The following is a 55,997-nucleotide window of genomic DNA, read 5'->3' as shown; positions in this document are numbered from 1 at the left end:
TTCCGCGAGGATTTCCGGCGCACCGGCCCCTCCAACTATTTCCACGGCAAGCAATCCGAAGGGCCGGCCAAACCCGACGCCCCCGAGCAGGAGACGCAGACCCATGTATGACTATACCGAATTCGACGCCGCCTTCGTGGCCGAGCGCAACCGCCAGTTCCGCGCCCAGGTCGAGCGCCGCGTCGCCGGCCACCTGACCGAGGACGAGTTCAAGCCGCTCCGCCTGATGAACGGCCTCTACCTGCAGCTTCACGCCTACATGCTGCGGGTCGCCATCCCCTACGGCACGATCAACAGCCGCCAGATGGACAAGCTCGCCTACATCGCTGAAAAGTGGGACAAGGGCTATGGCCACTTCACCACGCGCCAGAATATCCAGTACAACTGGCCCAAGCTGCCGGACGTGCCCGACATGCTGGATGCGCTGGCCGAGGTGAACATGCACGCCATCCAGACCAGCGGGAACACCATCCGCAACGTCACCGCCGACCATTTCGCCGGTGCCGCGGCGGACGAGGTGGCCGACCCGCGCCCGGTGGCAGAGCTGCTGCGCCAATGGTCCACCGACCACCCGGAATTCCAGTTCCTGCCCCGCAAGTTCAAGATCGCCGTCACCGGCGCCGAGAATGACCGCGCGGTCATCAAGGCGCATGATATCGGCATCCAGATCGTCGACCGCGACGGCGACATCGGCTATCGCATCGTCGTCGGCGGCGGCCTTGGCCGGACGCCGATGATCGGCAAGGTGCTGAACGACTTCGTGCCGCAGGAAGACCTGCTTCCTTACGTCGAGGCCATCGTCAGCGTCTGGAACCTGCTGGGTCGGCGCGACAACAAGTACAAGGCCCGCATCAAGATCACCGTGCATGAGCATGGAATCGAAGACATTCGTGCCCGTGTCGAGGAGCGTTTCAAGGCGATCCGCCCGGCCTTTACCGGCATCGACGTGCAGCTTTTCGAGGAGATCAAGCAGGCCTTCGCGGCGCCGGCCTTCCGCGAGGACGGCACCGGCGTCTACGAGACCGCCTACAAGACCGACCCGATCTTCCGGGCCTGGGCCGACACCAACTTGGCCGAGCACCGCGCGCCCGGCTATGCCATCGTGCAGATCAGCCTCAAGGCCCATGGCGCGACCCCGGGCGACGCTTCGGCCGAGCAGATGCGCGTGATGGCCGAGATCGCCCGCAAATACGGCCATGACGAGCTGCGCATCAGCCACGAGCAGAACGTGATCCTGCCGCATGTCCACAAGTCCGACCTGCCGGCCATCCACGCCACGCTCAAGAAGCACGGGCTCGCCACGGCGAATATCGGCCTGATTTCCGATATCATCGCCTGCCCCGGCATGGATTACTGCGCGCTGGCCACGGCCCGCTCGATCCCCATCGCGCAAGAGATCGCCACCCGCTTCGACGAACTCAAGCTCGAGCACGAGATCGGCGACATGAAGATCAAGATCTCGGGCTGCATCAACGCCTGCGGCCACCACCACGTGGGCCATATCGGCATCCTCGGGCTGGATCGCGCGGGCGTCGAGAACTACCAGATCACGCTGGGCGGCGACGGCACGCAGGACGCGGCCATCGGCACCCGCACCGGCCCCGGTTTCTCGGCCGACGAGATCATCCCGGCGGTCGAGCGGATCGTCTATGCCTACCTGGAACTGCGCGACGGCCCGCAGGAGACCTTCCTGCAAGCCTATCGCCGCGTCGGAATGGAGCCGTTCAAGACGGCCCTCTACGAGAAGGCCGAGGCCTATGCCGCTGAATGATCTGGAGAAAACGGTCGCCAGCCTGAACGAGCGCTACCGCCACCACTCGGCGACGTCCGTTCTGGCCCACGCCCTGCGCGACCCCGATGCCGGAGAGCTGGCGCTGGTGTCGAGCTTCGGCGCCGAATCCGTCGTGCTTCTGCACATGGTGTCGGTCGCCAAGCGCGACACGCCGGTGATCTTTCTCGACACCGAGATGCTCTTCGCCGAGACACTTGTCTACCAGCAGGAGGTGAGCGAGCGGCTGGGCCTGACGGACGTGCGCGTCATCCGCGCCGAGCAGGCGGCGCTCGACCGCACCGACCCGGACCGCACCCTGCACCAGCGCGACACCGACGCCTGCTGCGACCTGCGCAAGACCGTGCCGCTGCTAAAGGCGCTCGCCCCGTTCAACGGCTGGATCACCGGCCGCAAACGGTTCCACGGCAACGGCCGCGAGGCGCTGGAGTTCTTCGAGGTCGAGCCCGGCACCGGCCGCATCAAGGTCAACCCGCTGGCCCACTGGCGCCGCGAGGACGTGCAGACCTACATGGAAGAAAACCGCCTGCCGCGCCATCCGCTGGTGGCCAAGGGCTATCCGTCGATCGGCTGCATGCCCTGCACCTCGCCCGTGAAGGAAGGTGAAGACATCCGTGCAGGTCGTTGGCGGGGCGAAGAAAAATCCGAGTGCGGCATCCATTTCGTGGATGGCAAGCTCGTCCGGACAGGAGTGAACGCATGACCGTGATCGTGACCGATACAGGCTTTTCGCCCGATGGCTTCAACGGGGAATTCACCGCGCTGGAAGAGGCGCTGCCCGGCACCCCGGCGCTCGACCTGCCCTCCGACACCGACCCGGCCACCCTTACGGGCCTGCTGGACGGCGTCGAGGCCATCCGCGTCGATTTTCCCAGCTTCGCCGACGGGCGCGGCTTCACCATCGCCCGCCAGCTTCGCCTGATGGGCTTCGCCGGCCGCCTCCGCGCCCGCGGCCACGTCATCGCCGACCAGTACGCCATGGCCCGCCGGTCCGGTTTCGACGAGGTGGAAATCTCCGACGAGCTCGCCAAACGCCAGCCGGAAGACGAGTGGACATTCCGCGCCAACTGGCAGGCCCACGACTATCAGGCCCGCCTGCGCGGATAACGCCCCTTCACCTCACCGCCCTCAACGATTAACAGAAGGTGCCGGTTCATAAGGCCGGCAGGATGCATTGATGAACGAGACCGTAACCGTGACCGACGCCAAGGCCGTGAAAGTTCCCACCCTGCCCGACGCGCAGACCGTGACAGAAGTGAAGCACTGGACCGATCGGCTGTTTTCCTTCCGCGTGTCGCGCCCCGCCAGCCTGCGCTTCCGCTCGGGCGAGTTCGTGATGATCGGGCTGATGCAGAAGGACGCCAAGACCGGCAAGGAAAAGCCGCTGCTGCGCGCCTATTCCATCGCCTCGCCCTCCTGGGATGACGAGCTGGAGTTCTACTCGATCAAGGTGCAGGACGGCCCGCTCACCTCGCGCCTGCAGCACATCCAGCCGGGCGACGAGATTATCCTGCGGCCCAAGCCCGTGGGCACGCTGGTGCATGACGCGCTGCTGCCCGGCAAGCGGATCTGGTTCTTCGCCACCGGCACCGGCTTCGCGCCCTTCGCCTCGCTCCTGCGCGATCCGCAGACCTACGAGGATTACGACGAGGTGATCATCACCCACACCTGCCGCGAGGTGGGCGAGCTGCAATACGGCCATGACCTGATCGAGTCCATCCGGTCTGACGAGATGCTGGCGGAATTGATCGGCGAGGGCTTCCACGAGAAGCTGCGCTACTACCCCACCACCACCCGCGAAGAGAGCCCGAAGATGGGCCGCATCACCGACCTGATGCGCAAGGGCGAGGTGTTCGAGGACCTGGGCGTCGAGCCGCTCTCGCCCGAAACCGACCGCGCGATGGTCTGCGGCAACCTCGCCTTCAACCTCGAGCTGAAAGAGATGCTCGAGGAATACGGCCTGCGCGAGGGCGCCAATTCCGACCCGAAGGAATACGTGGTCGAGAAGGCGTTCCTGGATTAACTACGGACCGCATTGAACTGAAGACAAAGAAAAACCCGCGACGGTCACACCGTCGCGGGTTTCGCTGCTTCCCGGCCTTGCCCTTTACAGGTCAAGCGCCTCACGCGCCGCGCTCAGCGCGGTTTCAAGCTGTTCGGGATCGCCCGCGGCCTCCCGCAGCGTTTCGATCAGCGTCGTGCGCTGAACCGCGTCGAGATCCGACGCCTCGATCAGCTCGACCGCCTGGTCGATATCGAACCCCTCTACCGTGAAGACCTCCTCGGCCGCGGCCCCTTCCACTGCGGCCTCCCCGGCGACCGTCGCGTCGGCCGGATCGTCGATGGTCAGCTCGATGATGTCTTCCTCCGCGGCCTCTTCCGTGGTCTCGGCCGCATCGTCCGATGCCTCCATCGCGTCGCTGGCGGCCTCGCCCGTCGCATCCGCCGCCTCCGAGGCCGTCTCGGCCGCGTCGTCCGCCATCTCCTCGACCGCGTCGGCGGCATCTTCCGCCGCTTCCCCGGCGATTTCGGCGGCGTCCTCGGCCGCCTCCGTCGCCTCTGCCGCGGCCTCCTCGGCCACCTCGGCCGCCTCGTCCGCGGCCTCGGCCGCCTCATCGGCCATGCCCTCGGTGGTGTCCGCAGCCTCTTCCGTCGCGATTTCCGCGGCCTCCGCCGCCTCTTCCGTCGCGGTCTCGGCGGCCTCCGCCGCCTCCTCGGCGCTTTCCCCGGCGGCGTCGGCCGCATCGCCGGCATCCTCGGCCACTTCTTCGGCCGTCTCGTCGCTCACCCCGAGCACCTCCTGCACCGATTTCCCGGTGAAAAGCAGGTATCCGCCGCCGATGACCAGAACAGCAATTAGGATCCAGAGCAGGTTTCGCATGGTCGTTCCCCTTGGCAATGGCCGCCCCCTAAGCCGGCGGCCGTCTGAAATTCAGTATCCACATGACTATCCTAACAGAAAAGCCGCAAGGGAAAACCGGCCCCGTTTCGGCCCCGAGCCGCTGATTTTGCAGCTTGAAACGCCCCTTACGGGACGCTACCTTGCGCACTCAAACAATCACGACACAAAGGAACAAAGCCATAGCCCGCAGACCCCACAACGCGCCCCCGACGCGCGACACCGGCCCCCGCGTCAACGATAAGATCCGTGCCCCTGAAATCCGCCTGATCGGCCCAGAGGGGGAAAACATCGGCGTGGTGACCCCAGAAAAGGCTATGGACCTGGCCTTCGAGGCCGAACTCGATCTCGTCGAGATCTCGCCGAACGCCACGCCGCCGGTCTGCAAGATCATGGACTACGGCAAGTACAAGTACGAACAGCAGAAACGCGAATCCGAGGCGCGCAAGAAGCAGAAGGTCATCGAGGTGAAGGAGGTGAAGTTCCGCCCCAACACCGACACGCATGACTATGACGTGAAGATGCGCAACGTGGTCAAGTTCCTCGAACATGGCGACAAGGTGAAGGTCACCCTGCGTTTCCGCGGCCGCGAGATGGCCCACCAGGACCTGGGCCGCGAGTTGTTGCACCGGGTCGCCGGAGATGTCGAGGGAATCGGCAAGGTCGAGAACATGCCCAAGATGGAAGGGCGGCAGATGATCATGATCATCGCCCCGGCCAGCAAGTAGACCCGCTCCATATACAACAAGCACGACCATGACCTCCCGCCTCCCGCGCGGGAGGTTTTGCTTTTTGGCGGCACAACCTGCGCGGAATCGCTGACGTCGCGGATCGCCGTACGGAAATCCTTGATATTCGCGGCATCTCCGTCAGTATCGCAGTGCGAACCAACAACAACGGACGGCACCGATCAACGGCGCCCGAACCGTAAAAGAGACGACAGAACGTCCAGCAAGGGAGAAGCAAAGTGAAACTCAGAACTATCCTCATCGGGGGAATCGCCGCATCGGCGCTGGCCCCAATGGCGCAGGCCGAGCGTGGTGAAGACGGCCAGGTCGGTATCATCTACTGGCAGGCGCCCTCGATCATGAACCCCTACCTGTCCGGCGGCACCAAGGATCTCGAGGCCGCCAGCCTCGTGCTCGAACCGCTTGCCCGCTACGACGAGAACGGCGACATGGTGCCGTGGCTGGTCGACGAGGTACCCACCGTCGAGAACGGCGGCGTGTCCGAGGATCTGACCTCGATCACCTGGAAGCTGACCGAGGGGCTGGTCTGGTCCGACGGCTCGCCCGTCACCTCGGAAGACGTGAAATTCAGCTGGGAATACTGCACCGCCGAGGGCGGCGGCTGTGCCCAGATCGAGAAATACGGCGGCATCGAAAGCATCGAGACGCCGGACGAGCTGACCGCCGTGGTCAAGTTCAAGAACCCCAAGCCCTTCCCCTACACCGCCTTCGTGGGCGCCCAGTCGCCCATCCTGCAAAAGGCGCAGTTCGCCGATTGCCTCGGGCCCAAGGCGCCCGAATGCACCGAGCAGAACTTCAACCCGATCGGCACCGGCCCCTTCGTGGTGACGGATTTCCGGCCCAATGACGTGATCACGCTGGAAGCCAACGAAAACTACCGCGACCCCGAGAAACCGGCCTTCGCCTCGGTCGTCTTCAAGGGCGGCGGCGATGCCACGGCGGCGGGCCGCGCGGTGCTGGAGACGGGCGAATTCGATTACGCCTGGAACCTGCAACTGGCGCCCGACGTGCTGGCCAACATGGAATCGGCCGGCAAGGGCCAGATCATCTCGGGCTTCGGCACGCTGGTCGAACGGATCATGGTCAACCAGACCGACCCGTCCGCAGACCTCGGCGACCGCCGGGCGACGCTCGATCACCCGCACCCCTTCCTGACCGACAAGGCCGTGCGACAGGCGCTGTCCATGGCGATCGACCGCGAATTGCTGGTCGAGATCGGCTATGGCGACGCGGGCCGGGTGACCTGCAACGTGCTGCCGGCGCCGGAAATCTACGCCTCCACCGCCAATGACGACTGCAAGGTGCAGGATATCGAGGGCGCCAAGGCCGTGCTGGAAGAGGCCGGCTGGACCGACACCAACGGCAACGGTGTCCGCGACAAGGACGGGGTCGAGCTGTCGATGCTGTTCCAGACCTCGACCAACGCCGTGCGCCAGGATTTCCAGGCGCTGATCAAGCAGTGGTGGTCGGAAATCGGCGTCGAGGCCGAGCTGCGCAACATCGATTCCAGCGTCTTCTTCGGCGGCGACCCGGGCAGCCCGGACACGTTCCAGAAGTTCTTCGCCGATGTCGAGATGTACGCCAACAACTTCGACGGCACCGACCCCGAGGCCTACATGTCGAACTGGCATTGCGACCAGATCCCGGCGCCGGAAAACCAGTGGCAGGGCAACAACATGCCGCGCTTCTGCAGCGAGGAATACAACGCCCTCGTCGACGAGATGCAGCAGACCGGCGAGCTCGAGAAGCGCGCGGAACTGGCAAAGGCGATGAACGACATGCTGATGCAGGAATACGTGATCATCCCGCTGGTCGATCGCGGCCGGGTGTCCGCCCATTCCAACAGCCTTGGCGGTGTCATCCTAAACACCTGGGACAGCGAGCTCTGGAACGCCGCCAACTGGTACCGCAAGGACACCAACTGAACGCTTGCCACGACCGGGCGCGCGGGTTAGCCGCGCGCCCGACGAAGGGTGACTTTCAGAGGGTGTGCGGCTGAATGCTGACCTATACAATTCGCCGGCTCGTCCTGTCGGTTCCGACGCTGCTGTTCATCGCGCTCGTCATCTTCCTTCTGCTGGAACTGGCGCCGGGCGACCCGATGGCCCAGGTGCCGCTGACGGTCCCGCCGGAAGTGAAAGCCCAGATGCGCGAAGCGCTGGGGCTGGGCGAGCCCACGCATATCCGCTTCGGCAAGTGGCTGTGGCAGTTCTTCGTGGTCGAGCCGATGGTGCTGACCGACCACCTGTTCGGCACCGAACTGGCCGCCGACAAGCAGCGCGTCATAAGCTGGCAGACCCGCTCGCCGGTGATGGATATCGTGGTGCAGCGGATGCCCCAGACCATCTGGGTGGTGGCGATGGCCTATGTCGTGGGGGTGCTGATCGCCCTGCCCATCGGCATCTACTCGGCCTACCGGCAATATTCCGTCTTCGACCAGGTCGGCACCTTCATCACCATGGTGGGCTACTCGGTCCCGCCCTTCTTCTCCGGCGTGCTGGTCATCGTGATCTTCTCGGTCCAGCTCGGCTGGCTGCCCTCGATCTACGACACCACGCACCGGGTGGTCGACTGGAATACCTTCGTCATGCAGCTCAAGCAGATGGTCATGCCGGTGATGGTTCTGGCGTTGCAAACCACGGCGCAGATCAGCCGCTTCATGCGGGCCTCGATGCTCGACAACCTCAACCAGGATTACGTCCGCACCGCCCGCGCCAAGGGCATGTCGGAACAGATCGTGGTGTTGGTCCACGTGCTGCGCAACTCGATGATCCCGGTGGTGACCGTCATCGCGCTCGGCGTGCCGCAGATCTTCGGCGGCGCCATCATCACCGAGCAGATCTTCAAGGTGAACGGGCTGGGCCAGCTTCTGATCACCGCGATCCAGGCCAACGACCTGCCGATGGTCCAGACCGTCACCTTCATGCTGGCGGTGCTGATCGTGCTCTTCAACATCATCGCCGACCTGCTTTACGGCCTGCTCGACCCGAGGATCCGCTATGACTGATCCGAAACCCGACAATCCGCAGCCGAAAACCCCGGCCCCCACCCCGCTGGGCGCGCTGAGCGATCCCCGGCCCGCGACCCCGCCGCGCAGCCAGTGGCGCGATGTCTGGGACCAGTTCAAGCACCACCGCGGCGCGCTGGCGGGCGGCATCCTCTTCCTGCTGATCATCGTCGTGGTCTATCTCGGCCCGTTCGTCTGGACGCTCGACGCCACCTATATCGACATCCGCGCCCGCAACGAGGGCCCGAGTTGGGCGCACCCGTTCGGCACCGACCAGCTTGGCCGCGACACGCTGGCCCGGATGATGGCGGGCGGTCAGGTCTCGATCGCCGTGGGGCTGACGGCGATGCTGCTGGCCCTCGGCCTCGGCAGCCTGATCGGCGTGCTGGCCGGGTTCTTCCGGCGGCTCGACGGGCCGCTCATGCGGCTGACCGACCTGTTCCTGTCCCTGCCCCTTCTGCCGCTTCTGCTGGTGATGGTGCTGCTCTTCCGGCAGGCGCTCAACACCACCTTCGGGCCGGAGACGGGCATCTTCATCCTGATCGTCTTCGCCATCGGCGTGACCAGCTGGATGCCCACCGCCCGCGTCGTGCGCGGCGACGTGCTGGCGCTGAAGGAACGGGAATTCGTGCTGGCCGCCCGCTCGATCGGGACGACCAATTTCAACCTGATCACCCGGCACGTGCTGCCCAACGTGCTCTCGCCGATCATGGTCTCGGCCACGCTCGGCATCGCCAACGCCATCATCACCGAATCCGCGCTCAGCTTCCTCGGCCTGGGCTTCCCGCCTGACTTCCCGACATGGGGCCGCCTGCTGAACGACGCGACGGTCTACCTGCAGGATTACCCGGAACGGGTGTTCTGGCCGGGCCTGGCGATCTCGCTGACGGTGCTATCGGTCAACTACCTCGGCGACGGGCTGCGCGACGCGCTCGACCCGCGTATCCGGGGGCGGTAGGCGAAAGCGGTGGTCAACAGCAAATAAGGACCGCTTCACGCCGGACCCGGCAGAGGGAAAACGTTTCACCCCCGCCCCGGCGTCAACCGGAACACTGTTCTGCCGGGACGCGCAGAGGCGAACGGTTTCCCGAAACCTGGTAGATATTCACAGGTCAGAATGCTTGATCGGCGGCAGATTCCACGCCAGATGGGAAAAAATTCCGCTTCTCTACCGAGGCTGCCATGTTTGAAGAATTCGGTTTCGAAACCCTCACCGCCCCGCAGGCGGTGGTCTGGTTCGCACTTGCCTTGGGCGTGGCCTTCGGGGCGCTGGCCCAGATTACCCGGTTCTGCCTGCGCCGCTCGCTCGTGGGCGAGGATCGCAAGCAGGCGGCCGGCGTCTGGCTGACGGCGCTTGCCGTGGCGGTGCTCGGCACGCAGGCCGCCGTGGCGCAGGGCTGGATCGGCTTCGGCGATCACCGCTTCATGGCCGCCGACCTGCCGGTGCTGGCGGTCGCTCTCGGCGGGCTGATGTTCGGCGCGGGCATGGTGCTGACCCGGGGCTGCATTTCCCGGCTGACGGTGCTGTCTGCCTCGGGCAACCTGCGCGCGCTGACCGTGGTGGTGATCTTCGCCATCACCGCGCACGCCGCCCTCAAGGGCATCCTGTCGCCCCTGCGCACCACGCTGGGCTCGGTCACGATGCCGCTCGACAGCGCCGCCCTGCCCGGCAACCCGCTGATCTGGACGGCGGTCATCGCCGCCGCCGCGCTGCTTTACGCCCTTCGCTCGGGCAACCGCCCCGGCATGCTGGTGCTGGCCGCGCTGATCGGCCTGCTGGTGCCGCTGGGCTGGGTCGGCACAGGCTTCCTTCTCTACGACGATTTCGACCCGATCGCGATGGAATCGCTGGCTTTCACCTCGTCGATGACCGACGCGCTGTTCTTCACCGTCGCCTCGACCGCCATTCCGGCGGGCTTCGGCACCGGGCTGATCGGCGGCGTTCTGCTGGGCGGGCTGGCGGCGGCGCTGCTGTCGGGCGGCTTCCGCTGGCAAAGCTTCTCGACCCCGGCGGAAACCGGCCGCTATCTTGCCGGTGGCGCGCTGATGGGCTTCGGCGGCGTCATCGCCGGCGGCTGCACCGTCGGTGCGGGCCTCTCGGGCGTGCCCACGCTCTCCATCGCCGCGATCCTCGCGGTCACCTCGATGGCCATCGGCGCGCTCGCCACGCACCGCGCGCTGCGGGCGGTTCCCGCCGCCCGGCTCCATCCCGCCGAGTAAGCCTTGCACTGACGGCCTTTGCCGCTAGGATGCACGCCGCATTTCAGCAAAGGCAGGCGGCATGACGCGCTACACATACAAGGTTATCCCGGCCCCCTCGAAGGGGCGCAAGGCCCCCGGGGTCAAAGGCGCGGAAGCGCGGTTCGCCCACGGGCTCGAAGAGGCGATGAACGAGATGGCGGCGCAGGGCTGGGAATACCTGCGCGCCGATATCCTGCCCAGCGAGGAACGCCAGGGCCTGACCTCGACCAACACCGTCTACCGCAGCGTGCTGGTCTTCCGGCGCGAGGCCAAGGGCACCGGCTCCGCGGAACGCCCGGTGCCGTCGCTGACCGCCCGGCGCGGCCCGCCGCCCGAGGAAGAGCTGAAATTCACCCGCCGCGAGCCGATTACCGCGGTTGCAACCGAGACCGGGGCCCCCGACGCCGAGGACCTGCCCGAAACCGACACCGAGGAGCGGGCCGCCAACGACGACGCCCCCGTCCGGATCGAGGACGAGGAAGCGCTGTCCGATACGCCCGAGACAGAACCCGAGACCGAAGAGGCGCAGGACGATACCACCGATGACACACGGGAAGAAGAGGACGGTGAAACCCCGCGCCGCTGAGGCGGCGAAATCTGCCGCACCGCCCGCGATTTACCGCTCCTCCACCAGATTTTTACAAACTGCCCTCTTCAATTTGCCAACCAATAATCTAAACTCTCCGATCTGACTCGCAGAGGGAAGCCCATGTCCAAGAGTGACCCATTCGGATTCGATATTTCTGTCGGCGCTTCGAAGAAGAAGAACCCGCGCGGCCGGCGCGGCATGTCGGGTGCGTCCGAAACCTCGACCCGCGTCTGCGACCATCCGGGCTGCAACGAGCCCGGCAAGTACCGCGCGCCCAAGGCGCCCGACGTGCTGGATGACTTCTACTGGTTCTGCAAGGACCACGTGCGCGAGTACAATACCAAGTGGAACTTCTTCGAAGGCACGACCGAGGCCGAGATGAACGCCCAGATGTCGAAGGACAAGGTCTGGGAACGCCAAACCAAGGCCTTCAACGACCCCGAGGCGCGCGCCTGGGCCCGGCTGGGCATCGAGGACCCGCACCAGGTTCTCGGCGGCAACGCCACCCAGAACCCCGGCAAGGCCCGCACCCAGCAGCGCAAGCTGCCCCCGACCGAGCGCCGCGCGCTGGAGATTCTCGAGGCCGAGGATACCTGGTCGAAGGCTGATATCCGCAAGGCGTACAAGTCGCTGATCAAGGTGCTGCACCCCGACATCAACGGCGGAGACCGCAGCCAGGAAGAACAGCTTCAACAGGTCGTCTGGGCCTGGGACCAGATCAAGCCGAGCCGGAACTTCAAGTAGGCGTCAGGGCGTGACGGGCTCCGGCCCCAGCCGCCGGGCGCCCAGGCGCGGGTGCAACGTGGCTGCCAGCCCCCAGCACCCGGCCAGCGCGATCCCCGCGAAGGCGAAGATGCCCGACACCGGCGCCACCAGCAGCACCAGCCACGCCGCCCCCGGCGTCAGGATCCCCGACACGTCGCGGAAGCTGGAATAGACCGCCGACATCTCGGTCCGCTCCGAGGGCTTCACCGACATCAGGAACGGCAGCCCGCCGCAGATATCGAGCAGCACAAGGAAGCCCGAGCCGCAGAACAGCACCGCCAGCGCAAGCGCCGGCGTCGGCGCCAGCATCCAACCGGCAAGGAACAGCATGCCGGCACAGGCGAACCCCGTCCGCACCGCCATCCGCACCGTGTGCCGCTGCATCCAGCGCAACATCACCGGCGTCAGGAACAGGATCGCGTTGGTGGCCGACATCATGACGCCACCGGTCTGGGGATCGAGCCCGCTTTCGACGGCATAGATCGGCAGGTAGACGACATAGGCCCACCACCCGCAGGACCGGATCACCGCGAAGAGCCAGCCCACCACCAGCCGCGGCTGGGCGAAGAAACGGCCCAGATAACGCACCGGGTTGGCCGCCGGGCGCCGCGCCCGCGTGATCAGCTTGCCATTGCCCAGCCGCATCACGAAGAACAGCGTCAAGAGCCCGCAGATCGCCGCCGCCGAGACAAGGAACGGCGCCGGCCCCCACCACTGCATCAGCGTCACGCCGGCCACCGGGCCGATCGTCCAGCCGAGCGCGCTGTAGAACATGCGCAGCGTCTCGCACTGGCCCAGTTCGGCCCGCTCGACATAGTCCAGCACATAGGCGTTGAAACACACGAAGAGCGACACCGTCGCGACCGTGATCATCACCAGCCCGGCAATCACTCCGGACCCGCCCGTGGCCGCGGCAAGCGCCCCCGACAGGAACAACGTCCCTGCCCCGGCATAGAGCCAGCGCCGCGGAATGAACCGGTTGAGCCAGGGCACCAGCAGCCCCGCCACCAGCGACAGCAACCCGGTCAGGAAATAGATCGCCGAAACAACCTGCGCGTCGCCCAGCGCCTGGTACATGGCGATCGGGAAGACCGAGACGAGCATACCGCGCGCCACGGCCTCGGCCCCGGCGAGCATGGCGAAACCGCGCATCGACGGTGCGGGGGCATGGCGAAGCCATTCGGGGATCCGGCGCTCGAACATCTGGAGCCTGTCGCTTGCTGTTTTCCAGACCGGATGCGCCCCGGCGCGCGCCCTGTCGCCTCCGTTCGCGACCCGCAGGTCGGAAACGGGCCTCCGCGGCGACCGCGCAAACGAAAAACGGCCGCCCCGAATGGCGACCGTTGCGAGATTTCCGGTGGGTCGGCGCCTTTACGCCGGCTTGAACACCAGGCTCACGCCGTTCAGGCAGTGCCGTTTGCCCGTGGGCTCCGGCCCGTCGTTGAAGATATGGCCCAGGTGGCTGCCGCAGCGGCGGCAATGCACCTCGGTGCGCGGATAGATCAGCTTGAAATCGCGCTTGGTCTCCACCGCGTTCTCGAGCGGCCGGTAGAAGCTGGGCCAGCCTGTCCCGCTGTCATACTTGGTGTCCGAAGGATAGAGCGGCAGGTCGCACCCGCGGCAGTGGTAGGTGCCCTCCGCATACTGCTTGTCGAGCGGCGAGCTGCCCGCGGGCTCGGTGCCCTCCTCGCGCATCACCTTGTACTGCAGGTCGGTCAGCATGTTGCGCCATTCCGCCTCGGTCCGGGTCACCTCGAAATTGCCCGAGGCCGAGCTTGCGGCGCCCAGCGACGTCAGCGATACGGCCGTGCCGCCCAGAAGGATCATGGCGATAAAGCCTCTGCGGTCCATGGCGGAGTCCTCCCTTCGGTCCTTGTGGGTCCAAAGATGCCGGTTGCAGGGCGGCGCGGCAAGGGCGCCGCCCTGCACAATTCGGTGATCGCGCTCAGCCTTCGGCGGGCAGGATCACGGTATCGACGACGTGGATCACGCCATTCGACTGGTCGACATCGGCGATCGTCACGTTGATCATCTGGCCGCGCTCGTCCTTGAGCATGATATTGTCGCCCTGGTAGGTCGCTTCCAGCTCGCAGCCGCCCACGGTCGGCACGATATGCATGCCGCCGTCATCGTCGACCATGCCCTTGATGGCGGTCGACATCGCGTCGGCCGACACGACGTGGCAGGTCAGGATCTGGGTCAGCTTGTCCTTGTATGCCGGCTGCATCAGCGCTTCCAGGGTCTCGGCGGGCAGCTTGTCAAAGGCCGCGTCGGTCGGGGCGAACACCGTGAACGGGCCTTCGCCCGACAGGGTATCGACAAGACCGGCAGCTTTCACGGCCGCGACAAGGGTTTCGTGATCGGCCGAGTTCACGGCGTTTTCCACGATGTTCTTGTCCGCATACATCGGCGCGCCGCCGACCATCGGGTTCTCGGCGAGTGCTGCGCCGGCGCTCATGGCGGCGACCGCGGTGGCGGCGACAAGTGTCTTGTTGAACATTGTGTATCTCCTCTCTGTCGTCCCGGGCGTCATTGCCCGAACATGCAACAACCCACGGAAGGGCGGCGGTCAGAGTTTCAGAGAAAATGTGAAAAACGCGCAGTCTCACGCACCCGTGATCGGCCCGGTCGCCAGAACGGCCCCGGTCGGCGCACCGGTGGGCGAGCCGCCTTCGGGCTCGTCCGAGATGGCCAGCACCCCGCCGGGCAGGGTGTCCTGCAACTCGGGCGTGACGGTAAAGACCGTCCTGTCCTCCTGCGGCAGAACACCAAGCGACACCGGCGCGTTCTCGCCCGCGATAAGCCACAGCTCCAGCGCGCGGCCCTCCGCGGCCTCGCCCGCCAGCCGTTCGACATAGAGCTCGGCGTTTTCCGCATCATAAGCCGCCTCGACCACGAGGCTGCGGTCCTCGGCGGCAATTTCGGCGGTGTAGGCCGGCGTTTCCGGCGGCACCGGCCCCTGGTCGAGGAAATCCGACGACACGAAGAGCAGCACCGCCAGAACCGCGACGGCCAGCCCGGTCAGCCCGAACCGCTGCCACAGCCCGGCACGGCGCCCGGGCGCGCTCTCTCCGAAAAGGCGCATCTCCACGCGGGTCAGAACGTCCTCCGTCGGCGTCACCGGTTTCACGTCATCGGCGAAGCCCGAAAACTCCTCGGCCCAGATCGCACAGATGCGCCGCAATTCGGGCTCGGACGCCAGACGCACCTCGAACGCCGCCAACTCCTCCTCGGGCAGCAGGCTCAGGGTGTATTCCCCTGCAAGAACGACGTCGTCGTTCGGGTCTGGCGTGGTGCCGCTCATCGAGACAGGCACTCCCTCAGTTTCAACAGGCTGCGCCGCAGCCAGGTTCGCATCGTGTTGAGCGGCACGTTGTACCGCTCTGCCAATTCGGCATAGGTGTCGCCTTCCAGGTACGCGCGCCGCACGGCATCGGCGTGCTGATGGTCCAGCTCGCCGAAACACCCGTCCAGCCGGTCCCGTTCGGACGCCCGGATCGCCATCGTCTCGGGCCCCGGCGCGGGGTCGGCCAGGGTGGCGGTCAGAACGTCGCCGCTGGTCGAATGCCGCGCCCGCCGCTTCCGGTCGATGGCCGCGTTGCGGGCGATGGAGATAAGCCATGTCATCGGGCTCAGGCCATTGGCGAGGTATCGGTCGGCGTTGTTCCAGATCTTGACATAAACGTCCTGCAGCACGTCTTCCGCCTCGGCCCGGTCATCCAAGACACGCAGGATAACGCCGAAAAGTTTCGCCGAGGTGCGGGAATAGAGAGTGCGAAAGGACGCCCGGTCCTTCAGGGCCATACGGGCGATTAGTTCTTCGATTTCCTGAAGCTCAGACGACATTACACACCAACTCGTTTCGACCTACGGTAAGTCAGTTGATCGTGACGTCCAGCAAAACTTCCCCTACCCCTTGCCCTTTCCGGCTTTATGTTGCACCACGTGGCGAAATTCACGATGCGAACCCAGAGGACCCGACCAATGGCGGATGGAACCATAGACACGAATGCCAAACCGACCGAGGAGATCTCGGTGCGCGACGTGTTCGGCATCGACACCGACATGGTCGTGCGCGGCTTTTCCGACCGCACCGACCGGGTTCCCGAGCTCGACACCACCTACAAGTTCGATCCCGACACGACGCTGGCCATCCTCGCGGGTTTCTCCCACAACCGCCGCGTCATGATCCAGGGCTACCACGGCACCGGCAAGTCGACCCATATCGAACAGGTCGCGGCCCGCCTCAACTGGCCCGCCGTGCGCGTCAACCTCGACAGCCACATCAGCCGGATCGACCTGATCGGCAAGGACGCGATCAAGCTGCGCGACGGCAAGCAGGTGACCGAGTTCCACGAGGGCATCCTGCCCTGGGCGCTGCGCAACCCCGTCGCCATCGTCTTCGACGAATACGATGCCGGCCGCGCCGACGTGATGTTCGTCATCCAGCGGGTGCTGGAACATGACGGCAAGCTCACGCTGCTCGACCAGAACGAGATCATCACGCCCCACCCCTGCTTCCGCCTCTTCGCCACGTCGAACACGGTTGGCCTGGGAGACACCACCGGCCTCTACCACGGCGTTCAGCAGATCAACCAGGCGCAGATGGACCGCTGGTCGATGGTCGCGACGCTGAACTATCTCAGCCACGACGCCGAGACAAACATCGTGCTGGCCAAGAACCCGCTCTTCAACACCAAGGACGGCCGCCAACAGGTCAGCCAGATGGTGACCGTGGCCGACCTCACGCGGACGGCCTTCATGAACGGCGACCTCTCGACGGTGATGAGCCCCCGGACGGTGATCAACTGGGCGCAGAACACCCATATCTTCCGCGACGTGGGCTATGCCTTCCGCCTGACCTTCCTCAACCAGTGCGACGAGCTCGAGCGCCAGACCGTGGCCGAGTTCTTCCAGCGCTGCTTCGACGAGGAACTGCCGGAAAGCGCGGCCAGCGTCAGCCTGGGGTAATTGCGACCCCTGCTAATGAATTAGGAAACCGGTCCTGAAAGGGATCAGTTTTTTTGTTCACGCAAGCGTGCCGAATGATACAATGCGTGTATATCTACCGTATTGACACAGTATATACATTTTCATACCCTCGTCACATGAGGCACAAAACGATCACCCCGGCGGTGGTGGCGTTTCTGGCAGTGACAGGCATCTCCTCCGCCGATGCGGGCACGCTTTCCCCGATGGAACAGGCCCAGGCCTTCGCCACATGCGCCGGCCGGCTTCAGGCGCTCGCCACGCGGCAGGGCGCCACCCACGACCCCCGGTCCATCGACACGCGGCAGAAACAACTGGGCTTCGAGGACATGCTCGACGCGCTCCTCCCCCATGTCACCGGGGCCGGCGTCGACCCGGGCGATCCCAAGCGCTGGCGCGCCTATGGCTGGACCGAGATCGCCCTTCTCCTGCGCCACGCCGAATATGGCGAGGATGACACCCGCGCCGCCCGTGCCCGCGCCGACATGGCCCGCCGGATCGACACCTGCACCCGGATGATCCTGTAAGCCCCCGGAATCGCATCGCCCCCACTGGTCAATCCGGTGCAATCCCACTAGGTTGCCCCTGATCACGAACACGATGCGTAAGGCGCGCCCAATGGCTCAGTCCGACAACCCTGCCGATCCCTTCAAGAAGGCGCTGGCCGAGGCGACAAAGGTGCTCGCCGACAATCCCGACCTGTCGGTCACCTACTCGGTCGATCCCGCCGGCCTGACGGGCGAGGCGATGCGCCTGCCCCAGATCAGCCGCCGCATGTCGAAAGACGAGGTGCTGCAGGCCCGCGGCACCGCCGATGCGCTGGCGCTGCGCCACAAGTATCACGACGCCGGCGTCTCGGCCCGCTACACCCCGCCGGGCGAAATGGCGCGCGAGCTCTACGACGCCATGGAATCCGCCCGGTGCGAGGCGATGGGCGCCCGCCACATGCCCGGCACTGCCGGCAATATCGACGCCAAGATCGGCGCCGAGGCCCTGCGCCGCGGCTATGACCAGATCAAGGACCCCTCCGAGGCCCCCCTGCCCGTCGCGGCGGGCTACCTCATCCGTCACCTCGCCACCGGCCGCACCCTGCCGAGGGCCGCCGACAACGTCATGCAGCTCTGGCAGGGCTTCATCGAGGATCACGCCGGCGGCACGCTAGAGGATTTGCAGGCCAAGCTCTCCGACCAGGCCGAATTCGCCCGCTTCGCCCGACAGATCATCAAGGACCTGGGCTATGGCGACCAGCTGGGCGATGACCCCGACGCGCCCGACGACGATCAGGACGAGTCCGATCAGGAGGCGCAGGAAGAGGATCAGCCCGACAGCGCCGGCCAGGACGAAAGCGACGAGGAACAGGCCGACGCCGATCCGGAGCAAAGCCAGGAAGAACAGCAGGACGACGCCCAGGCCCAGGTCAGCATGGACGACATGGCCGACGAGGAGATGGGCGACGAGACCGAGATGCCCGAGGGCGAAGCGCCCCTCGAGCCCCCGGCGCCGCAACCGATCTCCGAGGCCGACCCGGCCTATGCCGTCTATTCCACCAATTACGACGAGGAAATCGCCGCCGAAGAGCTGGCCGAACCCGTCGAGCTGGAACGCCTGCGCGCCTATCTCGACCAGCAGCTCGAACCGCTCAAGGGCGCGGTGTCGCGGCTCGCCAACAAGCTGCAGCGCCGGCTTCAGGCCCAGCAGAACCGCTCGTGGGAATTCGACCGCGAGGAAGGCATCCTCGATGCCGGGCGGCTGGCGCGCGTGGTGGCGAACCCGACCACGCCGCTTTCCTTCAAGGTCGAGAAGGACATGGAGTTCCGCGATACCGTCGTGACGCTCCTTCTCGACAATTCCGGCTCGATGCGCGGCCGCCCGATCTCGATCGCGGCGATCTGCGCCGACGTGCTGTCGAAAACGCTGGAGCGGTGCCAGGTGAAAGTGGAAATCCTCGGCTTCACCACCCGCGCCTGGAAAGGCGGGCAATCGCGCGAGACCTGGCTCAACGAAGGACGCCCGCAACTGCCCGGCCGCCTAAACGACCTGCGCCACATCATCTACAAATCCGCCGACGCCCCCATGCGCCGGACCCGGAACAATCTCGGGCTGATGATGAAGGAAGGGCTGCTGAAAGAGAATATCGACGGCGAGGCGCTCGAATGGGCCCACCGCCGCATCGTCAACCGCCGCGAACAGCGCAAGATCCTGATGGTGATCTCCGATGGCGCGCCGGTCGATGACAGCACCCTGTCGGTCAACCCGGCCAACTACCTCGAAAAGCACCTGCGCGACGTGATCGCCATGGTCGAGAAGCGCAAGCAGGTCGAACTGCTGGCCATCGGCATCGGCCACGACGTAACCCGCTATTACGACCGCGCGGTCACCATCACCGACGCCGACCAACTGGCCGGCGCCATGACCGAACAGCTCGCCGCGCTCTTCGACAGCGACCCGCGCGCGCGGGCTCGCGTGATGGGGATCAAGAAGGCCAGCTGACGGTGCCCGGCCTCACGGTTGGATGCCTCCGGCGGGAATATTTGGGGCAAGATGAAGCCTGGCACGGTGCCCGGGCTTCATCTTTCCTGAAATACTCATATCCCGCACCTTTCCATACGCGCGCCGTGGCGGCCCCGGATTACCGCATTGATCTTGCCCCGCCCCTCCCCTAGCAATGTGTGGCTGAACGAATTTCCGGGGGCCCGCCATGTTCCAGACCTTCCAAGACACTGCCAGCCCGGAACAGGGCCCGCCCCGCCTGGCCGCGCTACGCGAGGCGATGGCGGCCGAAGGGCTGGCCGGATTCCTCGTCCCCCGCGCCGACGCGCATCAGGGCGAATACGTGGCCCCCTGCGACGACCGGCTGGCATGGCTGACGGGCTTCACCGGCTCGGCGGGGTTCTGCATCGCCCTCGCCGATAAGGCGGGCGTCTTCGTCGACGGGCGCTACCGGGCGCAGGTCAAGACACAGGTGGACACTGCGCATTTCACCCCGGTCGACTGGCCCGAGGTCAAGCCGGCCCGGTGGCTCAGGGACAACCTCGACAGCGGCGAGGTCGGCTTCGATGCGTGGCTCTACACCCCCGAACAGATCGACGCGCTCGAAAAGGGGCTGGCGGGCAGCGACATCCGCCTGCGCCCCTGCGACAACCTGATCGACCGCATCTGGCCCGACCGTCCTGCCCCGCCGCAAGGCGCCATCCGCGTCTACCCTGAAGAGCTGGCAGGCGAGACCCAGGGCGAGAAACGCGCCCGCCTCGCCGCCGGGCTGAAGGACGCGGGACAGGAAGCCGCCGTGCTTACCCTGCCCGATTCCATCGCCTGGCTGCTCAACATCCGTGGCAGCGACATCCCCCGCAACCCGGTCCCGCACGCCTTTGCCGTACTCCACGACACCGGCCAGCTCACGCTCTACGTCGATGCCGAAAAGCTCGACGACGAGGTCCGCGCGCATCTGGGCGACGAGGTGCTGATCCGCCCCGCCAACGCCTTCGGCCCCGGCCTCAACAGCCTGACCGGGCCTGTCCGGCTCGACCGCTCCAGCGTGCCGCTCTGGGTCGCCAAGCAACTGGAAGAGGCCGGCGTGCCGCTGGTCTGGGGCGACGATCCCAGCATCCTGCCTAAGGCGCGCAAGACCCAGGCCGAGATCGCCGCCACCCGCACCGCCCATATCCGCGACGGCGCGGCGCTCTGCCAGTTCCTCGCCTGGTACGACGACCAGCCCCCCGGCACCATCACCGAGATCGACGTGGCCACCAAGCTCGAGGTCGAGCGCCGCGCCACCAACGAGTTGCTCGACATCAGTTTCGACACCATCGCCGGCTCCGGCCCCCACGGCGCGCTGGCGCATTACCGGGTGACGGAAAAAACCAACCGCACGCTGGAAGATGGCGACCTTCTGGTGCTCGACGGCGGCGGACAATATATCGATGGCACCACCGACATCACCCGCACCCTGCCCATGGGCACGCCCGGGCCCGACGAACGCGCGGCCTTCACCCGCGTGCTGCAAGGCATGATCGCCATGAGCCGCGTACGCTGGCCAAAGGGGTTGGCGGGGCGCGACCTCGACGTGCTGGCCCGCTACCCGCTGTGGCTGGCCGACCAGGATTACGCTCACGGCACAGGCCACGGCGTCGGCGTCCACCTCTGCGTGCACGAGGGCCCGCAGCGCCTGTCACGCGCCGGCGAGGTGGCACTGGAACCGGGCATGATCGTCTCGAACGAACCGGGCTATTACCGCGAAGGCGCCTTCGGCATCCGCATCGAGAACCTCGTCGTGGTGACCGAGGCCGAGCCCCTGCCCGGCGGGGACCAGACCGGCAAGCTGTGCTTCGAGACGATCAGCTTCGTGCCCATCGACCGGCGCCTGATCGAGACCGACATGCTGACCGAGGCCGAGAAAGACTGGCTGAACGCCTACCACGCACAATGCCTCGAGAAGATCGGCCCGCGCCTGACCGGGCCCGCGCGCGACTGGCTCGAGGCGGCAACCGCGCCCCTGTGACACATTGGTGTCACACGGGGGCGGCAAATCGGTGTAAGACACAGGAAGACATGACGCAGACCGGGGAGGGACAAGAACCATGACGACGATCAGAATCCGCAAGGCCGAAGGCACATGGACCGTGCGCGCGGGCGGCGCCATCCTCGTGGAAAGCAAGAACGCCCTGGTGCTCACCGAGGACGGCCACCCCGACATCATCTACTTTCCGCAGGGCGACATCGCCATGGCCTTCCTCGACGAGACCGACCACACGACCCACTGTCCCCACAAGGGCGATGCCAGCTACTATTCCATCGTCACGAAAAGCCAGACGCTCCAGAACGCGGCATGGAGCTACGACGATCCGAAACCGGATGTCGAGCGCATCAAGGGCCACATCGCCTTCTATGCCAACGAGAACGTGACCGTCGAACGCATCTGATGGCAGAGCGGGCGGTGCCTAGCTGTGCTCCTCCCGCGACACCGCCGCCAGCGCACGGTTATAGGTCTTGAGCGCATCGACATGGAAGAGCGCGCCCAGCAGTTCGGGCGGCTCGCCCTCCTTGGTCAGCGTCACCACCGGCACGAAGGGCACCGCCGTCCGCTCGAACACCGCCATCGCCGCCTCCAGCGTCGCGCCGCCATCGACATAGACCCCCTCGCCGATCAGCTCCCAACACCGCTCTTCCGGCGCGGCCTTCTCGGCACCCTTGGGCCGCATCACGTTCGACACCATGTACATCGACAGCAAATAGGCCTGCGGCCCGGCCGCCACCTGCACCCCGCGCCGCTCGAGCTGGGTCAGGAAGAACGACCGCTTCACCAGGTTCGAGCCAAGCGCCGTCGACATCGACACCGCCACCATCACCGCCAGCCCGGTCTGCCAGTCGCCGGTCAGCTCGAACACGATCAGCGTGGTCGAGATCGGCGCGCCCAGCACGGCGGCGGCCACCGCCCCCATGCCGGCCAGCGCGTAGATCGTCGATGAGCCCGACACCTCCGGAAACAGCCCTGTCGCGATCAGCCCGAAGCTCAGCCCGGTCAGCGCCCCCACCATCAGCGAGGGCGAAAACACGCCGCCGCCCATCCGCCCGCCCAGCGTGATCGCCACCGCAACCACCTTCAGCACGGCAAAGACCATCGCCTCGTGCAGCACCAGCTGCCCGGTCAGCGCCAGCGACGTCGTCTCGTAGCCCACGCCGATGATATGCGGAAACCAGATCGCCAGAAGCCCCAGCAGCGCCCCCGACACCGCGGGCCGCAGCCAGCGCGGCATCCGTGTGCGCATCTGCACGAAATTCGCCATGTCCTCGGCAAACAGGATCGCATGCATCAGCGCCGTCGCCACCAGCCCGCAGACCAGCCCAAGGATCAGGAAGGCGGGCAGTTCCACGTAGAATTCGAGCGCGCTGGCCACCGGCAGGGTGAACTCCGTCACGTCGCCGAATTCCAGCCGATTGATCACCGTGCCCGCCACCGAGGCGATGACGATGGGCGCAAAGGCATGCAGCGCGAAATGCCTGAGCACCACCTCCAGCGCGAACAGTGCCCCGGCAATCGGCGCGTTGAACGAAGCCGACACCGCCGCCGCCACGGCACAGCCCAAGAGGTCGCGCCCGGTCACCCCATCGGCGTTGATCCGGTTGCTCACCCAGGACGAAATCACGCCCGCAAGGTGCACCACCGGCCCTTCCCGCCCGCTCGACCCGCCGGTGCCCAGCGTGATGATCGACGCCGCGGCCGAGGCCAGCCCCTCGCGCCCCTCGACCCGGCCTTCCTGCAGCGCTGCACCCTCGATCACGTCCGAGACCGACCTTACCCGCCCGTCCGGGGTGAACCGGTGCAGGATGACCCCCACCACCAGCCCGCCAAGGATCGGCACCACCATCACCCAGTACCATGGCAACGCCGCGGCGGCGCTATGGACATAGGCCATGCCCTCGGCGCTGTAGGCCCAGCTTTGCAGATTGTCGATCCCGCGCCGGAACAGCAGCGCCGCGAACCCCGCGGCGATCCCGATCGCCAGCGCGATCAGCCAGAACTGGAACTGGCTCGGCCCCCGGTCCAGCAACACCCGCCAGCCATTCCGTGCCGCCCGCACCGCCGCGTTGAACTTGCCACCCAGGAAATGCCGCGACGATTGTGTCATGCCACCGGCAATTCCCGGTGCGCCCCCGCTTTCCCCCAGGTGCCGCTTCGACTAGGTTTGGCACGTGAACGGGAGAGAGGGTTTTGCATGACTATCCAGGCTGCGATCGGCGCGTTTTCCACCTTATTAGGACAACGGCTGACATGCTCCAAGGGTGAACTGGCCCAGCACGGCGAATCGGAGACCTACTTTCCCCTCACGCTCCCCGATGCCGTGGCCTATCCCGAAACCACCGAGGAAGTGGCGGGCATCCTCAGGATCTGCGCCGAACATCGCTGCCCGGTGATCGGCTGGGGCACCGGCACCTCGCTGGAAGGCCAAGCCCAGGCGTTCGAAGGCGGCGTGACGGTCGATTTCTCCCGCATGAACAAGGTCCTCGAAGTGTCGCCTGAAGACATGCACGTGCGCGTCCAGCCCGGCGTAACCCGCCAGGAACTGAACGAGGAATTGCGCGCCACCGGCCTCTTCTTCCCCGTCGATCCCGGCGCCAACGCCTCGCTGGGCGGCATGGCCTCGACACGCGCCAGCGGCACCACGGCGGTCCGCTACGGCACGATGCGCGACAACGTCATGGCGCTCGAAGTGGTCACCGCCACCGGCGAGGTCATCCGCACCGGAAGCGCCGCCCGCAAAAGCTCGGCGGGCTACGATCTGACCGGGCTCTTCGTGGGCTCCGAGGGCACGCTGGGCCTGATCACCGAACTCACCCTGCGCCTGCAAGGCACGCCCGAGGCCATCTCCTCGGCCGTCTGCGCCTTCCCCGAGGTCGCGCAGGCGGTCAACTGCGTCATGGACACGATCCAGATGGGCCTGCCCGTCGCCCGGATCGAGCTGGTCGATATCGACAGCGTGAAGGCCGTGAACGCCTATTCCGGCATGTCCCTGCCGGAAAAACCGCACCTGCTGCTCGAATTCCACGGCTCCGACGCGGGCGTCGCCGAACAGGCCGAAACCTTCGGCGCCATCGCGGAGGAACATGGCGGTTCCGGCTTCGACTGGGCCACGAAGCCGGAAGACCGCAACGCGCTCTGGACCATGCGGCACAACGCCTATCACGCCATCATCGCCGCCCGCCCCGGCTGCCGCGCCGTGGTCACTGATGTCTGCGTGCCGATCTCGCGGCTGGCCAAGGCGGTCGAGACCTGCCGCGCCGACCTTAAGGCGCATGACGTGCAGGGGCCGATCCTCGGCCATGTGGGTGACGGCAACTTCCACGCCATCCTGCTCTTCGATCCCGACGATTCCGACGAGAAACAGCGCGTGCTGGAGGCCTCCAAGCGGCTGGTCGACCTCGCCCTCTCGCTCGGCGGCACCTCGACCGGCGAGCACGGCATCGGCATCGGCAAGCTGGGTTACATGGAACGCGAGCATGGCGGCGCCTGGCCGGTCATGGGCGCGATCAAGGCGGCGCTCGACCCCGACAACATCATGAACCCCGGCAAGCTCGTGCCGCCCCGCAACTGAGCCCGCCCCATGCTGCGCCTCCTCGCCCTGCTGACCTGCCTTGCCACCCCGGCTTGGGCCGAAACCGTTACCTTCCCTGCCGAGACCAGCCACGAGGGCACCCCCGTCACGCTCGAGGCCAGCCTGCACCTGCCCGATGGCCCCGGCCCCCACCCCGCCGTCATCCTGATGCATGGCTGCGGCGGGCTTCAGCCCTCGGTGGCCGAGGCGCTCGATCTCCATGCAGAGGCGCTCACCGCCGCGGGCTTCGCCGCCCTCATCCTCGACAGCTTCGGCCCAAGGGGCATCGGCGGCGATCATGTGTGCGAAACCTACAAGCGCCTCGGCGATGCCCGCCGCTACCGGATGCAGGACGCCCGCGATGCAAAGGCGTATCTCGAAACCCGCCCGGAAATCGACAGCGCCAATATCTTCGCCATGGGCCAGTCAAACGGCGGCAGCGTCACCATCCGCCTGTCACAGCGCGACACGCGGGAGTTCCGCGCGCTGGCGGCCTTCTACCCGTGGTGCGGCGCCTTCAACCGGCTGGGAATGACGGCCCGCCTGACCACGCCGCTCATCGTCTTCGGCGGCGACGCCGATGACTGGGTGCCGCCCGACGACTGCACCACGATCACCGCCGAGGGGGCTGAATATGACGTCCACGTCTACCCCGGCGCCGCCCACAGCTTTGACCTGCAGATCCCCGAACAGCGTTTCCAGGGCCATCTCGTCGGCAACAACGCCGCGGCCGAGAAAGACAGCCGCGCCAAGATGATCGCCTACTTCAAGCGCCACCTCGCCCGGCCCTGACGCCTAGCGGCGCAAGACCGGCATCACCCCGAACGCCACCTGCCCGGCCAGCCCGATGGCACCGGGCAACGTCACGTAATGAGCGAGTTGCGCGGCCAACGGGCGGTCGAACGCCAAGACCGCCAGCGTCCACTCTGCCACCATCAGCAGCCCGAATCCCACGCCGCCCATCACCATCCGGTCCGCCACCCTGCCGGGAACCCGAAACCGGCCCACAAGCCACCCCGCGCAGACCCACGAGACCGCCAGAATCACCGGCAATTCCAGCAGCACCGCCGTCAGCTCTCCGACGCGCGGCAGCAGAACCAGCACCCGGAACGTCCCAAGAGCAAACCCCGCCGCGAAAACCACAAGAAAGTAAACCGCCCCGGCGGATACGGCCCGGCCCATCGCCTACCCCGCCATCAGCGCCTCGGCCGCCGCGCGCGCCTCGGCCGTGACCGTGTCGCCCGACAGCATCCGGGCAATCTCGTCCACCCGCGCGGGCCCCGCCAGCGGCGCCACGGTCGACAGCGTCTGCTCGCCCTCCACGCGCTTGGCCACCTGCCAGTGATGCGCGGCGCGGGCGGCCACCTGCGGCGAATGGGTCACCACCAGCACCTGTCCCTGTTCCGCCAGCCGGGCCAACCGCCGGCCGACGGCATCCGCCGTCGCCCCGCCGACGCCGCGGTCGATCTCGTCGAAAATCATCGTCACCGAGCTGTCTTCCCCGGTCAGGCAGACCTTGAGCGCCAGAAGAAACCGGCTCAGCTCCCCGCCCGAGGCGATCTTGTTGAGTGGCCCCGCCGGCGCGCCGGGGTTGGTGGCGACCGTGAAGGTCACCGCGTCCTGCCCGTCCGGCCCCGCCTCGGCCGGTTCGACCTTCGTCTCGAAGGCCGCCCGCTCCATCTTCAGCGGCGCCAGCTCGTTGCCCATCGCCGTATCGAGCCGTCCCGCCGCGTCTCGCCGCGCCGCGCTCAACGCCTCCGCCGCCTTGCCATACGCGTCCTCGGCCGTCGCCACCGCACTCCGCAACGCCGCGATATCCGCATCCCCCTGCTCCACCGCGCTCAAACGGCTGCGCAGGTCCTCCGCAAACCCCGCCAGATCATCCGCCAACACCCCGTGCTTCCGCGCCAGCGCCCGGATCGCGAAAAGCCGCTCCTCGGCCTCTTCCAGCTCCACCGGGTTGAAACTCAGCGCCTCGAGGAACCGCCCCACACCCGAGGCCGCCTCGTCCAGCTCCACCATCGCCCGGCCGATCGCCGCCATCGGCTCGTCCAACTCGCCCTCGGCACTGTCGGAAACACCTTCCAGCCAGCGCAGCGCATCGCCCGCCGCCCCTTCGGCGCCCTCGTTGCCCAGTGCCGCCTGCGCCTTCGCCACGTCCTCGCGAATCCGCTCCGCCGCCTGCATCATCCGGCGGCGGCGGTCGAGCTCCTCTTCCTCCCCTGCCTCCGGCGCCAGCTTGTCCAGCTCGGCCACCGCGTGGCGCAGGAAATCCTCGTCCGCCCGCGCCTTCTCCAGCGCCGCCTCGGCCTCCTCCAGCGCCCCGCGCGCCTCGCGCATCTCGCGCCACGCCTGCCGCACGGCCGCGCGCCGGCCCTCCAGCCCGCCATACTCGTCAAGCAACGCCCGATGCCCCCGCGGGTTCAGCAACCCCCGGTCATCCTGCTGCCCGTGCAACTCCACCAGCGTGTCCGACAATTGCCGCAGAACCTCGCCCGAACAGCGCCGGTCGTTGACATAGGCCGTCTTGCGCCCGTCCCGCGTATTTACCCGCCGCAGCAGCAGCGTGTCGTCCTCCGGCAAACCGGCCTCGGACAGAACCGCCCGCGCCGGATGCCCCGGCGCCAGATCGAACTCGGCCATCACCTCGCCCTGCTCGGCCCCCTGCCGCACCAGCTCGGCCCGCCCGCGCCAGCCCAGCACGAAGCCGAGGGAATCAAGCAGGATCGACTTGCCGGCCCCGGTTTCTCCGGTCAGCACGTTCAGCCCCGGCCGGAACTCCAGCTCGAGGTGGTCGATGATAAGGATGTCGCGGATATCTAGTGCGCGCAGCATCAGGCCAACCCGTCAGACGGGTGGGTCTCCCCACCCTGTTCTACAGCCAACGCCCCTGGATCATCTGGCGGTACACCTGCCGCAGCCAGTTGTCGCCCACCGCTTCCAGCGTCAGGCCCCGCCCGGTCAACAGCTTGTAGCTGTCCTCGTACCACTCGGTGCCACGGAAGTTGTAGCCAAGGATGGCACCGGCGGTGCGCGCCTCGTCGGTCAGGCCCAGCGACAGGTATGCCTCGACCAGCCGGTGCAGCGCCTCGGCGGTGTGGGTCGTCGTCTGGAAATCCTCGACCACCACGCGGAACCGGTTGATCGCGGCGGTGAAATGGCTGCGCTTGAGGTAATAGCGGCCCACCTCCATCTCCTTCGACGCAAGATGGTCGAAGGCCAGGTCGAATTTCAGCACGGCCGACTTGGCATATTCGCTGTCGGGATAGCGTTCGATCACCTCGCGCAACGATTGCAGCGCCTGGAAGGTCAGGCCCTGGTCGCGCCCGACCTCGTCGATCTGGTCGTAATAGCTCAGCGCCAGAAGGTAATGCGCATAGGCCGCATCCTCGTCGGTCGGGTAGAAATCGACGTAGCGCTGCGCCGCAGACCGGCTGTTCTCGTAATCCTTGGCCTCGTGATAGGCATAGGCCTGCATGATCACCGCGCGCTTGGCCCATTCCGAATAGGGGTAAAGCCGCTCCACCTCGCCGAAGACGCTCGCCGCCAGTTCCGGGTTGTTCCGCGCAAGGTCGTATTCGCCGCGCTCGAAGATCTGCTGGGCGGTGAAGTTCTCGTAATTCGCATCGCCCCGCTCGACGCTGTCTGCGCCCCCACAGCCGGACAGCGCCAGACCTGCCACCAGAATCCCCGCCAGACCGGTACGAAACTTCGCCGATGTCATGATGTCAGAACTCACCCAGTTGCAAAAATTGGCCGGACCAAATCCGGCGATCGGGTTTGGTCCTAGCACATAAATCCGTGATGCAAAATCACTTTGGCGCCTTTCCTTGCCGCCTATTCAGGCGACCTCGGGAATTTCCCGCGGATGCACACCGGCGCCCGGCAGGCGGGCGGCCGTTTCGGCATCGCACTCCATCACTTCAAAGGCTTCCGGATCGGCGAAAAGCGCGCGCAGCAGGTCGTTGGTCAGCGCGTGGCCCGCCCGGTCACCCTGGTAGTGGCCAAGGATCGGCAGGCCGGCAAGGCCCAGGTCGCCAAGCGCGTCCAGCATCTTGTGCCGCACCGGCTCGTCGGAATGGCGCAGGCCGCCGGGGCAGATCACCCGGTCGCCGTCGAACACCACGGCGTTGACGCCGGGGTTGCCGCCCTGCGCCAGCCCGTTGGCCAGCATCGCGTCCACATCCGCCTGGCGGCAGAACGTCCGGCTGGTGGCCAGCTCCCGCACGAAGCTGCCGTTCGACATGTTGAGCGTCTTCTTCTGGCTGCCGATCGCCGCGTCTTCGAAATCGATGCTGAACTCGATCAGCAGCGTCTCGTGCGGCACCAGCCGCGCCATCGCGTCGCCGCGGCGCACATCGACCGGCTTGCGGATGCGGATCGCCTTCACCGGCGCATGCGACGGGCGGATCCCCTTGGACAGGATGCCGCGCACGAAGACCGAGGCGCTGCCGTCCATGATCGGCACTTCCGGCCCCGCCACCTCGACCTGCGCGTTGTGGATGCCACAGCCCACCATCGCCGCCATGACATGCTCGACGGTCGAAATCTCGACACCGTGGCGGTTGACCAGGCGGGTGCAGAGCGGCGATTGCAGCACGTGATCCCACAGGGCGGGAATGTCGTTCTGCCCGAGCGCGCAATCGGTCCGCCGGAACACGATCCCGCAATCCGGGCCGGCCGGACGGATCGTAACCCGTGCCGGCTGGCCGGAATGCAGGCCAACGCCGGAAAAGGAGACAGCGGTTTTGATCGTATTCTGCAAGGTAGACCTCGATCGGGTTCGGGCAGTTCGTGTTACAAAATTGTCTAATTACGGGCCGGGCGTTTAACAACTCAATCTTTGCAACGTCCTGAAACATGCCGGAAATGGACTTGGCAACAATCCGCCTACCCGAATCACCCTTACGCCCAACACCCTGGAAACAAAGAAAAAGGGCCGTCGAAAACGGCCCTTTTCCCCTGTCATTTTTTGCTTGTTCAGTTCGCCTGGCGGCGCAGGAAAGCGGGAATCTCGATCTGGTCGTCCTCGTCCTCGTAGGCATCTTCCTGCGGCGCCTGGCGGGAATGAACCGGCGGCTGCTGCCGGGCCGGGCGTGCCCCGCCCTGCGCGGCTTCGCTGCCGCTGCCGGTCATCCGGTTGATGAGGGAGTTGATCCCGAAGCGCGATTTCTCGCCGCTGGCCGCCGCTTCGCGCGGGGCCGGCTCCGCCGCCCGCGGTTGCTGGGCCGGGCTGCGGCCGACAGCGGCCTGCAGGCGTGCCATCGCGTCCGGCGACGGCTCGCCCAGCGACGGGCCGCGCGGGGCCACGTAGCTCTCGCGCATGTCCTCTTCCTCGGCGGCGACGGGCGCCTCGGGCTCCGGTGCGGGCTGATAGGCCGGGGCCGGCAGACCGTCATCGTCGGTCGCCACGTCCTCGTCCGAGCCGAAGATATCCTCGTACTGATCCTCGGCCGCGGCGCTCTGCGCGTCAAAACCGTTGAACAGGCTCGGCTCGGCCTCGATCCGCGCGGCCGCGGCAGGCTGTTCCGACCTTGCCGCCACCTGCGGCATCTCCTCGACAGGCGCCTCGGGCTCGGCCACGTGCTCACGCGCCGGCTTCAGCGGCTCGGCCAGCGAACGGCGCGGCACCGGGATATCGGTGTGCACGTTGCTGGCGTCGATCCCGGTGGCGACGACGCTCACCCGCATCATGCCTTCCATCGCCGGGTCCAGCGTCGAGCCCACGATGATATTGGCATCGGCATCCACTTCCTCGCGGATGCGGTTCGCCGCCTCGTCCAGCTCGAACAGGGTCAGGTCGTGCCCGCCGGTGATATTGATCAGAACGCCCTTCGCACCCTGCAGGCTGATCTCGTCCAGCAGCGGGTTGGCAATCGCCTTCTCGGCGGCCTGGATGGCGCGATCTTCGCCATCGTCCTCGCCGGTGCCCATCATCGCCTTGCCCATCTCATCCATCACCGCGCGAACGTCGGCGAAGTCGAGGTTGATCAGGCCCGGCCGCACCATCAGATCGGTCACGCCCTTCACACCCTGATACAGAACGTCGTCGGCCATCGAGAACGCCTCGGTGAAGGTCGTCTTCTCGTTGGCCAGCCGGAACAGGTTCTGGTTGGGAATGATGATCAGCGTATCGACGACCTTCTGCAGCGCGTCAACGCCGTCCTCGGCCTGCTTCATCCGCTTGCCGCCCTCGAACTGGAACGGCTTGGTCACGACGCCCACGGTCAGCACGCCCAGCTCGCGGGCGGCCTGCGCGATGATCGGCGCGGCCCCGGTGCCGGTGCCCCCGCCCATGCCGGCGGTAATGAAGCACATATGCGCGCCGGCCAGGTGGTCGACGATCTGTTCGATATTCTCCTCGGCGGCGGCCGCCCCGATCGAGGCCTTGGCACCGGCGCCCAGCCCCTCGGTCACCTTCACGCCCAGCTGGATGCGGTTCTCGGCGTTCGACTGGCTCAGCGCCTGCGCATCCGTGTTGGCGACGACGAAATCGACCCCTTCGAGCCGCTTCTCGATCATGTTGTTGACCGCGTTGCCGCCTGCCCCGCCGACGCCGAACACGGTGATCCGGGGTTTCAATTCTTCCTGACCTGGCATCGTGAGGTTCAATGTCATTAGCTCTGTCCGCCTGCTGTTTTGCCCGTATGCCGGGCTTTTTCCGCCTATATTTCACCGATCTTAACGATGCTTGGGCTTTCCGTCACCCAAAAAACACCTGAAAAACACAAAATATGGCTGATTTCTTTGCTCGAAACGCGGGATTTCGCCGATTCAGCCACATATTGCGGTTACCAGTTGTCCTTGAACCATTTCACCGCCCGCTTCAGCGACCGCGCCGGGTAGCGATCGACGGGGATCTCGAAGTCCCACCATTCGTCCTGCGGATTCGCCGCGAACAGGCACATGCCCACCGCGCTGGCAAAGCCCGGCCCCGTCGCCGCCTGCGGCAGCCCGTGCACCCGAAGCGGCCGTCCCAGCCGCACCTGCTGGCCCAGGATACGGCTCGCCAGCCCATCCAGACCCGGGATCTGGCTGCCCCCGCCGGTCAGCACGATCTGCTGGCTCGGCAGGTAGCTGAACCCGGCCGCATCCAGCCGCGCGCGCACCTCTTCGAGGATCTCCTCGATCCGCGGCCGCATGATCCCGATCAGCTCTGCCCGCGAAATCTTGCGCCGGTCATGTTCCCAGTCGCCCGTCTCGCCGCCGATCTCGATCACTTCCCGGTCATCCATGCCGGTCGCGACCGCGCCGCCATAGAAGGTCTTGATCCGCTCGGCCACCGTCTTGGGCACCTGAAGCCCCATGGAAATGTCGCCGGTCACATGCTCGCCGCCGATCCGCACGCTGTCGGCATAGATCATGTGCTTCTTCATGAAGATCGAGATGCCCGCGCTGCCGCCGCCAAGGTCGATGCACGCCGCGCCCAGCTCCTGCTCGTCCTCGACCAGCGCCGAGATGGCCGACACGTAGGAGGACGACGCCAGACCGGCCAGCTCCAGGTCGCACCGTTTCACGCAATGGGCCAGGTTCTGGATGGCGTCGGCATCCACCGTAAGCATGTGCATGTCCGTGGACAGCGATTGCCCCATCTGCCCGCGCGGGTCCGACAGGCCCGAACGATGGTCGAGCGCGAAGTTCACCGGCTGCGCATGCAGCACCTCGCGCCCGTCGCCGTAATCCGGCACGTCGCAGGCCGACAGCACACGGCTGATATCCTGCTCGCTCACCGTGTTGGTTTCGAGATCCACCTGCCCCGCCAGACCGTAGGACCGCGGGTTCGCCCCCGAGAAACAGGCGATCACGTGGTCGACCCGGATATTGGCCATCTTCTGCGCGGCCTGAAGCGCGGTGCGGATGGCGCGCTCGGTCTCCTGCATCGCGGCGATCTCGCCGAAACGCACCCCGCGCGATCGTGTCGTCGCCGCCCCGATCACCCGGAACCCGGCCTGCCCGGCCATCGCGCCGATCCCGTCCTGATCCTGCAGCCGCTCGGTGCCGTCGAACCGCAGCACGAGGCAGGCGATCTTCGAGGTGCCCACGTCCAGCACGGCGACCACGCCCCGCTGAATGGCCGCCTTGCGCATGTTCCGCATTGCCCGTTGGGAATCGTAAAGCTCGATCATCAGTTATCCGTCCCTGCCATCATCTCGGTTACCCGCCACCACTCTTCGACCGCGTGGTCGTTCATTCTCACTGTCGGCCGTTCGGCCAGCCGCATGTCCACGACCACCAAGTCGCGCTCGAGCATGTCCTGCACCTCGTCCAGCACGATCACCCGCTCCAGCGCCCGCACCGGGTTTTCATCTGGCAGCAGGATCCGTTGCCCGCGGTCGAGAACCACGTCCCACCGCCGCTCGCCCATCCGCACGAGGCCCTTAACCCGGTCGCCCAAAGGCGCCGCCGCCTGCAGGATCGCCAGCGCGCCGCCCACGTCGTTCGAGCCCCCCTTGCCGGCGATCACCGGAAGGTCGGCCCGCTCCAGCCGCGAGGCAATCTCCGACACCACATAGCCGTCCTTGTCGACCAGCCCCAGCCCGTCCCAGGTGCGCCACACAACGACCGGCTCGCGCTCGGTTACCTGCGCCACCAGCACCCCGCCCTGCCGCACGCGCACGCTTGCCTCCGCCACCGCGGGCAGCCCGACGATCATGTTGCGCACATGCTCGAGGTCGATATCGAAGGAACTCGCCGGCAGGTCGAAGGGGAAGATCTCGCGGATATCGTCCTCGACCCCCGCGCTGGCGCCCTCGACGGTCAGCTCGTTGACCATGAACTCCGGCCGCGTCTCGATCTGCTTGCGCAGGTCGGCAATCGTGGTGCGGATCGCCTCCTGCCGCCCGGCATCCGACAGGTAGACCGTCGCCACCGTGAAGGTCACGCAGAACGGCACCCCCACCCGCAGCAGGATACGGAACAGCGGCGTCAGCATCAGCCGCTGCAAACGATAGGTCAGCCGCGACGGCGCCGGGTCGTTCCGTGTCGTCACCTGTTGCACGACGCATCCTCCACAAGCCAGCGGCACAGCTCCGGAAACGAGATCCCCACCTTCTGCGCCTGCTCGGGCGACAGCGAGGTGGGCGTCATGCCCGGCTGCGTATTGGTTTCCAAAAGCACGAGCCCCTCGAGGCCCTTGCCTTCATCCCAGCGAAAATCCGTCCGGCTCAGCCCGCGACAGCCCAGCACCTCATGCGCCCGCAGCGCATACTCCATGCAGGCGTCGAAAATCTCCTGCGGCACCTGCGCCGGCACCTCGTGCCGCGAGCCGCCCTCGGCATACTTGGCATGGTAGTCGTACCAGCCCTCGGTGATGATATCCGTCACCGTCAGCGCCCGGTCGCCCATCACCGACGCGGTAAGCTCCCGCCCGGCCACGTATTGCTCGACCATCACCTGCTCGGGCATGTCATCCGACAGTTGCGGCGGCGTGTTCGCCGCCTCCCGCACAAGGTACACGCCCACCGACGAGCCTTCGTTGTTGGGCTTCACCACGTAGGGCGGCTCCATCACGTGCCGCACCTTCACTTCTGCGGCGGGCGCGATGATGCTGTCCACCACCGGCAACCCGGCAGCAACATACGCGGCCTTGGTCTTCTGCTTGTCCATCGCCAGCGCCGAGGCCAGCACGCCGGAATGCGTATAGGGGATCTTCAGCCATTCCAGCAACCCCTGCACACAGCCATCCTCGCCCCACCGGCCATGCAGCGCGTTGAAGACGACATCGGGGGCAATCTCGGTCAGACGGTCGGAAAGATCGCGGCCGGCATCGACCTCGATCACGTTACATTCCGCTTCCCGCAACGCGGCGGCGCATTCCCGCCCAGTCGACAGCGAAACCTCTCGCTCGGCCGACGGGCCGCCCATGATTACCGCCACTTTCGGGGGTGTCCTGCTCGACATACCCACCTTGGTGCCTCAATGTCCCGAGCCGTTCTTCGGCTCTTTTTCGTTTAACCGCCTTATTGGCTATCCGGGGCCGGTTCGCCGACCCTCATGATTTCCCAATGTAACTCTATTCCGCTGGATTGAAAAACCTTTTTTCGCACTTCCTCGCCCAAACCTTCCAGATCGGCGGCCGTGGCCTCCCCGGTGTTGATCAGGAAGTTGGAATGTTTCTCGCTCATCTGCGCCCCGCCGCGCCGCGCGCCGCGCATCCCGGCATCGTCGATCACCTTCCATGCCTTCAGGTCATGCACGTCATCGGCCCGCCCCGTGCTGGAAAACCCCGCCGGGTTGCGGAAGGTCGAGCCGGCAGTCCGGTCCTTCGTCGGCTGGGTCTCGTCGCGCTTCTGCAACTGCGCGGTCATCCGCTCGTGCAGCTCCTCCGGCTCGCCTTCCGGCCCCTCGAACGTGGCTTGCGTGATCACCCAGCCCTCGGGCAGGTCGGTCTGCCGGTAGCGGAAATTCAGGTCCTCGGCGGTCAGCGTCACCACCTGCCCCGCCCGCGTCACGGCCTGGGCCTCCACGAACACATCCGCCGTATAGGTGCCGTAACAGCCGGCATTCATCCGCACGGCCCCACCGATCGCGCCGGGAATGGTCCGCAGGAAAGTCAGGTCAACACCCCCGTCCGCCGCCTTCCGCGCCACATGCGCATCAAGCGCGGCCGCCCCGGCGGTCACCCGGTTGCCCTCCACCTCGATCCCGTTGAACCCCCGGCCCAGCCGGATCACCACGGCCCGCAATCCCCCGTCGCGCACGATCAGGTTGCTGCCCACCCCCATCGGGAACACCGCCACATCCGGGTCGAGCGCCCTGAGAAAGGCCGCCAGATCCTCCACATCCGCCGGCTGGAACAGGTAATCCGCCGGCCCGCCCACGCGCAGCCATGTCAGGTCGGACAGCGGGCGGTCCGGGGTCAGCTTCCCGCGGGTCTCTGGCATATTCATCATGAGATCCTGCTACTGGCCCGCGCCCGCCGCCGCAAGCCCCTAGCGCTCGGCCATCCGCCTTCGCACGATCCACCCGATCCCGCCGCCCACCAGCGCCCCGATCAGCCCCGGCCCCAGGATCAGCAGTCCGGCCATGCCCCAGGCCAGCCCGTCCGCCTGCTCCGCCCGCGACAGGCCCAACAGGATCAGGGCGAGGTACGCCCCCGCCATCGCCAGCACCCACCGGCCCGCCCCGCGCCGCGCGGCCCACAGGCAGACCAGCCCGGGCACCCCGGCACTGCCAAGGATCACGAACCAGACCAAGCGTTCAGCCCCTCGGGCCCTTCCGCCGCTGCCACCAGCCCACGGCGCTGCCCACCAGCAGCCCCAGGATCCCCGGCGCGCACATCAGCATCGCCATGATCGCATAGCCGAGCCCGTCCATGCCCGTGGCCTGCTGTCCCCGCCAGATCGTCCAGCCCAGAAGCCCCGCCAGCAAAAGCACCAGCACCGCCACGATAACCCCCCGCCCCGCACGCACCAGAACCGCGCCGGCGATCAGCGGGATGACGAAACAGAGCAGAGGCAGGAGATAAACCATCTGGAACCATAGTCCCGGCCCGGCGCGGCTGGCAAGAACCCGTCAGCGATGGCGGATCAGCCCGGTCACAGCGCCAAGCGCACAGCCCGCCAGACCGGCCGGGAAGACCAGCCAAAGCACCGGCCACAACTCCCCCGGCAGAAGCCCCAGCACCGCCATCCCGAAGAACAGCGCCCCAAGCCCGGCCACGGCCAGCCAGTGCAGGAACAGCTCGACCCCGTCGCTCGCCTCGGCATGGCGATAGAAGAACACGAACCCCAGCACCATCGCCACCCCGGCCACCCCGCACCAGATCAGCAGGTCGCCAAGCCAGATCGTGCCGCTCACCGCACGAAATCCCGCAGCCAGCGGCCGAGATAGATCACCGGCCAGCGCAGGATGCTCATCCCCGCCACCAGCACGGCCACGCCCCACCACGGCCCGTTCTGATAGGTCACGTAGCCCAGGATCGGGATGCCCACGGCAATCAGCACATAGGCAAGGCGCCAGTGGTTGTCCCGGCTCGGGATCAGCGCCGCAAGGTTGGCGGCCACCGCCCAGGCGCAGGCCAGCAGAAGCGAAAGGTTCATTCCGCCGCCTCCGTCCCTCGGCCCAGGGCCCGCCTCGCGTAATACTGCAATGGCCGGCGGAACATCGACAGCACCGCCAGCACGGCCACAAGCGCGGCCGGCCAGCCATACGCAACCGCCAGGCACCAGATCAGCACCGGCGCCCCCAGCAAAAGCGCGAGCCCGGGCGCGAACTGCCAGCGCATCGGCAGCATCGCCACCAGCGCCGCCGCGACGACCCAGAGGCAGGCCAGCAGGAACACCGGTATCGTCATGCGCCCGCTCCCTGAAAATGCTAAAACGCCGCAGCCCACGCCGTTTTCTTCGAAGAAAACGCCCCGGAATTTTGCAAAATTCCGGGTCCCGCCCGGTCACAGGCTGTCTCGCGGCCCCGGAAAACCCCGGTTTTCCGGATCGGAATTTCCGACCAGTCCGACGCCGCCCGCTCCATCAGCCCGCCTTCCGCTGCAACCGGCCGGGCAGGCCGTTGGCCCAGCCGCTGATCGTCCCGGCGCCGAGGCAGACCACCATGTCCCCCGGCCCCGCCTGTTCCCGCACCAGCCGTTCGAGGTCGTCCTCGTCCCGGATCGCGCGGGCATGCCGATGCCCGTGCCGGATCACCCCGGCCACAAGGTCGTCGCGGCCGGCCCCCGCGATCGGGTCCTCGCCCGCGGCATAGACATCGGCAATCGCCACCACGTCGGCATCGTTGAAACAGGCGCAGAAATCGTCGAACAGGCTCGACAGCCGCGAATAGCGGTGCGGCTGGTGCACCGCGATCACGCGGCCCGAACAGGCCTGCCGCGCCGCCTTCAGCACGGCGGCAATCTCCACCGGGTGATGGCCGTAATCGTCGATGATGGCCACGCCATCCACCTCGCCCACCCGCGTGAACCGCCGGTTCACCCCGCCGAAATTCGCCAGCGCCTCGCGGATCTCGCTGCGCTTCATGCCGAGGTGCCGCGCCACGGCCACCGCCGACAGCGCGTTCGACACGTTGTGATCGCCCGGCATCGGCAGGGTGCAGCCCTCGATCATCCCGCCCTCGCCCTGCAGCGCGATATCGAAATGCGCCACGCCGGCCTCGTATCTCAGGTTCACCGCCCGCACGTCGGCCTGCGCGTTGAACCCGAAGGTCACGACGCGCCGGTCGGTGATCCGGCCCACCAGTGCCTGCACCTCCGGATGATCGGTACAGCACACGGCCAGCCCGTAGAAGGGGATGTTGGAAACGAAATCGTAGAACCCCTGCCGCAGCGTCTCGAAATCGCCCCAGTGATCCATGTGCTCGGGGTCGATATTGGTGACGATCGCAATGGTCGCCGGCAGCCGGTTGAACGTCCCGTCGCTCTCGTCGGCCTCGACCACCATCCACTCGCCATCGCCCACCCGGGCGTTGCTGCCATAGGCGTGGATGATCCCGCCATTGATCACCGTCGGGTCGAACTTGCCGTGATCCAGCAGCGCGGCCACCATCGTCGTGGTCGTCGTCTTGCCATGGGTGCCGCCCACCGCCACGTTCGATTTCAGCCGCATCAGCTCGGCCAGCATCTCGGCCCGGCGCACCACCGGCAGCCCGCGCAGCCGCGCTTCCTTCAGTTCCGGATTGTCCGGCTTGATCGCCGAGGAGATCACCACCACCTCGGCATCCTCGAGGTTCTCGGCCCGCTGCCCCTCGAACACCATCGCGCCCAGCTCGGTCAGCCGCTCGGTGATCTTCGAACTCTTCAGGTCCGAGCCCTGCACCACGTAGCCGTGGTTCAGAAGCACCTCGGCGATGCCCGACATCCCGATCCCGCCGATGCCCACGAAATGGATCGGCCCGACATCGCCGGGAAGCTTGGTGGCTGCATTCATGTCTTTCGTCCTTTCTCGGCCAGCGCCGCGACCATGTCGGCCAGATCGCCCGGCGCGTCGGGCTTGCCCACGCTCAGCGCGGCGTTTGCCATCTGCAATGCACCTTCAGGGTTGGTCAGGATGCTCTCGATCTGCTCGGCCAGCACCTCGACCCCCAGTTTCGATTCCGGGATCACCACCGCCGCCCCGGCCTCGGCCAGCCCGCGGGAATTGGCGTTCTGGTGATCGGCGGCGGCATAGGGATACGGGATCAGGATCGACGGTCGCCCGATGATGCTGATATCGGCCACCGAAGAGGCGCCGGCGCGGCTGATCACAAGCTGCGCCTCGCTCATCCGGCGCGGCACGTCACGGAAGAACGGCTCGACATCCGCGTCGATCCCGTGCTCGGCATAGAAACTCGCCACCCGCTCGCCATCCTCCTCGCGGGCCTGGTGGCTGACCCGGATGTTCCGCAGAAGCTCCATCGGCAGGCTGGCGATCGCCGGCGGCACCACGTCCGACAGCGCCCGTGCGCCTTGGCTTCCGCCGATCACCAGCACCGACATCGGGTAATCGCCCGGCGGAATATACCCCGCCCCCTCGCGTTCCAGCACGGCGGCGCGCACCGGGTTGCCCACATGCACGCCCTCCACCCCCTCGGGAAGTTCGGTCGGCCACGTGCCACAGGCCACGGCATCCACCTTCTTCGAAAAGATCCGGTTCACCCGGCCCAGGACCCCGTTCTGCTCGTGGATCATCCGCGGCAGCCGCAACAGCCATGCCGCCGACAGCGCCGGGATCGTCGGATACCCGCCGAACCCCACGACGATGTCGGGCTTGTCGCGCATCATCCGCAGGCTCGCGCCGATCACCCCGCCGAGCACGTGGAACGGCACCAAAAGCTTGTTCAGGATACCACCCCGGGCAAAGGTGGAACTGGCCACCTGCTCGATCTCGGTCGAATGCGGAAATCCGCCGACATAGCGCGCGCCGCGCGCATCCGTCGACAGCTTCACCCGCCAGCCCCGGCGCAGCATCACCTCCGCCAGCGCCTGCGCGGGGAACATGTGCCCGCCGGTGCCGCCCGCCGCGATGACCAGTAAAGGCTTGCGTTCACTCACTGCCAGTGACCTTTCCATCCTAGGGCACGTGCTTGTCGCACGTTTCCACCCGGCTTTCTACCGCCCGCGGCCCCGCAGGATATCGCGGATCTCGCCCTGCGGCCGGTTCCGCGTGAAGGCGAACAGCATTCCCACGGCAATCCCGCCGGCAATCAGCGACGACCCGCCGTAGCTCACGAAGGGCAGCGTCATGCCCTTCGCCGGCAGAAGCCGCACCGCCACGCCGATATTGATCATCGCCTGCACGCCGAACATCGCCACCAGCCCGGTCCCGGCCAGCCGGATGAACGGATCACGCTCCCGCATCAGCCGCGACAGCGAGCGCACGACGATCAGCATGTAAAGCGCGATGATGCACAGAACCAGGATCAGACCGTATTCCTCGGCGGCAACCGCGATGATGAAGTCGGTATGCGCATCCGGCAGGCTCCACTTCACCTCGCCCTCGCCCACGCCCACGCCGAAGAACCCGCCCTCGCGGATGGCATTGGTGGCAAAGCCCAACTGGGTGTTGGGGTCGACATCCGGGCTCAGGAACCCGTCGATCCGCCGTGCGAAGTGTTCCGAGTTGGAATAGGCGAAGCTGCCCACCGCCACGACACAGGCGGCCATCGCTACCAGCAGCACGATCGGCGCGCCGGCCACGAAATACATCACCCCCCAGCCAAAGAGCACGAGGCAGGCCTGCCCGAAATCGGGCTGCATGGCGAGGAAGGCGACGATCACCAGCGCGATCAGGAAGGACCAGCTCTTGCCCGGCGGCCCGTTGATCTCCTGGCTCGCGGCCATCAGCCACGCGGCCACCACCACGAACCCGGGCTTGAGGAATTCGGAAGGCTGCAGACTGCCGAACCCGATCGAGTACCAGCGCACCGCGCCCTTGCCGAAATCGGTGCCGAAGAACGGCAGCATCGCCAGCGCAACAAAGGCCAGAACGAACCCGATCACCGCCAACCGCCGGACAAGCTGCGGCGTCATCATCGAGGTCACGAACATCGCCACCAGCGCGGCGAACCCGAAGATCGCCTGCCGCTCGACATAGTGGAAGGGCTGAAAACCGTTCTTCTCGGCCAGCGGCGGCGACGCCGCAAGCCCCAGAAGAATACCGATGCTGAAGAGGATAAGGATGCAGGACATCGACCACTTGTCGATCGTCCGCCACCACCTGGGAAGTACCGGGTCGCCATCCCGTACCGGGACGGCCCCATAGACCATTTCCGTCATGACACTGCCGCTCTGCCTTTAACCGGCCCCTCTTTCAACGGGGGCTCTCGGGACAGTCTAGCAGCAGATCGCCCCGGTGGGAAGCATTCTCGCCCCCACCGGGCTGCGTTTACCCGTCCAGGCGGCCCTGAACCGGGCTGATCGCCTCCGGCGCCTCGCGGTTGGCAAGGAAATCCGGCCGCGCATTGCCGGCGGCATAGGGTTCCCGCAGGGCGTTCGTCATCGCGTTGTAGACGAAAAACGCGTTGGCGCGCGGATCGGGCGTGATGTTCCCGTTCGAGCCGTGCAACGTGTTGCACTCGAAGAAGATCACCGTGCCGGTCGCCCCTTCCGCCGAGGTGATGCCCCCGGCCTGACGGGCCAGCCGTTCGATCGTGGTCGGCTGCGGCACGCCCACCTTCTGCTCCTTGAGCGAGGTCTCGTGGTTGTCCTCCGGCGTCTCGCCCACGCAGCTGATAAACACACCCTGCGAGCCCGGGACCAGCAGAAGCGGCCCGTTATGCGGCCCGTTCGGCGTCAGCAGAACCGAGGCCGACACCGCCCGCATCCGGGGCATCCCGTCCTCGGCGTGCCAGGTCTCGAAATCCGAGTGCCAGTAGAACTCCTTGCCGGCAAAGCCCGGCTTGTAGTTCAGGCGCGACTGGTGAAGGTAGACCCGATCGCCCAGAAGGAACTCGGCCACTCCAGCCAGCCGCGTGTCGCAGGCCAGTCGGCGGAATGCCTTGGAATGACGATCGAGGCGAAAGACCGTCCGCACCGCGTCGCTGTCGCGCTCGCGGATCAGGTCGTCGTCGGGAATGCCCGCGCCGCCGTTCCGCAGCTCGTCCGCGGTATCGGTCAGCACCTTCAGCTCGTCTTCGTCGAACATGTCGCGGCGGATCAGGAAGCCGTTCTCGGCATAATGCTCCGCCTCGTCCTTCGCGATCGGCGCATCCTCGGTCCACTCCGACCACAGGACCGGATCCTTGCGCGGCATCAGGGTTTCCTTGCCCGGCACCCGGGTGCGGTATTCGTCCTGTGCTGTCAGCGCGTCAGGTCGTGTCTGGATATTCATGGTGACGCCTCCTTTGTCTTGCGTTGTGCATAGAGAACGGCAGCAGGCGTTCAGTGTTCCAAACTCAAAGGCGTGACGCGGCGGAAATCACTGTACGATATCCGACACAAATCAAATACTTGACGGTTCCGACCGGTTCAGGCAGGTGGCTGGAATGGACGTCGGAACCCTGATCCTCGGCGCCGGCGCGGCCGGCATGATGTGCGCGGCCCACGCCGGCCCCGGTACCCTGCTGATCGACCACGCGAAAAACCCCGGCGAGAAAATCCGCATCTCCGGCGGCGGCCGCTGCAATTTCACCAACCTCCACGCCGGCCCCGAGAATTTCCTCTCCGCCAACCCGCATTTCTGCAAATCCGCCCTCTCCCGCTACACCCAGTGGGATTTCCTCGACCTCGTCGCGCGCCACGGCATCGCCTGGCACGAAAAGACCCTGGGCCAGCTCTTCTGCGACGGCAAATCGCCCCAGATCATCGCCATGCTGCGCGACGAGCTTGCGGCGGCCGGCGCCGATCTCTGGCTGCAGACCTCCGTCGCCGGGGTCTCCCATGACGGCACCGATTTCCGCGTCGCCCTCGACCGCGAAGGCCAGCGCGTCTCCGTCCGCGCACGCAACCTCGTGCTCGCCACCGGCGGCAAGTCAATCCCGGCCATGGGCGCCACCGGGCTGGCCTACGACATCGCCCGCCAGTTCGGCCACGACGTGACCGACACCCGCCCCGCCCTCGTGCCCCTCACCTTCTCCGACAAACGCTTCGCCCCGCTCTCCGGCACCTCGGCACCCGGCCGCGCCACCTGCAACGGCACCGCCTTCGACGAGGCGATCCTCTTCACCCATCGCGGCCTCTCCGGCCCCGCGATCCTGCAGATCTCCTCCTACTGGCGCGAGGGCGACGAAATCATCCTCGACCTCGACCCCACGGGCACCCTCTTCGAAACCCTCCGCGACCAGCGCCAGCGCGAGGGCCGGCGCAACCTGACCACCGAGCTTGCCCGCCACCTCCCCGCCCGGCTGGTCGAGCACCTCACCCCCGACCTGGCCCTCACCGGCAACCTCGCCGACCAGTCCGATGCCCGCCTGGCCGAGATCACCGACGCCCTGCGCACCTGGCGCCTGAAGCCCACAGGCTCCGAAGGCTACCGCACCGCCGAGGTCACCCTCGGCGGCATCGACACCGCCGGGCTCTCCTCCAAGTCCATGATGTCCTCCCATGTCCCCGGTCTCTACATCATCGGCGAGGCGGTCGACGTCACCGGCTGGCTCGGCGGCTACAACTTCCAGTGGGCCTGGTCCTCGGGCTGGGCCGCCGGTCAGGCCATCCGCAGCCGAACCTGACCGATAAAGTTTTTTCCCTGCCGGCAGGGAACACAGCCTCCCGCACATCGTTGAATCATCAGCGAAATTCAAAAGGAGGCACATCATGAAACGCCTGACAACATCCACCCTCGCCCTGATCGTGGCCGCGTCCGGCGCGATCGCCCAGAGCGACGAGGAAACGACCGGGACCAGCCTCGACAATGACGGCCAGATGGACCAGAGCGCCGAGATGAACGGCGACAACAACCTGTCCGAAGATGTCGATAACGCCGAAATGAGCGGCAACGAAGACTCCGACGAGTCCGTTTCCATGAGCGGCAACACCGTCGCCAGCGCCGACATGACCGGCATGCAGGGCGACCTGATCCGCTCGCGCGACATCACCGGTGGCAACATCTACACGGTGAACGAGGCCAATGACGAAGGCTGGGATGCGACCAACGTGCACAACGAGGTCGGCGCCGACTGGAACACCATCGGCGAGATCGAAGACGTCGTCCTGTCGCAAGACGGCCAGGTCACCGGCATCGTCGCCGAAGTCGGCGGCTTCCTCGACATCGCCGACAAGCACGTGCTGATTTCCGTCGACGACCTGAACCTCGTCGCGGTCGACGACGCCACCTACGGCTACGTCACCCGCCAGAGCGAGGAAGACCTCGAAGCGATGGAAAGCGTCGACGAAGGCTTCTGGAATTGATCTCGCGCCCATAGCGCCCGATCATGCCGCCGTCCCCAACCGGGGCGGCGGTTTTTCTTTGCCTGCGGGTTTTCGCACCCGCCGCTTCTTCTGGCCCCAAATATCCCCGCCGGAGGCATCCGACAGCACGGCCAGGCACCTCCTGCAAAAATAAAGCGCCGCGCCGGCACCCGTCGCACCATCCCTGCTACAGTCGCGCCCGCACCTCGGCGATGAAATCCTCGCCCCGCTTCTCGAAATTGTCGTACTGGTCGAAGCTCGCCGCCGCCGGCGCCAGAAGCACCGTCTCCCCCGGCCCGGCCTCGTCCATCGCCTGCGCCACCGCAGCCGCCATCGTGGTGCAGACTTCGGCGTTCACGCCCTCGAGCTGCATGGCGAACTCCGCCGCCTCCCGCCCGATCACATAGGCCTTCACCACGTTCGCAAGCCCCGGCTTCAGCCCGGCCAGCCCGCCTTCCTTCTCCAGCCCGCCACAGATCCAGCGGATGCGCGAAAACGCCTCCAGCACCTTGACGGCCGCATCGACATTCGTCGCCTTGCTGTCATTGACGAAGGTCACGCCATCCTTCTCGGCAATCACTTGGCTGCGATGCGGCAGGCCCTCGAAACTGTGGAAGCCCTGCTCGATCACCCGGGGCGACAGCCCCAGCGCCCGGCACGCCGCATAGGCGGCGCACGCATTCTGATGATTGTGCCGCCCCGGCAGCCCCTTGACGGGGCGCAGATCAATCGACCCGGTCTGCTTGCCCTTCCGGTACTCGCTCAGATACCCCTTCTTCGCGAAAACCGACCAGCCCGGCCCCGACAGCTTCCCCTCGACCGACACCCGGATCACCCGCGCATCGTCCGGCCCTTCCGCCAATTGCCCGGCCAGGAACAGCCCCTCGGGCTCGTCCACGCCGATCACCGCCCGGTCCGGCCCGCCCTCGGCAAACAACCTCCGCTTGGCCGCGAAATAGCCGCCCAGCCCCCCGTGCCGGTCAAGGTGATCCGGCGTCAGGTTGGTGAACACCGCCACGTCCGGCGTCAGCGCGCGGGCCAGCTCCGTCTGGTACGAGCTCAGCTCCAGCACCACCACGCCCCCGTCGCCCGGCGGGTCTATATCCAGCACCCCCCGCCCGATATTCCCGGCCAGTTGCGCGGGCTTGCCCGCATGTTCCAGCACGTGATGGATCAGCGCCGACGTGGTCGATTTCCCGTTGCTCCCCGTCACCGCCACCACCTTCGGCGGGTCGTCGAACTCGGCCCATTTCTCGGTGCCCAGCGACAGGAAGAACAAGCCGATATCGTTGTCCACCGGCACCCCGGCGCGCAGCGCATTGGCCACCACCTTGTTCGGGCTCGGATAGAGGTGCGGAATGCCCGGCGACACGATCAGCCTTGCCACCGCATCGAACGCCCCCTCCCGCGACAGGTCGGCCACGTCGAAGCCTTCCTTCTCCGCCATCTCCCGCGCCGCCGGGTTGTCGTCCCAGCAAACCGGGTGCGCCCCGCCCGCCCGCAGCGCCCGCGCCGCCGACAGGCCCGACCGCCCCAGCCCGAGGATTCCAACCCGCGCGTTCTCGAAACCCGTCACTGGGATCATCTCGCCTCACCCTTCCGGCAGGCCCGCGCCTGCCACATTGCCGCAAGGCGGGTGCCGACCCACCACCGGCCGCCATCCACCCGGCTCATCCGTCCATCTCCCCGCACGCCAGCCGCCGGAGCACCTCCAGCGCCCGCTCCGCCTGCGCCACCGGCACGAAGACGTGGTCGTGGTGATAGCCCGCCACCATGTTGCAGGGAATGCCCTCCCCCGCCAGCGCCGTCGCCAGCGCCGTCGCCACCGCCGCCGTCAGGCCCACCCCGTCCAGCGCCGACTGCACCGTCAACGTGATCCGCGCCATCGGCAGGTCGGTGTCAAAGCCAAGCGCCACCGCCTCCTTCTCCGACAGGACAAGCGACATCCCCTCCGCCTCGGCAAAGCTCGCCAGCGCCGTCGGGCGCGCCCGCGCCGCCAGCTCCGCATCCGCCGTCGTACAGAAATGCCAGGTCACGCCATCGGCCACGGGCGCCATCCCGGCGATCATCGCCGCGGTGTCGCGCACCGCCACGGCTCACCGGACCTTCAGCGTCGCCAGCCCGATCATCGCCAGGATCAGCGCGATGATCCAGAACCGGATCACGATGGTCGGCTCGGCCCAGCCCTTCTTCTCGTAATGGTGATGGATCGGCGCCATCAGGAACACCCGCTTGCCGGTGCGCTTGAAATAGAACACCTGGATGATCACGCTCAGTGCCTCGACCACGAAGAGGCCGCCGACGATGCCCAGCACGATCTCGTGCTTGGTCACCACCGCGATCGCCCCCAGCGCCCCGCCCAGGGCCAGCGACCCGGTATCACCCATGAATACCGCCGCCGGCGGCGCGTTGTACCACAGGAAGCCCAGCCCGCCGCCGACAAGCCCCGCCACGAAGACGAGGATCTCGCCGGACCCGGGCACGTAATGCACCTCGAGATATTCCGTGAAATCGACCCGCCCCACCGCGTAGGCGATGATCCCCAGCGCGCCCGCCGCGATCATCACCGGCATGATCGCGAGGCCGTCCAGCCCGTCGGTCAGGTTCACGGCATTGGCCGCCCCCACCACCACGAACATCGCGAAGGGAATGAAGAAAAACCCGAGGTTCACCAGCAGGTCCTTGAAGAACGGCAGCGCCAGTTGATACTGCAGCTCCGCCGGATGGTTCAGCGCCGCCCAATAGGCCGCGACCCCGGCAATGGCGAACCCCAGCAACAGCCGCACCTTGCCCGGCACCCCCTTGGTATTCTGCTTCGACACCTTGGAATAGTCGTCCCAGAACCCGATCAGCCCGAAGGCCAGCGTCACGAACAGCACCAGCCAAACATAGCCATTGTCCAGCCGCGCCCACAGCAGCGAGGAGGTCATCAACGCCCCGACGATCAGCAGCCCGCCCATCGTCGGCGTGCCCGACTTGGTGATATGCCCCTCCGGCCCGTCCGTCCGAATGGGCTGGCCCTTGCCCTGCCGCTTGCGCAGCACAAGGATCAGCGGCCGCCCGAAGATGAACCCGAAGACCAGCGCGGTCATGAACGCCCCGCCCGACCGGAAGGTGATATAGCGGAACAGGTTGAAGAAATCGCCGCCATCCGAAAACAGGGTCAGCCAGTACAGCATTCAGTCGTCCTCTTCTTCCCGCCGCAACGCCCGGCCTGCCTTGCGCAGCGCGTCGACCACGAGGCTGACGCGACTGCCCTTCGATCCCTTGACCAGCACCACGTCGCCCGCGTCCACAAGCCGGTGCGCCCGCTCGGCAAGCTTCTCGGCATTGGCCACGCAATGACCGCGCTGATCCTCCGGCAAGGCCTCCCACAGGGCCTTCATCCGTTCGCCCACGCAATGCACCTCGTCTATATCGCGCATCTGCGGCAGCTCCGCCAGCGCGGCGTGCAGGTCAAGCTCGCCCGCGCCCAGTTCCAGCATGTCGCCCAGGATGGCGATCCGCCGGCCCCTCGCGATCCGTCCGATATCGTCGCGCGGCTTCGCCGCCGCCAGCATGTCGAGCGAGGCCGCCATCGACGCCGGGTTGGCATTGAACGCATCGTCGATCAGGTCCAGCGTCCATGTCTCGTCCCCGCTGTCGAGCTGCAGCACGTCCCGCGTGCCCCGCCCCGAGGGCGGATGCCAGCGCGCCAGATCGGTGATCGCCATGCCCCGGTCGGCGCCCATCTGCCAGATCGCGGCCAGCACGGCCAGCGCGTTCTCGGCGAAATGCCGCCCCGCCACGCCGACCTTGAACACCACCGGCGTTCGCCAGATCCTTGCATGGCCCACGGTCACCCGCTCGTGCAGCTCCGTCTTGAGCAGCCGGTGATGGTTGCCCGGCGCCGTCCCGAAGGTCACGATCTTCGCCGCACGCCGCTCGGCCTCCGCCAGCAGGATCGGCGTCGTCGCCAGGTCCCCCTTCAGCACCGCCACGCCGCCCGGCTCCAGCCCCTCGAAAATGGCGGCCTTCTCCCGCGCGATCCCGTCGATCGACTCGAACGCCTCCAGATGCGCCGGCGCCACCGTGGTGATCACCGCCACGTGCGGGCGTGCCATCCGCGCCAGCGGCGCAATCTCTCCGGGGTGGTTCATGCCGATCTCGATCACGGCAAATTTCGCATCCTGCGGCAACCTTGCCAGCGTCAACGGCACGCCCCAGTGGTTGTTGTAACTCGCCTCGGCCGCATGGGTCTTGCCCTGCCCGGCCAGAACATGGCGCAGCATCTCCTTGGTCGAGGTCTTGCCGACCGACCCGGTCACCGCCACGACCCGCGCCTCGGCCCTCTCTCGCCCGGCCCGGCCCAAAGCCTCCAGCGCCGCCTGCACGTCCTCGACGATCAACAGCGGCGCATCCTCGGCCACGCCGTCGGGCACATGCGTGACCATCGCCGCCGCCGCGCCCGCCTCCAGTGCCGCCTGCACGAAGTCGTGCCCGTCCCGCGCCACCTTCAGCGCCACGAACAGGTCGCCCGGCAGCAACGTCCGCGTATCGATCGACACGCCCGTCGCCCGCCAGTCCCCGATCGCCCGCCCGCCAGTGGCGTCAACCGCCTCTGCCGCCGTCCACAGCGTCATGCCAGCCCGCCGTCAAGCGCCGCCACGGCCACGCTCGCCTGCTCGCTGTCGTCGAAGGGAAAGATGTTGTCGCCCACGATCTGCCCGGTCTCGTGGCCCTTGCCGGTGATCAGCAGCGCATCGCCCGGCCCCAGCGCATCGACCCCCCGAAGGATCGCCTCGGCCCGGTCGCCCACTTCCAGCGCCTCCGGACAGCCCAGCATCACCGCCGCACGAATCGCCGCCGGATCCTCGCTGCGCGGGTTGTCGTCGGTCACGATCACCAGGTCGGCATGTTCCGCCGCCGCCTGCCCCATCAGCGAGCGCTTGGTGCGGTCGCGGTCGCCACCGGCTCCCACGATCACCAGCAGCCGGCCCATCACATGCGGCCTGAGCGCCCGGATCGCCGTCTCCACCGCCCCGGGCGTATGCGCGTAGTCCACGAAGACCGAAGCGCCGTTCACCCGCCGCGCGGCAAGCTGCATCCGCCCCCGCACCGTCTCCATCCGCGGCAGCGTGTCGAACACCTGGTCCGGGTCGGCCCCCGCACCGATCGCCAGCCCGGCGGCCAACAGCACGTTCTCCGACTGGAAGCCCCCGATCAGGCCCAGCTCCGCCTGCCCCACGCGGCCGTGCCACTGGAACCGCAGCACCTGCCCCGTCGGCGCGAAACTCCGCGCGATGATGTGCAGGTCGGCCCCGTCGCGCCGCCCGACGCTCAGAACCTCCTGCCCCCGCGACCGCGCCACCGCGGCCATGTCCCACCCGCGCGGATCATCCACGTTGATCACCGCCACGCCATCCTCCGACAGAACGCGCGTGAACAGCCCCGCCTTGGCGTTGAAATAGTCATCCAGATCAGTGTGATAGTCGAGGTGATCCTGCGTCAGGTTGGTAAACCCCGCCGCCGCGATCCTGACCCCGTCCAGCCGCCTTTGCGCCAGCCCGTGGCTCGACGCCTCCATCGCCGCATGGGTCACCCCGGCGGCCTCGCTCTCGGCCAGCACCCGGTGCAGCGTGATCGGCTCGGGGGTCGTATGCTTCAGCGGCACCTCGTATGCGCCCTCGACGCCCGTGGTACCGATGCTCACCGCCTCGAACCCCAGCGCCGCCCAGATCTGCCGCGTGAAGCTCGCCACGGAGGTCTTGCCGTTCGTGCCCGTCACCGCCACCACCGTCTCGGGCTGCGCCCCGAACCACAGCGCGGCACAGTAGGACAGCGCCTGCCGCGGGTCCTCGGTCACGATCAGCGCGGCCTCGCTCGCGGCCAGCTCCGCCTCGGCGATCCGCGCGCCATCGGCGTCGGTCAGCACCGCCGCCGCGCCCATCTCCAGCGCGTAGGAGATGAACTCGCCCCCGTGCACCTTCGTGCCCGGCAACGCGGCGAACAGGAACCCCTCCCGCACCTCGCGGCTGTCCACCGCCAGCCCGGTGATCTCGGCCTTCCTGCCGCCCTGCGCCGTCAGGCCCAGCTCGGCCAATGATTTCGTCTGCCCCACCGATATTCGCCTCGTCATGCCGCCCGTCCCCGGACTAGTTCGATGTCAGCGTTATACCAGCCAGTTCACCGGGTTCAATCTCGGGTCTGAGCCCCAGAAGCGGCGCGACGCGGCGGATGATCTCGGCGGCCACCGGCACGGCGGTCCAGCCGGCGGTGCGGCGCGGCACGTCGCCCGAGGTTTCCACCGGCTCGTCCAGCGACACCACCAGCACGTATTTCGGATCATGCGCCGGAAACGCGCTCGCGAAGGTGGCAATCACCCGGTCCTCGTAATAACCCCGGCCGTTCTCCTTCGGCTTGTCGGCGGTGCCGGTCTTGCCGGCCACCGCAAAGCCATTCACGTCGCCCAGCGACGCCGTGCCCTCGCTGACCACCTTGCGCAGCATCGCCATCGACTTGGCCGCCGTCTGCTCCGACATTACGGCCGGGCCCAACTGCCCCTTCGGCTGCCGCAGCAGCGTCGGCGTGACCTTGTGCCCGCCATTGGCAATCGTCGCATAGGCCGAGGCCAGGTGCAGCGGGCTCGCCGACAACCCGTGCCCATAGGAAATCGTCATCGTCGACAGCTCCGACCATTTCGGCGGCAAGAGCGGCTTGGCGCCGGCGGCCTCCACCAGCTCCACGCCGGTCGGCTCGAAGAAGCCCAGCGTCTTCAGGAACTCCTGCTGCCGCGCCCCGCCGATCATCTGCGCGATCCGTGCCGTGCCGATGTTCGACGATTTCACGATCACCTTGGTCGCCGTCAACTGCGAGCCGTAATCGTGGAAATCCCGGATCCGGAACCGGCCCCAAGTCAGCGGCCCGCGCGTGTCGACCATCGTCTCGGGGTTCACCAGCCCCAGTTCCAGCGCCTGCGCCACGGCAAAGATCTTGAAGGTCGAGCCCAGCTCGTACACCCCCTGCACCGCCCGGTTGAACAACGGGCTGTCCGAGGCGTTGCCCTGCGTCGGCGGGCGCGGCCGGTCGTTCGGGTCGAAATCCGGCAGCGAGGCCAGCGTGATCAGCTCGCCGGTCTGCACATCCATCAGGATCGCCGCGGCGCCCTTGGCATTCATCAGCTTCATGCCACCGAACAGCACCCGTTCCACCGCTGCCTGCACCGACAAATCCAGCGACAGCGTCAGCGGCTCGTGCCCGTTCGCCGGATCACGAAGCTGCGCATCGTAGAACTTCTCGATGCCGGCCACGCCGATCACTTCCGCCGAATGCACCCCCTCGCGGCCAAAGCTCGCCCCGCCCAGCACATGCGCGGCCAGCTTGCCATTGGGATAAAGCCGCATCTCCCGCGGCCCGAACAGCAGGCCCGGCTCGCCGATATCATGCACCGCCTGCTTCTGCTCGGGGCTCAGTTTCTTCTTGATCCACAGGAACTTGCGCTTGCCGGTGAAATCCTTCACCAGCCGCTCCCGGTCGAGATCGGGGAAGATCTTGACCAGCTCCTCGGCGGTCCGCTCCGGCTCGATCATCTGCTGCGGCTGGGCATAGAGGCTGTGCGTCTCGAAATTCGTGGCCAGGATTCGCCCCTTCCGGTCGACGATATCCGCCCGCTGCGCCAGGATATCGGCGCCCGCCACGCTGGTGCGCGGCTCGCTCGGCTCGGAATTGGCCAGCACGCCCATTCGCCCGCCGATCACGGTGAAGGCACACAGGAAGAACAGCCCCAGCACCAGAAGCCGCCCCTCGGCCCGGGTCCGCGCGCGGTCGCGCATCTCCTCGTGCCGGGCCCGGATGTTCTCGCGCTCGATCGCGTCCGGGTTCTCGCCCCGGTCACGCGCCTGAAGGATACGCGCCAGCGGGCGCAGCGGCGTGCGGATCATGGGTGGCCCTCCATGTTAATGACATCCACCGGATCGGTGATCGGCAGCGGGTCGCGCTCGGGGTACGAGACCTGGTCGATCTTGCCGAACTGATAGGGCTGCAGCGGCAGAAGCCCCAGCCGGTCGAAATTGATCTCGGCCAGATCCCGCAGCCGCTCGGGCCGGTTGAGATAGGCCCACTCGGCCCGCAGCATCCGCAGGCGCTGGCGCTCCAGCCCGATCTGCTGCTGCAGATGCTCGGCCCGCGCCTGCGCCTCCTGCGTCTTGTAATTCTCGTGATAGGCCCAGAAGGCCAGCCCGATGACCGACAGCGCGGTGAGAACGTAGAACAGGCTGCGCATCAAAATCCCCTCTTCAACTGCGGCATGCCAAGCGCGTTGCGATCGGCCGGCGCGGGCGCCGCCCCGGTGCGCTCCGCGACCCGCAGCTTGGCACTGCGCGACCGCGGGTTGACCGACAGCTCGACCTTGTCCGGTCCGATCGCCTTGCGATGTTTCTGCGTGAACTGCGGCTCACGCGCGGCCTCGGCCGGGGCATGGCGGCTGCCGCCCCCGCCACTATCCGCCTTGATCTGCAGAAAGCGCTTCACGATCCGGTCCTCGATCGAATGGAACGTCACCACCGCCAGCCGCCCGCCCGGGCGCAGCACGCGCTCGGCGGCTTCCAGCCCGTCGACCAGCTCGGCATATTCATCATTCACGGCGATCCGCAAGGCCTGAAAGGTGCGTGTCGCCGGATGCGCCTGCCCCGGCTTCGGCCGCGGCAGGCTGCGTTCGCAGATCTCGGCCAGCGCGGCGGTCGTGGTGATCGGCTCCACCTCCCGCGCCTTCACGATCGACTTCGCGATCCGCCGGCTCGCCCGCTCCTCGCCGTAAAGATAGAGGATATCCGCCAGCGCCGCCTCTTCCGCCCCGTTCACCAGGTCCGCGGCACTCGGCCCCGCCTGGCTCATCCGCATATCCAGCGGGCCATTCTTCATAAAGGAAAACCCCCGCTCGGCCCGGTCCAATTGCATCGAGGAGACGCCAAGATCCAGCACCACGCCATCTGCGGCTTCGGCCGCCTCGTCCATATGCGAAAACGTCGTCTGCACCAGCTCGACCCGGTCGCCATAACCCCCGGCCCAGCCCTGCGCCATCTCCAGCGCCAGCGGGTCGCGATCGATACCGATGACCTTCTCCGCCCCCGCCTCCAGCAAGCCCCGCGCATAGCCGCCCGCGCCCAGCGTGCCATCGATCCAGACGCCCTCCACCGGCGCCACGGCATCCAGAAGCGGACGCAGAAGAACAGGGATATGCGGATCGGGACTGGCGGCTCTGGCAGCAGCAGCCATGCCTCACCCCCCTCGCGGCCCGTCGAGATAGACCAGCGGGTCGAAATCGTCGGGCAGCTCGTCCAGCCACGCCTCGGTCTTCGACAGCTCTTCTTCCTCGTAGGTTTCGGGCTTCCAGATCTGGAAGGTATCGCCCGCGGCGATGAAGAACGCCTTGTCGTCCAGCCCGATCTTTTTGCGCAGCTTCGCCGGCAGCACCAGCCGCCCGGTCTCGTCCACGCTCGTCGGGTGCGACTGGCCGTGAAACAGCCGTTGCAGCATCTTGCGCTCCATCGAGCCGCGCGGCAGCGCCTCGATCTGCTCGTCGACCTCGTTGATCGCCTCGATGGTGTAGCATTCCAGGAATTTGCGGCGATGATCGCCATACACGATGACCAGCTCGGGGTTCAGACCCTCGGTCCAGTTCGGGTCGGAGGCTTCAAGGACACGCCGAAAAGAGGCCGGGATCGAAATCCGCCCCTTGGTGTCCACCTTGAAGGTGTCCTCACCTCTGAACCTGCGAACCACTGTCCCCTGGCCCTCTCGCACTCCCCCCGTTTTGAAAAAACCGACCCCTGAGAAACGAAACGGCGGATTGAGCTGCTGCCAGTGCCCAATCCGCCGCCCTCGTCCCGCTGAGCGGGTGTCCGACTGCGCGCGCCACCTGGGGGGATGTCTGCTCGCCCGCGCGCCGGATCTCTTGGTTCGATGAAAGCGGGTGCCTGTATGAAACCTGACTTGGGTGTTTGTTTCGGGGTCTTTGTAGCGCCCCTTGTTCCCGTCCTCATCGTGTTAACAGGGATGCCATGGGAATTCATGGTTGGCAACAACTTTCTGCGCCCACAGGCTACAGGATATTGATTCTTCCCCTCCTCAAAACAACATAATGTGGCGAAATCGGAAGGGTGAATGCTTTCCCTAGCCGTGTTCCCTCACACCTACACAATATATTGTGATCCCACGGCTTAGGCCAAACGTCCCACGATTTCCCCGATTTTTTCGGGATATCGTGCCCATCACCACGTTTTGCTACCGAATCTCCGGGCTCCGGGCAAGGAATCGGCCATGAATCGCCCCACTCCCACGGGTGATTCGGCGGAAATGAGCGCATTGTCCCCCGAATTCCCGTGACCGGCCCCACCCCCCATTGAAAAACGGCCACCCGTTCCCACGGATGGCCGTCCAGTTCAGCGTCGAGAGGTCAGGTCAGGCGTTCACGTCCACCACGACCCGGCCTTTCACCTGCCCTTTCAGGATATCGCGGCCCAGCCCCGGCAGGTCCGACAATGTCGCCGGCTGCACCATGTCCTCCAGCTTGTCCATCGGCAGGTCCTTGGCGATCCGCTCCCACGCGCGCAGGCGGTTCTCATAGGGCTGCATCACGCTGTCGATCCCCAGCAGGTTTACCCCCCGCAGGATGAACGGCGTGATCAGCGCGCCCTCGATCGCCGCGCCGCCCGCAAGGCCGATCGCCGCGACCGAGCTGCCATATTCCATCTGCTTCAGCACCCGGCCCAGCATCGCGCCCGCCACGGCATCCACGCAGCCGCCCCAGGCCTCCGCCTCCAGCGGCTTCTTCGTCACCTCGGTCAGCTCCTCGCGCGGCACGATCCGGCTGGCGCCCAGCCCCTTCAGATACGCCTCCTGCTCCGGCCGCCCGGTCACCGCCGCCACCTCGTGCCCCAGCTTTGCCAGGATCGCCGTCGCCACGCTGCCCACGCCGCCGGCCGCGCCCGTCACCAGAACCGGCCCGCTCTTCAGCCCCTGGTCCTCCAGCGCCATCACCGCCAGCATCGCGGTAAAGCCCGCGGTGCCCACCGCCATCGCCTGCCGCGTATCCAGCCCCTCCGGCAGCGGCACCAGCCAGTCGGCCTTCACCCGCGCCTTCTGGGCATAGCCGCCCCAATGCGCCTCGCCCACGCGCCAGCCGGTCAGCACCACCTTGTCGCCCGGCTTGTAGCGGTCATCGTCGCTCGCCTCGACCGTCCCGGCAAAGTCGATCCCCGGCACATGCGGATATTTCCGCACCAGACCGCCGCCCGGCCCGATGCACAGCCCGTCCTTGTAGTTCACCGTGGAATACTCCACCGCCACCGTCACCTCGGCCTCCGGCAGATCATCCTCGCCGATCTGCTTCACCTCCGCGGATGTCTTGCCGCTTTCCTCGTCCTTCTCGACGACCAGTGCGTTGAACATGTCTCGCTCCTTTCGTGACAGGGCCGGCGGCCCCGCTTCATCTTGCCAAAAATATTCCGGGGGAGACGTTGTAGGCCCCGCGGGCCATCAAAGGCCGGGGCCGCCCCCCCACCCCCCACACACTTACACAAACCCGCCAGAACCAACGCCAGCCCCCCCCCCCCCGGCGAGTGCAACAC

The 55,997-nt window shown here is 66.8% G+C and carries 56 protein-coding genes (1 of these 56 running past the window's edge); 21 read left to right on the top strand and 35 right to left on the bottom strand.

Features of this window, described 5'->3' with window-relative positions; genetic code table 11:
* The 5 genes from RLN94_RS15875 to RLN94_RS15855 all read left to right on the top strand — a co-directional run.
* On the top strand, nt 1–111 hold the 3' portion of the coding sequence (locus RLN94_RS15875; protein ID WP_350080084.1) for a DUF2849 domain-containing protein. 234 nt of this gene lie to the left of the window's left edge; 111 of the gene's 345 nt are visible here — the last part of the coding sequence; the start codon falls outside the window, past its left edge; its stop codon occupies nt 109–111.
* The gene (locus RLN94_RS15870; protein ID WP_350080082.1) at nt 104–1,771 is read left to right on the top strand and encodes a nitrite/sulfite reductase; all 1,668 of its coding nucleotides are present in this window, start codon (nt 104–106) and stop codon (nt 1,769–1,771) included. The genes RLN94_RS15875 and RLN94_RS15870 overlap by 8 nt, the downstream gene beginning before the upstream one ends.
* A complete protein-coding gene (locus tag RLN94_RS15865) occupies nt 1,758–2,492 on the top strand; it encodes a phosphoadenylyl-sulfate reductase (RefSeq protein WP_350080080.1) in 735 nt (244 codons plus the stop codon). The genes RLN94_RS15870 and RLN94_RS15865 overlap by 14 nt, the downstream gene beginning before the upstream one ends.
* Nucleotides 2,489–2,896, top strand: coding sequence for a DUF934 domain-containing protein (locus tag RLN94_RS15860; RefSeq protein WP_350080078.1), 408 nt, complete (start codon nt 2,489–2,491; stop codon nt 2,894–2,896). Before RLN94_RS15865 ends, RLN94_RS15860 begins: the two co-directional genes overlap by 4 nt.
* A gap of 70 nt (nt 2,897–2,966) precedes the next feature.
* Nucleotides 2,967–3,812: a ferredoxin--NADP reductase gene (locus tag RLN94_RS15855; RefSeq protein ID WP_350080076.1), complete on the top strand. Its 846-nt coding sequence runs from the start codon at nt 2,967–2,969 to the stop codon at nt 3,810–3,812.
* Between the two features lie 84 nt (nt 3,813–3,896).
* On the opposite strand, the gene RLN94_RS15850 is transcribed toward RLN94_RS15855, so the two are convergent.
* Complete coding sequence (locus RLN94_RS15850; RefSeq protein WP_350080074.1) at nt 3,897–4,670, bottom strand: translation initiation factor 3; 774 nt, start codon at nt 4,668–4,670, stop codon at nt 3,897–3,899.
* 134 nt (nt 4,671–4,804) lie between these two features.
* Between RLN94_RS15850 and infC the strand changes: the two genes are divergently transcribed.
* The 7 genes from infC to RLN94_RS15815 all read left to right on the top strand — a co-directional run bounded on the left by infC (nt 4,805) and on the right by RLN94_RS15815 (nt 12,018).
* Entirely contained in the window at nt 4,805–5,416 is a 612-nt protein-coding gene (gene infC / locus RLN94_RS15845; protein ID WP_433962432.1) for a translation initiation factor IF-3, read from the top strand.
* Nucleotides 5,417–5,655: 239 nt separating this feature from the next.
* Nucleotides 5,656–7,362, top strand: a complete 1,707-nt coding sequence (locus RLN94_RS15840; RefSeq protein WP_350080072.1) for a peptide ABC transporter substrate-binding protein — start codon at nt 5,656–5,658, stop codon at nt 7,360–7,362.
* Nucleotides 7,363–7,436: 74 nt separating this feature from the next.
* Complete coding sequence (locus RLN94_RS15835; protein WP_350080070.1) at nt 7,437–8,444, top strand: ABC transporter permease; 1,008 nt, start codon at nt 7,437–7,439, stop codon at nt 8,442–8,444.
* On the top strand, nt 8,437–9,402 hold the full coding sequence (locus tag RLN94_RS15830; RefSeq protein WP_350080068.1) for an ABC transporter permease: 966 nt from the start codon (nt 8,437–8,439) through the stop codon (nt 9,400–9,402). The genes RLN94_RS15835 and RLN94_RS15830 overlap by 8 nt, the downstream gene beginning before the upstream one ends.
* 224 nt (nt 9,403–9,626) lie before the next feature.
* Entirely contained in the window at nt 9,627–10,664 is a 1,038-nt protein-coding gene (locus RLN94_RS15825; RefSeq protein ID WP_350080066.1) for a YeeE/YedE family protein, read from the top strand.
* A 61-nt stretch (nt 10,665–10,725) separates the two neighbouring features.
* A complete protein-coding gene (locus RLN94_RS15820) occupies nt 10,726–11,271 on the top strand; it encodes a DUF4177 domain-containing protein (protein ID WP_350080064.1) in 546 nt (181 codons plus the stop codon).
* Nucleotides 11,272–11,394: 123 nt separating this feature from the next.
* Nucleotides 11,395–12,018, top strand: coding sequence for a J domain-containing protein (locus RLN94_RS15815; RefSeq protein WP_350129780.1), 624 nt, complete (start codon nt 11,395–11,397; stop codon nt 12,016–12,018).
* Between the two features lie 3 nt (nt 12,019–12,021).
* Here the strand turns inward: RLN94_RS15815 and RLN94_RS15810 are convergent, their stop codons facing one another.
* From RLN94_RS15810 to RLN94_RS15790, 5 genes are all read right to left on the bottom strand, one after another.
* Nucleotides 12,022–13,242 (bottom strand): MFS transporter, encoded by a 1,221-nt coding sequence (locus tag RLN94_RS15810; RefSeq protein WP_350129783.1) that lies wholly within the window; start codon nt 13,240–13,242, stop codon nt 12,022–12,024.
* A 168-nt stretch (nt 13,243–13,410) separates the two neighbouring features.
* Complete coding sequence (gene msrB, locus RLN94_RS15805) at nt 13,411–13,890, bottom strand: peptide-methionine (R)-S-oxide reductase MsrB (RefSeq protein ID WP_350129786.1); 480 nt, start codon at nt 13,888–13,890, stop codon at nt 13,411–13,413.
* 94 nt (nt 13,891–13,984) lie between these two features.
* On the bottom strand, nt 13,985–14,539 hold the full coding sequence (locus RLN94_RS15800; protein WP_350129789.1) for a fasciclin domain-containing protein: 555 nt from the start codon (nt 14,537–14,539) through the stop codon (nt 13,985–13,987).
* Between the two features lie 105 nt (nt 14,540–14,644).
* Entirely contained in the window at nt 14,645–15,343 is a 699-nt protein-coding gene (locus tag RLN94_RS15795) for an anti-sigma factor (protein ID WP_350129792.1), read from the bottom strand.
* The gene (locus tag RLN94_RS15790) at nt 15,340–15,885 is read right to left on the bottom strand and encodes a sigma-70 family RNA polymerase sigma factor (protein ID WP_350158643.1); all 546 of its coding nucleotides are present in this window, start codon (nt 15,883–15,885) and stop codon (nt 15,340–15,342) included. The genes RLN94_RS15795 and RLN94_RS15790 overlap by 4 nt, the downstream gene beginning before the upstream one ends.
* Before the next feature lie 138 nt (nt 15,886–16,023).
* Between RLN94_RS15790 and cobS the strand changes: the two genes are divergently transcribed.
* The 5 genes from cobS (at nt 16,024) to RLN94_RS15765 (ending at nt 21,947) form a co-directional block, all read left to right on the top strand.
* Entirely contained in the window at nt 16,024–17,010 is a 987-nt protein-coding gene (gene cobS, locus RLN94_RS15785; protein WP_350169236.1) for a cobaltochelatase subunit CobS, read from the top strand.
* 137 nt (nt 17,011–17,147) lie between these two features.
* Complete coding sequence (locus tag RLN94_RS15780) at nt 17,148–17,555, top strand: hypothetical protein (RefSeq protein ID WP_350129798.1); 408 nt, start codon at nt 17,148–17,150, stop codon at nt 17,553–17,555.
* 91 nt (nt 17,556–17,646) lie between these two features.
* On the top strand, nt 17,647–19,518 hold the full coding sequence (gene cobT / locus RLN94_RS15775) for a cobaltochelatase subunit CobT (protein ID WP_350129801.1): 1,872 nt from the start codon (nt 17,647–17,649) through the stop codon (nt 19,516–19,518).
* 208 nt (nt 19,519–19,726) lie between these two features.
* Nucleotides 19,727–21,526 carry an aminopeptidase P family protein gene (locus RLN94_RS15770; protein WP_350129804.1) on the top strand — a complete coding sequence of 600 codons (1,800 nt, stop codon included), beginning with the start codon at nt 19,727–19,729 and terminating at the stop codon, nt 21,524–21,526.
* A gap of 79 nt (nt 21,527–21,605) precedes the next feature.
* Entirely contained in the window at nt 21,606–21,947 is a 342-nt protein-coding gene (locus RLN94_RS15765; protein ID WP_350129807.1) for a DUF427 domain-containing protein, read from the top strand.
* A gap of 18 nt (nt 21,948–21,965) precedes the next feature.
* Here the strand turns inward: RLN94_RS15765 and RLN94_RS15760 are convergent, their stop codons facing one another.
* Nucleotides 21,966–23,654 carry a chloride channel protein gene (locus RLN94_RS15760; protein ID WP_350129810.1) on the bottom strand — a complete coding sequence of 563 codons (1,689 nt, stop codon included), beginning with the start codon at nt 23,652–23,654 and terminating at the stop codon, nt 21,966–21,968.
* 87 nt (nt 23,655–23,741) lie between these two features.
* On the opposite strand from RLN94_RS15760, the gene RLN94_RS15755 reads away from it, so the two are divergent.
* Together RLN94_RS15755 and RLN94_RS15750 are read left to right on the top strand one after the other, a co-directional pair.
* Complete coding sequence (locus tag RLN94_RS15755; protein ID WP_350129813.1) at nt 23,742–25,118, top strand: FAD-binding oxidoreductase; 1,377 nt, start codon at nt 23,742–23,744, stop codon at nt 25,116–25,118.
* Between the two features lie 9 nt (nt 25,119–25,127).
* On the top strand, nt 25,128–25,910 hold the full coding sequence (locus RLN94_RS15750; protein WP_350129817.1) for a dienelactone hydrolase family protein: 783 nt from the start codon (nt 25,128–25,130) through the stop codon (nt 25,908–25,910).
* A 3-nt stretch (nt 25,911–25,913) separates the two neighbouring features.
* On the opposite strand, the gene RLN94_RS15745 is transcribed toward RLN94_RS15750, so the two are convergent.
* The 18 genes from RLN94_RS15745 to thpD all read right to left on the bottom strand — a co-directional run bounded on the left by RLN94_RS15745 (nt 25,914) and on the right by thpD (nt 42,376).
* On the bottom strand, nt 25,914–26,222 hold the full coding sequence (locus RLN94_RS15745) for a hypothetical protein (RefSeq protein WP_350129820.1): 309 nt from the start codon (nt 26,220–26,222) through the stop codon (nt 25,914–25,916).
* 81 nt (nt 26,223–26,303) lie between these two features.
* Complete coding sequence (gene recN / locus RLN94_RS15740) at nt 26,304–27,953, bottom strand: DNA repair protein RecN (protein ID WP_350129823.1); 1,650 nt, start codon at nt 27,951–27,953, stop codon at nt 26,304–26,306.
* A gap of 40 nt (nt 27,954–27,993) precedes the next feature.
* On the bottom strand, nt 27,994–28,842 hold the full coding sequence (locus RLN94_RS15735; protein ID WP_350129826.1) for an outer membrane protein assembly factor BamD: 849 nt from the start codon (nt 28,840–28,842) through the stop codon (nt 27,994–27,996).
* A gap of 117 nt (nt 28,843–28,959) precedes the next feature.
* Nucleotides 28,960–29,883 (bottom strand): UDP-3-O-acyl-N-acetylglucosamine deacetylase, encoded by a 924-nt coding sequence (gene lpxC / locus RLN94_RS15730; RefSeq protein WP_350129829.1) that lies wholly within the window; start codon nt 29,881–29,883, stop codon nt 28,960–28,962.
* Between the two features lie 215 nt (nt 29,884–30,098).
* Nucleotides 30,099–31,736, bottom strand: coding sequence for a cell division protein FtsZ (gene ftsZ / locus RLN94_RS15725; RefSeq protein ID WP_350158642.1), 1,638 nt, complete (start codon nt 31,734–31,736; stop codon nt 30,099–30,101).
* A gap of 173 nt (nt 31,737–31,909) precedes the next feature.
* A complete protein-coding gene (ftsA, locus tag RLN94_RS15720; RefSeq protein ID WP_350080900.1) occupies nt 31,910–33,244 on the bottom strand; it encodes a cell division protein FtsA in 1,335 nt (444 codons plus the stop codon).
* Nucleotides 33,244–34,116, bottom strand: a complete 873-nt coding sequence (locus tag RLN94_RS15715; protein ID WP_350169231.1) for a cell division protein FtsQ/DivIB — start codon at nt 34,114–34,116, stop codon at nt 33,244–33,246. Before RLN94_RS15715 ends, ftsA begins: the two co-directional genes overlap by 1 nt.
* Nucleotides 34,104–35,018: a D-alanine--D-alanine ligase gene (locus RLN94_RS15710; RefSeq protein WP_350080904.1), complete on the bottom strand. Its 915-nt coding sequence runs from the start codon at nt 35,016–35,018 to the stop codon at nt 34,104–34,106. The genes RLN94_RS15715 and RLN94_RS15710 overlap by 13 nt, the downstream gene beginning before the upstream one ends.
* A gap of 59 nt (nt 35,019–35,077) precedes the next feature.
* Nucleotides 35,078–36,007: a UDP-N-acetylmuramate dehydrogenase gene (gene murB / locus RLN94_RS15705; protein ID WP_502949468.1), complete on the bottom strand. Its 930-nt coding sequence runs from the start codon at nt 36,005–36,007 to the stop codon at nt 35,078–35,080.
* Nucleotides 36,008–36,049: 42 nt separating this feature from the next.
* Nucleotides 36,050–36,313 (bottom strand): hypothetical protein, encoded by a 264-nt coding sequence (locus tag RLN94_RS15700; protein WP_350080908.1) that lies wholly within the window; start codon nt 36,311–36,313, stop codon nt 36,050–36,052.
* 4 nt (nt 36,314–36,317) lie between these two features.
* A complete protein-coding gene (locus RLN94_RS15695; RefSeq protein ID WP_350080910.1) occupies nt 36,318–36,590 on the bottom strand; it encodes a hypothetical protein in 273 nt (90 codons plus the stop codon).
* A gap of 42 nt (nt 36,591–36,632) precedes the next feature.
* Nucleotides 36,633–36,917 carry a hypothetical protein gene (locus RLN94_RS15690; RefSeq protein ID WP_350080913.1) on the bottom strand — a complete coding sequence of 95 codons (285 nt, stop codon included), beginning with the start codon at nt 36,915–36,917 and terminating at the stop codon, nt 36,633–36,635.
* Nucleotides 36,914–37,159, bottom strand: coding sequence for a DUF2484 family protein (locus RLN94_RS15685; RefSeq protein ID WP_350080915.1), 246 nt, complete (start codon nt 37,157–37,159; stop codon nt 36,914–36,916). The genes RLN94_RS15690 and RLN94_RS15685 overlap by 4 nt, the downstream gene beginning before the upstream one ends.
* Complete coding sequence (locus tag RLN94_RS15680) at nt 37,156–37,413, bottom strand: DUF2484 family protein (RefSeq protein ID WP_350080917.1); 258 nt, start codon at nt 37,411–37,413, stop codon at nt 37,156–37,158. The genes RLN94_RS15685 and RLN94_RS15680 overlap by 4 nt, the downstream gene beginning before the upstream one ends.
* Before the next feature lie 175 nt (nt 37,414–37,588).
* Nucleotides 37,589–38,995, bottom strand: coding sequence for a UDP-N-acetylmuramate--L-alanine ligase (gene murC, locus RLN94_RS15675; protein WP_350080919.1), 1,407 nt, complete (start codon nt 38,993–38,995; stop codon nt 37,589–37,591).
* Entirely contained in the window at nt 38,992–40,098 is a 1,107-nt protein-coding gene (locus RLN94_RS15670) for a UDP-N-acetylglucosamine--N-acetylmuramyl-(pentapeptide) pyrophosphoryl-undecaprenol N-acetylglucosamine transferase (RefSeq protein ID WP_433962438.1), read from the bottom strand. The genes murC and RLN94_RS15670 overlap by 4 nt, the downstream gene beginning before the upstream one ends.
* Nucleotides 40,099–40,155: 57 nt before the next feature.
* Nucleotides 40,156–41,322 carry a putative lipid II flippase FtsW gene (gene ftsW / locus RLN94_RS15665; protein ID WP_350080923.1) on the bottom strand — a complete coding sequence of 389 codons (1,167 nt, stop codon included), beginning with the start codon at nt 41,320–41,322 and terminating at the stop codon, nt 40,156–40,158.
* Nucleotides 41,323–41,431: 109 nt separating this feature from the next.
* Entirely contained in the window at nt 41,432–42,376 is a 945-nt protein-coding gene (thpD, locus tag RLN94_RS15660; protein ID WP_350080925.1) for an ectoine hydroxylase, read from the bottom strand.
* Between the two features lie 154 nt (nt 42,377–42,530).
* Here thpD and RLN94_RS15655 point away from each other — a divergent pair, with 154 nt between their 5' ends.
* Both RLN94_RS15655 and RLN94_RS15650 read left to right on the top strand, forming a co-directional pair.
* A complete protein-coding gene (locus tag RLN94_RS15655) occupies nt 42,531–43,712 on the top strand; it encodes a BaiN/RdsA family NAD(P)/FAD-dependent oxidoreductase (RefSeq protein WP_350080927.1) in 1,182 nt (393 codons plus the stop codon).
* 85 nt (nt 43,713–43,797) lie between these two features.
* Nucleotides 43,798–44,391 (top strand): PRC-barrel domain-containing protein, encoded by a 594-nt coding sequence (locus RLN94_RS15650; protein WP_350080929.1) that lies wholly within the window; start codon nt 43,798–43,800, stop codon nt 44,389–44,391.
* Nucleotides 44,392–44,578: 187 nt separating this feature from the next.
* Here RLN94_RS15650 and murD read toward each other — a convergent pair whose 3' ends face one another.
* The 10 genes from murD to acuI all read right to left on the bottom strand — a co-directional run bounded on the left by murD (nt 44,579) and on the right by acuI (nt 55,818).
* Complete coding sequence (gene murD / locus RLN94_RS15645; protein WP_350080931.1) at nt 44,579–45,976, bottom strand: UDP-N-acetylmuramoyl-L-alanine--D-glutamate ligase; 1,398 nt, start codon at nt 45,974–45,976, stop codon at nt 44,579–44,581.
* An 85-nt stretch (nt 45,977–46,061) separates the two neighbouring features.
* Nucleotides 46,062–46,484 carry an ACT domain-containing protein gene (locus tag RLN94_RS15640; RefSeq protein ID WP_350128489.1) on the bottom strand — a complete coding sequence of 141 codons (423 nt, stop codon included), beginning with the start codon at nt 46,482–46,484 and terminating at the stop codon, nt 46,062–46,064.
* A gap of 3 nt (nt 46,485–46,487) precedes the next feature.
* Nucleotides 46,488–47,570, bottom strand: a complete 1,083-nt coding sequence (mraY, locus tag RLN94_RS15635) for a phospho-N-acetylmuramoyl-pentapeptide-transferase (protein WP_350080935.1) — start codon at nt 47,568–47,570, stop codon at nt 46,488–46,490.
* Nucleotides 47,571–49,013, bottom strand: coding sequence for a UDP-N-acetylmuramoyl-tripeptide--D-alanyl-D-alanine ligase (locus RLN94_RS15630; protein WP_350080937.1), 1,443 nt, complete (start codon nt 49,011–49,013; stop codon nt 47,571–47,573). It abuts the gene before it with no gap.
* On the bottom strand, nt 49,010–50,509 hold the full coding sequence (locus RLN94_RS15625) for a UDP-N-acetylmuramoyl-L-alanyl-D-glutamate--2,6-diaminopimelate ligase (RefSeq protein WP_350080939.1): 1,500 nt from the start codon (nt 50,507–50,509) through the stop codon (nt 49,010–49,012). Before RLN94_RS15625 ends, RLN94_RS15630 begins: the two co-directional genes overlap by 4 nt.
* A 16-nt stretch (nt 50,510–50,525) precedes the next feature.
* On the bottom strand, nt 50,526–52,310 hold the full coding sequence (locus RLN94_RS15620) for a peptidoglycan D,D-transpeptidase FtsI family protein (protein WP_350080941.1): 1,785 nt from the start codon (nt 52,308–52,310) through the stop codon (nt 50,526–50,528).
* Nucleotides 52,307–52,651 carry a cell division protein FtsL gene (gene ftsL, locus RLN94_RS15615; RefSeq protein WP_350080943.1) on the bottom strand — a complete coding sequence of 115 codons (345 nt, stop codon included), beginning with the start codon at nt 52,649–52,651 and terminating at the stop codon, nt 52,307–52,309. Before ftsL ends, RLN94_RS15620 begins: the two co-directional genes overlap by 4 nt.
* On the bottom strand, nt 52,651–53,643 hold the full coding sequence (rsmH, locus tag RLN94_RS15610) for a 16S rRNA (cytosine(1402)-N(4))-methyltransferase RsmH (protein ID WP_350080945.1): 993 nt from the start codon (nt 53,641–53,643) through the stop codon (nt 52,651–52,653). The genes ftsL and rsmH overlap by 1 nt, the downstream gene beginning before the upstream one ends.
* A 3-nt stretch (nt 53,644–53,646) precedes the next feature.
* A complete protein-coding gene (mraZ, locus tag RLN94_RS15605; protein WP_350080947.1) occupies nt 53,647–54,150 on the bottom strand; it encodes a division/cell wall cluster transcriptional repressor MraZ in 504 nt (167 codons plus the stop codon).
* Nucleotides 54,151–54,828: 678 nt separating this feature from the next.
* Nucleotides 54,829–55,818, bottom strand: coding sequence for an acryloyl-CoA reductase (acuI, locus tag RLN94_RS15600; RefSeq protein ID WP_350080949.1), 990 nt, complete (start codon nt 55,816–55,818; stop codon nt 54,829–54,831).
* Between the last annotated feature and the right edge of the window lie 179 nt (nt 55,819–55,997).

The sequence above is a fragment of the Roseovarius sp. genome (assembly GCF_040223625.1).
Taxonomy (GTDB): Bacteria; Pseudomonadota; Alphaproteobacteria; order Rhodobacterales; family Rhodobacteraceae; genus Roseovarius.
This window is presented reverse-complemented; position numbering and strand designations above follow the sequence as displayed.

Excerpts from the sequence above, each read along its gene's own strand:
- RLN94_RS15630 (WP_350080937.1), bottom strand. The coding sequence starts at position 49,013 with ATGACGCTGTGGACGGCGGCAGAGGCGGTTGACGCCACTGGCGGGCGG.
- RLN94_RS15865 (WP_350080080.1), top strand. The coding sequence starts at position 1,758 with ATGCCGCTGAATGATCTGGAGAAAACGGTCGCCAGCCTGAACGAGCGC.
- RLN94_RS15680 (WP_350080917.1), bottom strand. The coding sequence starts at position 37,413 with ATGACGATACCGGTGTTCCTGCTGGCCTGCCTCTGGGTCGTCGCGGCG.
- RLN94_RS15650 (WP_350080929.1), top strand. The coding sequence starts at position 43,798 with ATGAAACGCCTGACAACATCCACCCTCGCCCTGATCGTGGCCGCGTCC.
- RLN94_RS15655 (WP_350080927.1), top strand. The coding sequence starts at position 42,531 with ATGGACGTCGGAACCCTGATCCTCGGCGCCGGCGCGGCCGGCATGATG.
- RLN94_RS15825 (WP_350080066.1), top strand. The coding sequence starts at position 9,627 with ATGTTTGAAGAATTCGGTTTCGAAACCCTCACCGCCCCGCAGGCGGTG.
- thpD (WP_350080925.1), bottom strand. The coding sequence starts at position 42,376 with ATGAATATCCAGACACGACCTGACGCGCTGACAGCACAGGACGAATAC.
- RLN94_RS15685 (WP_350080915.1), bottom strand. The coding sequence starts at position 37,159 with ATGAACCTTTCGCTTCTGCTGGCCTGCGCCTGGGCGGTGGCCGCCAAC.
- RLN94_RS15755 (WP_350129813.1), top strand. The coding sequence starts at position 23,742 with ATGACTATCCAGGCTGCGATCGGCGCGTTTTCCACCTTATTAGGACAA.
- ftsW (WP_350080923.1), bottom strand. The coding sequence starts at position 41,322 with ATGACGGAAATGGTCTATGGGGCCGTCCCGGTACGGGATGGCGACCCG.
- murD (WP_350080931.1), bottom strand. The coding sequence starts at position 45,976 with ATGATCCCAGTGACGGGTTTCGAGAACGCGCGGGTTGGAATCCTCGGG.
- RLN94_RS15800 (WP_350129789.1), bottom strand. The coding sequence starts at position 14,539 with ATGTTCAACAAGACACTTGTCGCCGCCACCGCGGTCGCCGCCATGAGC.
- RLN94_RS15870 (WP_350080082.1), top strand. The coding sequence starts at position 104 with ATGTATGACTATACCGAATTCGACGCCGCCTTCGTGGCCGAGCGCAAC.
- RLN94_RS15735 (WP_350129826.1), bottom strand. The coding sequence starts at position 28,842 with ATGACATCGGCGAAGTTTCGTACCGGTCTGGCGGGGATTCTGGTGGCA.
- RLN94_RS15770 (WP_350129804.1), top strand. The coding sequence starts at position 19,727 with ATGTTCCAGACCTTCCAAGACACTGCCAGCCCGGAACAGGGCCCGCCC.
- rsmH (WP_350080945.1), bottom strand. The coding sequence starts at position 53,643 with ATGGCTGCTGCTGCCAGAGCCGCCAGTCCCGATCCGCATATCCCTGTT.
- RLN94_RS15820 (WP_350080064.1), top strand. The coding sequence starts at position 10,726 with ATGACGCGCTACACATACAAGGTTATCCCGGCCCCCTCGAAGGGGCGC.
- RLN94_RS15790 (WP_350158643.1), bottom strand. The coding sequence starts at position 15,885 with ATGTCGTCTGAGCTTCAGGAAATCGAAGAACTAATCGCCCGTATGGCC.
- cobS (WP_350169236.1), top strand. The coding sequence starts at position 16,024 with ATGGCGGATGGAACCATAGACACGAATGCCAAACCGACCGAGGAGATC.
- RLN94_RS15760 (WP_350129810.1), bottom strand. The coding sequence starts at position 23,654 with ATGACACAATCGTCGCGGCATTTCCTGGGTGGCAAGTTCAACGCGGCG.
- RLN94_RS15710 (WP_350080904.1), bottom strand. The coding sequence starts at position 35,018 with ATGTCGAGCAGGACACCCCCGAAAGTGGCGGTAATCATGGGCGGCCCG.
- RLN94_RS15780 (WP_350129798.1), top strand. The coding sequence starts at position 17,148 with ATGAGGCACAAAACGATCACCCCGGCGGTGGTGGCGTTTCTGGCAGTG.
- RLN94_RS15835 (WP_350080070.1), top strand. The coding sequence starts at position 7,437 with ATGCTGACCTATACAATTCGCCGGCTCGTCCTGTCGGTTCCGACGCTG.
- RLN94_RS15815 (WP_350129780.1), top strand. The coding sequence starts at position 11,395 with ATGTCCAAGAGTGACCCATTCGGATTCGATATTTCTGTCGGCGCTTCG.
- murC (WP_350080919.1), bottom strand. The coding sequence starts at position 38,995 with ATGAATGCAGCCACCAAGCTTCCCGGCGATGTCGGGCCGATCCATTTC.
- RLN94_RS15695 (WP_350080910.1), bottom strand. The coding sequence starts at position 36,590 with ATGGTTTATCTCCTGCCTCTGCTCTGTTTCGTCATCCCGCTGATCGCC.
- murB (WP_502949468.1), bottom strand. The coding sequence starts at position 36,007 with ATGAATATGCCAGAGACCCGCGGGAAGCTGACCCCGGACCGCCCGCTG.
- mraY (WP_350080935.1), bottom strand. The coding sequence starts at position 47,570 with ATGCTGTACTGGCTGACCCTGTTTTCGGATGGCGGCGATTTCTTCAAC.
- acuI (WP_350080949.1), bottom strand. The coding sequence starts at position 55,818 with ATGTTCAACGCACTGGTCGTCGAGAAGGACGAGGAAAGCGGCAAGACA.
- RLN94_RS15855 (WP_350080076.1), top strand. The coding sequence starts at position 2,967 with ATGAACGAGACCGTAACCGTGACCGACGCCAAGGCCGTGAAAGTTCCC.
- RLN94_RS15795 (WP_350129792.1), bottom strand. The coding sequence starts at position 15,343 with ATGAGCGGCACCACGCCAGACCCGAACGACGACGTCGTTCTTGCAGGG.
- RLN94_RS15620 (WP_350080941.1), bottom strand. The coding sequence starts at position 52,310 with ATGATCCGCACGCCGCTGCGCCCGCTGGCGCGTATCCTTCAGGCGCGT.
- RLN94_RS15810 (WP_350129783.1), bottom strand. The coding sequence starts at position 13,242 with ATGTTCGAGCGCCGGATCCCCGAATGGCTTCGCCATGCCCCCGCACCG.
- recN (WP_350129823.1), bottom strand. The coding sequence starts at position 27,953 with ATGCTGCGCGCACTAGATATCCGCGACATCCTTATCATCGACCACCTC.
- RLN94_RS15765 (WP_350129807.1), top strand. The coding sequence starts at position 21,606 with ATGACGACGATCAGAATCCGCAAGGCCGAAGGCACATGGACCGTGCGC.
- cobT (WP_350129801.1), top strand. The coding sequence starts at position 17,647 with ATGGCTCAGTCCGACAACCCTGCCGATCCCTTCAAGAAGGCGCTGGCC.
- RLN94_RS15850 (WP_350080074.1), bottom strand. The coding sequence starts at position 4,670 with ATGCGAAACCTGCTCTGGATCCTAATTGCTGTTCTGGTCATCGGCGGC.
- RLN94_RS15625 (WP_350080939.1), bottom strand. The coding sequence starts at position 50,509 with ATGACGAGGCGAATATCGGTGGGGCAGACGAAATCATTGGCCGAGCTG.
- ftsA (WP_350080900.1), bottom strand. The coding sequence starts at position 33,244 with ATGATCGAGCTTTACGATTCCCAACGGGCAATGCGGAACATGCGCAAG.
- ftsL (WP_350080943.1), bottom strand. The coding sequence starts at position 52,651 with ATGCGCAGCCTGTTCTACGTTCTCACCGCGCTGTCGGTCATCGGGCTG.
- ftsZ (WP_350158642.1), bottom strand. The coding sequence starts at position 31,736 with ATGACATTGAACCTCACGATGCCAGGTCAGGAAGAATTGAAACCCCGG.
- msrB (WP_350129786.1), bottom strand. The coding sequence starts at position 13,890 with ATGGACCGCAGAGGCTTTATCGCCATGATCCTTCTGGGCGGCACGGCC.
- RLN94_RS15750 (WP_350129817.1), top strand. The coding sequence starts at position 25,128 with ATGCTGCGCCTCCTCGCCCTGCTGACCTGCCTTGCCACCCCGGCTTGG.
- RLN94_RS15830 (WP_350080068.1), top strand. The coding sequence starts at position 8,437 with ATGACTGATCCGAAACCCGACAATCCGCAGCCGAAAACCCCGGCCCCC.
- RLN94_RS15860 (WP_350080078.1), top strand. The coding sequence starts at position 2,489 with ATGACCGTGATCGTGACCGATACAGGCTTTTCGCCCGATGGCTTCAAC.